This is a genomic window from Arthrobacter halodurans (assembly GCF_041877255.1).
Taxonomy (GTDB): Bacteria; Actinomycetota; Actinomycetes; order Actinomycetales; family Micrococcaceae; genus Arthrobacter_N; species Arthrobacter_N halodurans.
The window spans coordinates 1-56,949 of sequence record NZ_JBHDLJ010000014.1 but is presented as its reverse complement, the minus strand read 5'-3'; the positions used below and the strand labels follow the sequence as shown (position 1 = coordinate 56,949).

Here is a 56,949-nt window from a genome sequence, read left to right as displayed (position 1 = left end):
AGGTCGCGACACGGAGGCCGGTACCGGTGCGGATGGGGGCTCCGCGACCGACGCGGGTTCCGGGACGGGGGCGGAAGGGGGCTCCGCGACGGACGCGGGTCCCGGGACCGGGACCGGGGCAGGTCCCGGCTCGGGGGGCGGCTAGGTTTTCGCGGCGGAGCGCTTCCGCGCCGCGCGCTCCTGCTGCTCGTCGTCGCGTCCCGTCCAGATCTTGACGACGGCCCACGCGACGGCGGTCAGCGGCACGGCCAGCACCGCGCCGACCAGGCCGCCGAGCACGGTGCCGATGGTCAGCGCGAGCAGGATGACGAGGGCATGCAGGTTCAGGGCCTGGGCCATCACCACGGGCTGCAGGAAGTTGCCCTCCAACTGGTTGACGAGGATGACGACGCCCAGGACGATCAGCGCCACCACGGGGCCGTTCGCGACAAGCGCGACGAGGGTGGCCAGGATGCCCGCGAAGGTCGCGCCGACCAGGGGGATGAACGAGGTGATGAAGACGATGACGGCCAGGGGCAGCGCCAGCGGGACCTGCAGGATCCAGAGGGCGACGCCAATGGCGACGGCGTCCACGAGGGCGATGGTCGCGGTCCCGCGGATGTAGCCGCCGAGGGTCTCGACGGTCCGGGTTCCCGAGCTGCGCCACCTCGTTTCGTTGCGCCGCGGAACCCAGCTGAGGAAGAACTCCCAGATCCGGTCGCCGTCCTTGAGGAAGAAGAAGAGGATGACCAGCAGCAGGACCAGACCGGTCAGGAAGCTGCCGGCTGCGGAGAGCCCGCTGAGCGCGCCGGCCCCAAACTGGCTGGAGGCCAAGAAATCGGTGGCGGTCTGGATGGCGCTGTCGATCTGTTCCTGCGTGATGGTGACGGGCAGGTTCCGGATCATGCCCTGGGCCTCGTTGAACCCCTCGACGCCCTGCTCGACGAGCGTCGGCCATTCGGCGCGGACGGCGAAGACGATGCCCGTGCCGATGCCCCCGAGCACCACCAGCGAGCCGAGGAACACGGTCCAGGCGGCCAGCAACGGTGACATGAACCGGCGCATGAGCCGCACGAGGGGCCAGAGGGCGCTGGCGAGGATGAGGGCGATGAGCAGCGGCAACACGGCGAGGCTCAGTTGGAGGAGCGCGTAGACGGCCGCCCCGGTGAGGACGATCACCACCAGCAGCTGCGTGGCGCGGGTCCCCGCGCGGCCGAGCGCGTCGCTCCACATGGAGGCGAGCCGCTCGCGTCCGGCGGAGGTGTCGGCGTGTGCCTCGAGGGCCGCGGCGCCGGCCGGGGCGCCGTCGGCCGCGGGGTCGCGGCGGCGGCGCTTGCTGAAGGGGCGGAACGACATGGGACTCCTCTGGCTGGTGGTTCCCCAACTCTAGTTGAGCCGCGGGGAGGCCCGGCGCGGGCTAACCCCGCGGCGGCGTCCGCCGATAGTCGCGATCGGGCGCCGGCGCACCGGGCCGGCGGACTTCCCGCCCGCGACACAGGAGCACCGACCGACCATGCACCACGCCACCACCCGCGGACGTCCCCCGCTCCGCCGTCTGGGAGCGGCCTGCGCCGCCGCCCTCCTCGTCCCGGCGCTCTTGGCCGGGCCCGTGTCCGCCGCACCGTTCGTGTCCCCGCCCGCCGCGCCGCCGGCCCCGACATCCGTTGCCGGGTCCCTCCCCGCGGCGGCGACGGCCTCGAAGCTGCGCAAGACGACGACGCGGCTCAATCTGCGCCGCGGCGCGACGACGGGCTCGCCGGTCCTCGTCACCCTGCCGCGGGGCGCGATCGTCACGTTGACGGCCACCCGGTCCGGCTGGCACCGCGCCACGTTCCGCGGCAAGACCGGCTGGTTCTCGTCGAAGTACAGCACGGTCGTCGCCGACCGGCCCGGCCGGGAGATCTACATCGACGGCGCCTACACGAGCAACCGGGCGGGCCTCGCGGACCGCTACTGGACGCGGCTCGCCGGCGCCGACGTCTTCGAGAGCACGGGAGGGCGGGTCCGGGTGGGCGACCTGCCCCGCAACTCGGTCGTCTACCGCGACCTCGCCCGCGAGCGGCAGGCCGGCGGCGTCCGCGGCTGGGTGTTCGTGCGGACGCAGGGCATCGCTGGCTGGATGAGGAACTCCACGCTGCAGCGCAAGTCCACGGCTCCGGCGTCGTCGGCCGCGTACACCCGCGCCAAGGTGCGGTCCCAGAGCAACGGCCGGCTGCCTGCGGCCGCGCTGGTCGCCATCCCGTGGGATCGGGAACGGACGCTCATCGCCGCCCCGGCCCTGCGCGACCTGACCCGCCTGAACACGGCCTTCAGGCGCGCCTTCGGCCGCAACCTGGACGTCGACCTGGCCTACCGGACGCTCGACACGCAGCGCTACCTCTACCGCGAACTCGGCCCGTACATCGCGGCCCGGCCGGGCACCTCCAACCACGGCTGGGGCCTGGCGGTCGACTTTCCCGAGACCAGGGACTACGGCTTCTCCGGCAAGTACTACACGTGGCTGAAGGCGAACTCGAAGAGGTACAACTGGGTGCACCACCGCTATCTCGAGCAGGGCAGCCCCTACGCGGAGGCGTGGCACTTCGAGTACGTGGGCCGCTGAGGCGGCGGCTCAGGACGGTGGCGGGTCGTCCTCGTCCAGGAGCAACGGGGCCAGGGGCACCACAACCACGGCCCGGTGCTGACGGTGCGCGAGGCGCATGGCGACGGATCCATTGATGAGTTCGCGGAGCGTCTCGCGCGTGGTCGAGCCCCGGGTGCCGACGATGATGAGTTCGGCGTCCACCCGCTCCGCCACCCGGGCCAAGGCCGCAGCCGGCTCCCCCGCCTCGATGTGGGAGCTCCAGGGCACCGGCCGGTCGCCGACCTGCAGGTCGATCCGCCGCGCGAGCCCCGGATCGAACTCGTCCGGCGCGTCGCCGACGCTGTCGGCGTCGACCGGAAGGGAACGCCGCGCGAGTGGGTCGCCGTCGGGTGCGGCGTCGACCGGGTAGCGGGTTTGGTTGACCTGCACGAAGTGCAGGTGCGCGCCGAAGCGCTCGGCCACCCGGATGGCCTCCTCCGCGACGGCGTCCGGCTGGCCCGGGAAAACGCCCGCCACGAGGGTGGGCCGCCCCTTCGTCATGACGTTGCCCTTCGTCTCTCCCCCCACGGGTTCGGTGGCGCGGACGGCGCGGCGCCCGCCCCTCCGCCCGGTGCTCAGCCCAGTATGCGCCCGGGAGGGCCGTCGCCGAAAGACCCCGGCGGACCGGACGGGTAGCCTAGGCGCATGAGCGATGCGGATGACGTGGCGGGGCGCTTCTGGGGAGACGACGAGAGGCCGGGCCACCCGTGGCTGCGGTTCTCCGAGGACGGGCGCGTGCACGGTTCGGACGGATGCAACATGCTGTCGGGGCCGTGGCGGTCCGTGGGCGACGCCGTCGAGGTCGGTCCGATGATGACGACGCGCCGCTATTGCGAGGGCGTCGACACCTGGCTCTCCGGCGTCGAATCCGTGCGGGTGGACGGCGGGGAGCTCCTGGCCTTCGGCGCCGACGGCGCGCGGATCGGCGCCCTGCGCGCGTCCGCGCCGTCCTGACCCGGGGCGACGGCGGAGGGCCGGCGTCCCCGAGCGGGAGCCGGCCCTGCGCCGTCGTGTGGGTGCCGCGCGGTGGCGCGGCGGGGTGCGTCAGTCGGCGATGTACATGAGGCGCTTGTTGACGAACTCGTCCATGCCCAGCGGGCCGAGCTCGCGGCCGAAGCCGGAGCGCTTGACGCCGCCGAAGGGCAGCTCGGCGGACTCGCCGGCCGGGACGTTGACGTTGGACATGCCGACCTCGAGGCCCTCGGCGATCCTGCGCGCGCGCTCGGGGTCGGTGCTGAAGACCGCCCCGCCGAGCCCGTACTGGGTGTCGTTGGCCAGGGCCAGCGCCTCCTCGTCGCTCGAGACCTTGTAGACCACCGCGACGGGGCCGAAAAGCTCCTCCGCGTAGGCGCGCATCTCCTGCGTGATGCCCGTGAGGACGGCCGGTTCCAGGTAGGCGCCGGGGCCCTCGAGCAGGCGTCCGCCGGCGTGGAGGGTCGCGCCCTTGTCCACGGCGTCCTGGACCTGCTCGGCGAGGCCCTCGGCGGCGGCGCGGGACGACAGCGGGGCGAACGTCCCCTCCGCCTCCTCGGCCGGGTTCCCCGGGCGGAGGCCCTTCGCCTGGCTGGTCAGCTCGGCGACGAAGTCGTCGAAGATATCCTCCATGACGATCATGCGCTTGTTGGAGTTGCAGGCCTGCCCGGTGTTCTCGATGCGGGTCTGCCACGCCAGCTCCGCGGCGGCCTTCACGTCGTCGGTGTCCAGCACCACGTACGGGTCGGACCCGCCGAGTTCCAGCACGGCCTTCTTCAGGTTCTTCCCGGCGAGCTCGCCGATGATCGCGCCGGCGCGCTCGGAACCGGTCAGCGAGACGCCTTGGATGCGCGGATCGGCGATGATGTCCGCGATCTGCGCGTGGCTCGCGAAGACGTTGACGAACGCGCCCTTCGGCAGGCCGGCGTCGTCCATGATCTTCTGGATGGCCAGCGCCGACCGCGGGCAGGACTCGGCGTGCTTGAGCACGATCGTGTTGCCCAGCATCAGGTTCGGCGCCGCGAAGCGCGCGACCTGGTAATAGGGGTAGTTCCACGGCATGACGCCGAGGAGGGGGCCGACCGGCAGCTTCTGCACGACAGCTTGGGCCCCCCCGAACGTCTTGATCGGCTGGTCCGCGGCCAGGCCCGGGCCTTCCGTGGCGAAGTAGTTGAAAATGTCCGTGCAGAACTCTGCCTCGCCCTTGGACTGCGAGAGCGGCTTGCCCATCTCCTCGGTGATGGTGGCGGCGAGCTCGTCGGCGCGCTCGGAGAAGAGCTCGGCGATGCGGGAGACGACCTTGGCCCGCTCCTCGATCGGCACGTCCTTCCAGGATCGGTAGGCGTCGTGCGCGGCGGTGAGGGCTTCTTGGACCTCCGCGTCCGTGGCCGTCGGGAAGGTCTCCACGACCTCGCCGGTGGCGGGATTCAGGACACGGTAGCCGGGTTCAGCGGACGAATGGGCGGTGGCGGTCACAGCCGGACTCCTATCTGGTAAACCTCGCGGCGGAACGGATGAAAAGCCGCGGTACTTGCCATCATGTCGTGAAAGGACTGATTTGTGAATCCGCTCACGCACGGGGCAGGATATGCGCCCGCGCCACACGGTCTTGCCCGGTCGGCGGGGTGGTGGGACGCTGGCGGCATGCCTTCCGAAGAGGACGTCCGTCGCCTCTGCCTGGCCTACCCGGGCGTCGTCGAGCGCCCGAGTTGGGGGCGTCCCGCGTGGTTCGCGCGGACGCTGATGGCCAGGATGTGGGACGACGGCGTGCTCACGGTCAAGACGGACGAGCGGGAGGCCCTGGCCGCCGCCGGGCCGGACACCTACTTCTGGACACCCCACCACGAACGGTCCCCCGGGTTGCTGCTGGTGCGGCTGGACCGGGTGGATCCGGGGGAACTGGCGGAGCTCCTCGACGAGTCCCACCGCCTCGCGGGTCCGGCGCGGAGGGCTCCCGGGGCGGGCCCGGCGTAGGCGGCGCATGGCGTAGGCAGCGCCGGGGCGGGCCGCGCCGCAGCGGTCGGAGGCGGTCAGAAGCGCGAGGAGCTGCCGGAACCGGAGAAGCTGCCGCCGCTGGCTCCGTACCCGGTGGACCCGCCGCTTGCCGCGGACCGGTCGGACGTCACCTCGTTCTGGCCGGCCGAATAGCCGGACTGGAAGGACAGCAGGGTGAAGTAGTGGTGGGCCGGATAGGCCGCGTCGAGGATGCCCACGCCGCGCGGTCGCGGGGCGGAGGACTCCTGCCGCGCCTTCTCCATCTGCCGCCGCATCGTCTGCGCCTCGTCCGACGATTTCGCGAAGGCGTCGATCACCGTCTCCGCGTGCCGCCCGAGCAGCTCGGAGAACCCGTCGCGCGCCGCCTTGAGGCTGTCCAGCGCCTGGTCGGGGGTCAGTGAGCCGTCCCCGAGGGCCGCGCCCCAGCTCTCCAGGTTCCGCCGTGCCGCGTCGCGGTAGGCCAGGAGCGCAGTCCCGGTGGAAGAATCGCGGAGCGCATCAGCGCCGCCGGGCGCCTCGTCGAGGCCGTCGAGGTCGCGGCGGAAACCCTCGGTCTGCCGGTCCCAGGCCTCGGCCCACCGGGCGGCGCGGTTGAGGAGGTCGTTGGAGTCCGCGATGACGTCGTCGAGCGCGTCGAGCCGCACGGCATCGTCCGCGTAGCGTTCCGCGTCGAGGACCGCGGCCTTGGTCGACCGCTGTTTCCTGGTGGTCGCCTCCAGACCGGCCTTCAGGTCGTGGAGCTCCCCAAAGGCGCTCCTGAAGTTCCGGTACCGCTCCAGGACCAGGGCGCCGTACTTGGAGTCGGCGGGGATCGTGTTGGCGTTGAGCTCGGTCACGTCGAGATCCATGGTCACGTTGCTGTAGCTCGTGGTGCCGCGCTCCAGCGCCGCGGCAAAGCGGGCGCGGTTGCGTGCGCGGGTCCAGACGTAGCCCGCGGCCGCGCCGCCGCCGACCAGGACCGCCGCGCCGCCGAGCACGTAGGTGAGCGGGGAGCGGTACCACGGCCTGTTCATGACCGCGGCCGCGGATTCGACGCCGCGGATCGCGGCATCGGTCCACTGGGCGTCGCGGAGCAGGTCGTAGGTCGATTCCTGGATGTCGGTGCGCTGCTCCGGGGAGACCTTGCGGTCCTCGCCCATGTACGTGCCCACGTGGCGGCCGTCCGGGTCGAAGGCGAAGAGGAAGAGTCCGTCGGCCCACTTCTGGCCGTCGGCGCTGATCCACTCGGGATGCTGATCGCGGGCGAACGCGAGCACGCGTTCGTTGAAGTTGTCCTCGGCGCCGCCGCGTTCCGTGAAGACCGCGACCTTGGTGGGTTCGTGGAAGTCGATGGCCTCCAGAGCCGGCAGCAGCGTGTTCCGGTCGAGGACGCCGGCGGTGTCCTCGACGACGATCTCGGTGGGCCCGTCGGCCAGCGCGGCCGGGGCCGGGCCCAGCGCGCCGAGCAGCAGCAGCAATCCGGCGGCCGCCGCGCGCCACAGGGCGGGGCGGCGGCGTCCGGAGGCCGCGGCGCGGCGGGGTCTGGAGGCCGCCGGGCCGCCGGTCCGCGGATCGCCGCCGCGCGTCGTCGGACGGCGTGCCGGGGCGCCGCTCATCCTCAAGCCGCGTGCCTCAGTGGGGCGGGCTCTGTCCATGTGGTCCGTCATGGTGCGTGTCGTCACGGTTCCCCCTCTGCCGAGCCAGCCGGCTCGGGGCCGGCGGTGCGGCCGGCGATGGTTGGGCTGGACGGTCGCGCCGCGGCGCGGTGCGGCACGACCGGTTGGCGGTGGCTACGCCTCGGCGACGCCGCGCCAGAGGTCGATGCCGGTCTCGCCCGACGTGATGCGGTCGATCAACCGGAGCTCGTCCTCGGTGAAGGCCGTGTTGGACAGGGCGCCGAGATTCTCATCCAGCTGCGCCGTGGAGGACGCGCCCAGCAGCACCGAGGTGACGCCTCCCTCGCGCAGTAGCCACGCGATGGCCAGCTGCGCGAGGCTCTGTCCGCGCATCTTCGCCACGCGCGCCAGGTCGCGCGCCTTCTGCAGGTTCTCCTCGGTCAGGTGGCCCTCGAGCGAGGTGCGTCCGCCCCCCGGCACCGCGTCCTGGTTGTCGAGGTACTTATCTGTCAGCAGCCCCTGCGCGAGCGGGGTGAAGGCGATGGAACCCATGCCGCTGCCCGCGAGCATCTCGAGCAGGCCATCCTCGACCCAGCGGTTGAGCATCGAGTAGGACGGCTGGTGGATCACCAGCGGCGTGCCCAGTTCGCGGGCGACCTGCACGGCGGCTCGGGTCCGCTCGGGTGAATAGGAGGAGATGCCGACGTAGAGGGCCTTCCCCTGCCGGACCAGCCGATCGAGCGCGTCGACCGTCTCCTCGATGGGGGTGTCGGGATCCGGGCGGTGGGAGTAGAAGATGTCCACGTAGTCCAGGCCCATGCGCCGCAGCGACTCGTCGGCCGAGGCGACGATGTACTTGCGCGACCCGAGCCTCCCGTACGGGCCCGGCCACATGTCCCAGCCCGCTTTCGACGAGATGATCAGCTCGTTGCGGTACGGCTTGAAATCCGTGCGCATCATGCGGCCGAAGTTCTCCTCGGCGGAGCCGTAGGGCGGGCCGTAGTTGTTGGCCAGATCGAAGTGCGTGATGCCTTGGTCGAACGCGTGGCGCAGGATCTCCCGCTGGGTATCGAAGGGACGGTTGTCCCCGAAGTTCCACCACAGTCCCAGGCTGACGGGCGGGAGCATCAGGCCGGACGCGCCGACCCGCCGGTAGCCGAAGTGGTCGTACCGGTCCTCGGCCGCGACGAACGGCCGGTGGGTCTCGGGAACGCGGTCGTAACGGACGTCTTCTGACATGGGAGCCTCCGGATCGGGTGCGGGTGTCTAGGAGCCATGCTACGCGCCGGGTCGGGCGGCGAGGCGTCAGGGGCAGGGCTTCCAGCTCTTTCCGCCCGGGGCGTAGCAGCGGGGCCCGTTGTAGCCCGGGTAGGGGTTCGACGCCGCCGGGGGACTCGGCTTCTTGGGCGGGGCCTGCCGGGGCCGGGCCGCCTCCCTGGCCGCAGCGGCCTGCTGGGCGGCCCTGGCTGCCGCGGCCTGCTCCGCGGCGGCCCGCTGGTTGGCCGCGCGGATGGCGGCCGCCTTTTCCGCGGCAGCGCGTGCGGCGGCGGCCCTCTGTGCCGCGGCGGCTTTCTCCGCGGCGGCGCGTGCGGCCGCGGCCTTCTGTGCCGCGGCCCGCTCGGCGGCGGCCTTCTTGGCCGCGGCCTTGCGCTGAGCGGCCTCCGCCTTCAGAGACGACTCGGCCTTCGCCAGACGCCGGTGCTCGGCGGTGCCCGCGGCGATGGCGGTGGTGAGGACGGCCGATTGGGAAGCCAGGTCCGCCGGGCCATAGGCGGCCCGGAAGACGGTCCCACCGGACAGCGCTGCGCCCTTCACCGCTCCGTGGAGGGACTTCGCCGCTGCCAGGGCGGCCGCCGCGGCGGCTACCCCCTCCGCCGCCCCGGCCACGTCCGTGGGCGCCACGGCCGCCAGCTCTTCGAGCGACCGGGCGGCCGTGCCCACCGCAGCGGGCAGGGTGCATTCGACGGCCGGGTCGTAGAAACCGGCGCCGGCGGACTTGGCCCGGGCTTGCGCGCTCAGGACCTCGTCGTGGAACCGGCTGTTCGGCTGGTAGAGCACGGCGACACCGAGGCCGGCGGCAGCAATGTCGGCGTTGACGAGCGTGCCGGATTCGAAGACACCGGCCAGGGTCCGTCCGTAGCGATCCGTGCGCTCGACGTCGTACTCGAGAGTCACCGTGGAACCGGCGGGCAGCCGGTCCTCCAAGTAGGCGGACGCCTCGGGTCCCAGGCATTCCACCGGCGCGTTGGGGTCCTTGGTTTCCGGCGTGTCGATGTTGAGCAAACGCACGGTGGTCTCGGTCCCGCCGACCGAGGCGACGAGCGTGTCGCCGTCGATGACCCGGACGACCGTTGCGCGGTCCCCGTCGCCGGACGTGGCCATTGCGATCCCGCCTGCGGCCGTCCCGACCACGAGGGCCCCCACGACTCCCGCGGCGATCTTGCCGCCGGCGCTGGCCCCCTGAAATGCCGAAATCAAACCCACGGTATTGCCCCCAAGATGAAGTGTGCGGATGTTGGCCTTAAGCTACCCCACCGGACCGACACGTCGGCACCGCCCGGCGGGGGAACGTGCCCGCGCGCCGCGGTCCGCGTCATGTCCACCCCAGCCGACCGAGGACCTCGGCCGCCAGGCGGTGGCCCACGACCGGCCCCATGGTCAGCCCCGCGGCGCCGAAGCCCGCGTTCACCCAGACGTGTTCGTCCACCCGGCGCACGACGGGAAGGCCCGCGCCCGCCGCGCCGGCGGCGGGGTCCGCGGACACGGGCCGGATGCCCACGCGCGTCTCCAGGACGGTCGCGTCGGCGAGCCCCGGAGCCAGGGACAGGACGCCGTTGTACAGCATCCGCTGCCCCGCGGCCGTGGCCCGCGCGTCGATCCCGGATCCGGATTCCCGGGTCGCGCCGAAGACCACGCGCGAGTCGTCGAACGCGACCAGGTAGACGTCGGACAGCGGGTGGACGCTCGGCCACCGGGACGTGTCCAGCCCGTCGGCCCGCAGGTGCAGGATCTGGCCGCGCTGGCCGGTGACGCCCACGCGGACGCCAAGGGGCCGCAGCACCGCGTCCGTCCAGGCGCCGGCGGCGACCACCACCGCGTCCGGCTCGATCGACACGCCGTCGGACTCCACGCGGACCCGCCCCGTGTCCCCGGCGCCCGGGACCAGGCGCGCCGGGGCGCCCCGGACCGTGGCGCCGAGATCCGCCGTCGCGCGCAGCAACCCGCGGCGCAGGAGCCGTCCGTCGACCCGCGCCGCCCCGCTGAGATACAGCCCGGCGAGGCCTGGCCGCAGCGGCGGAACGAGGCCGACGGCGCGGTCCCCGTCGACGCGCTCGAGGGTGCCGGCGACGCCCGATCCGGCGATGCGCGGCCGGATCCGGGCCGCCGCTGCGTCCACGACCGCCGCGTCGTCGTTCATGAGGAGCCCGCCGGTGACGCGGTAGCCGACCTCGCGGACGCCGTGCTCGGCCAGTTGCGCCAACAGGCGCGGGTAGTGTTCGGCGCCGTCGGCGTACAGGCGGTAGAACTCGCCGCCGGCGGCCGTGGCCCAGGGCATGATGATGCCGGCCCCGGCCATCGTCGCCGCGCCGGGCGCGCCCGCGTCGATGACGGTGACGCGGGCGCCCGCGCTGGCGAGCGAGAAGGCGGTGGAGGCGCCGGCGACCCCGGATCCGATCACGGCGACGTGCGGCGCGAAGGCTGTCCCGGATCCCATGGCTTCAGGTTAGCCGTCGCGTCGGCCCACGCGAGGAAGCACCGGCCGTAGCGGACAAGAGGCGTCAAACCGCTACGATCGGTGCTCCCGGTCACTCGCACCTTGAGAAGGCGCTTTCAGATTAGGGCGGCTTCCTTGGAGTCCGCTGTGCGCCGGGTGGGAGTCCCGTGGACGGGTTCTGCGCCCAGCCCCCGCGGCCCGCGCGTCTAGTAGTTCGACGGCGGGTCGGAGGCGGGGAACGACTCGTCCTCCCACTCCTCGACCAGCTCCTCGTCGTGGTCGTGGCGCAGGTCCGCAGCGGCCTTCGCCGCGGCGGCCGCGGATACCGGGGGCTCGTCTCCGGGGTTGATCCCGCCGGCGACCGGCGTGGGGAGGTCCTCGGCGGGGGTCCCGCGGACGGTGTCGTTCATGGCGTTCTCCTGACGTCGCGCTGCCGATGCCACCAGTCTCCCGCCGCCCGGGGCGGCTGTCGAGGGGACGCGGCGGGGAGGCCGTTAAATGAGACGAGCACCGACCGGACGGCAGTTGGGGGGATAGCCGTGGTTCCGGTCGGTGCTCTCATCACTCGCACCTTCATGAGGTAGTTATTACTGTAGGAACCAAAGCTTGGCGTTAGCTGGCAAATGAGTCAGAACGACGTGTGAATCCCCGGACCTTCTTCGCGCCGGCGCAAGATCAGCGCGTCGCCCTGGCCGCCTCCGCCACACAGGGCGACGACGCCGATGCCACCCCCGCCGCGGCGCAGCGCCAGCGCCTGGTGCAGGGCCAGCCGCGCGCCGGAGGCGCCCACCGGGTGGCCCAGCGCGATCGCCCCGCCCTCGCGGTTGATCGCCGCCGGATCCACCCCGAGGTCCCCGGCGGACTGGAGCACCACCGAGGCGAAGGCCTCGTTGATCTCCAGCAGGTCCAGGTCGGCGACGGCCAGCCCCTCCCGGGCGAGCGCCGCCAGGATCGCGTCGCTCGGCTGGGAGTGCAGGGACCCGTCCGGCCCGGCCGTCTGGCCGTGCGCACCGATCTCGCAGAGCCACTCCAGCCCCGCCTCCTCGGCGGCGGCCTTCGACGCCACCACGACGGCGGCCGCGCCGTCGGAGAGCTGCGAGCTGGACCCCGCGGTGATGGTCGCGTCCGCTTCCCGCGAGAAGGCGGGCTTCAGCGCGGCCAGGCCCTCCGCCGTCGTGCCCGGGCGGACGCCCTCGTCGTCGGCGACCAGGACGGGTCCGCCGCGCCGCTGCGGCACTTCGATGGGGGCGATCTCCTCGGCCAGGACATCCCGGGCCGCGTCGGCGCGCTGGTGGGACCGGGCGGCGAGCTCGTCCTGGGCCGCGCGGCCGATGCCGCGCTCGGCGTTGCCCCGATCCGTGGTGCCGCCCATCAGTTCGCCGCTCACCGGATCCTGCAGCCCGTCGTGGTTCAGCGCGTCCTGCATCGGGGCGTCCCCCAGTGCGACGCCGGCGCGCAGCCCCTTCACCAGGTGCGGCGCGTTGGTCATCGACTCCATGCCCGCGGCGACGATGAAGTCCGCCTCGCCGGCGCGGATCATCCGCGCGGCGTCGATGACCGCGGTCAGCCCGGAGAGGCACAGCTTGTTGATGGTCACCGTCGGGACGTCCCAGCCGATGCCGGCGCCGAGGGCCGCCTGCCGCGCGGGCCCTTGGCCGGATCCGGCGAGGATGACCTGGCCGACGATGACGTGTCCGACGCGTTCCGGCCCGACGCCGGAGCGCTCCAGGGCGTGGCGGATCGCGTGGCTGCCGAGCTGCGTCGCGGTCAGCGGAGCCAGGGCCCCGCGGAACCTGCCGAACGGCGTGCGCGCGCCGGAGAGGATGACGGGGGTGTTGTCTCGCATGGTGTTCCCTTCGCTCAGCGGTTGAAGGCGGACAAACCGGTGATGGACCGTCCGATGATCAGCGCCTGGACCGTCTCGGTGCCCTCGTAGGTGTGGATCGCCTCGATGTCGGCGATGTGGCGGGCGATCCGGTTCCGCAGCAGGATCCCGTTGCCGCCGAGCAGGTCGCGGGCGTTGGCGGCGATTTGGCGGGCGGTCCGGGTGCACGTGTACTTGGCGAGCGAGGCCTGCACGGGGCTGAGCTCGGAGCGCTCCTCGAGCCGCGTCATCTGCAGAACCATCAGCTGCATGGTCGCGAGTTCGGAGTGCATCCGCGCCAGCCGCTCCTGGACGATTTGCGAGGCCGCGAGCGGGCGGCCGAACTGCGTGCGCTGCGCCGCGTACTGCACGGCCGTCTCGTAGCAGGCGGTCGCGTGCCCGACGGCGGACCACGCGACACCGAGGCGCGTGGCGAACAGGACCTGTGCGGCGTCCTTGAACGAGCGGGCGCCCGGCATGACGTTGGCGTCCGGCACGAAGACGTCGTCCAGGCGGATGTGGGCCTGCCAGATCGCGCGGAGGCTGAGCTTGCCCTCGATCGTGGTGCCCGTGTAGCCCTCCGACTCCTGCGGGACGATGAAGCCGCGGACGTCCCCCTCATCGTCGCGCGCCCAGACGATCGTGACGCCCCCGGTGGAGCCGTTGCCGATCCACTTCTTCTCGCCGCTGATCTGGTAGCCGCCCGCGACGCGCGTCGCGCGGGTCTCCAGCGAGACGGAGTCGGAGCCGTGGGTCGGTTCCGTCAGCGCGAACGCCCCCAGCACCTGCGCCGTCGCGAGCCTCGGGACCCATTCGGCGATCTGCTCGGGGGAGCCGCAGAGAGCGACCGAGCGCAGCGCCAAGCCCGCCTGGACGGCCCCGATGGTGCCCACCGAGCCGTCGCCGCGGGAGAGCTCCATGTTGACGAGCCCCGCGGCCAGGGTGCTCATGGCGGGGTAGCCGTCCACGTCGACGCCGTCGCGCAGGAGGTCCAGCTCCCCGAGGCGGGTCGCCAGGTGGAAGGGGTAGTCCGCGGCGTCCCAGTACCTGTCGATGACCGGTCGCACCTCCTTCAGGGAGAAGGCCCGCGCGCGGTCCCAGTACGCGCGGTCCGCGGCCGGGATGTCGCGGAAGAGCCCGGCGGGATCGACGTCGACCTCACCCCAGAGCTCGTAGTCGGGCTCGACGACGCCGCCGGGGAAACGATCCTCGGGTGCGGGTGCGTCCCGGCCCGCCTCGGCGGCGGGGGAGGCGGAGGTGGTGGTGTCGTGCGCGGTCATGGGGGTCCTTCGGGCTGGCCGGCACGTCGGCGCGGCGGGCGCGGCGGCGTGCCGGGGTCGGCGGTCGTCTGCCCTCAGGATGCTTGAAACTGAAGTTCACGTCAAGGTACTGAGTTTCAACGCGTGCCGACCGGCCCCGGCGTGCCTACCGGTTCCCGCCGTGCCTGCGGGTGTCCGGCGCGCCTACCGGTGCTCGAGCGCGCCGCGCACGGCCGCGAGCACCGCCTCCGTGCCGGCCGAGGGGTCCAGCACCGCCACCACGACGTCGGGGCGCCGTCCCCGCGGCCCGTCGGCGCCGGGGTCGGGCGCGAGCCCGTCGGCCGCGCCGTCGCCCTCCACGCCGCGCGCCCCCGGCCGGCCGGCCGGGCCCCCGAAGCGCGGCGCGAAGAGGTGCGCGAGTGCCCGGAGCTCCGCGGCCAACTCGGCGCGGATGGAATCGGCGGGCGAGCGCAGCCAGCTGCGCAGATAGGCGTTGTGCACCGCGACCACGGCGGCGGCGAAGGCGACGGACGCGATCCGCGCGCCGCCGTCGCCGTCCGCGGCCCGCGGGCCGAAGGCCGCGTCGAGGCCGCGCCGGAACGCGTCCTCGTAGCGGTGCGTGCTCACAAGCTCGCGGTCGCGCAGCGCGAGGACCTCTTGCAGGAGGCGGTGCCGCAGCAGGGAGGCGTCCGGGCGCGCGGTGTGGTGGTCGAACACGGCGAGCGCGGCGTCGACCACCGCGCCCGGGGGATCCCGGCGGCCCCGCTCCAGCACCCGGCGGACCGTGTCCATGATGGCCTCCATGTCCGCGAAGACCATGTCCTCCTTCGAGCCGAAGCGGCGGAAGAAGGTGCTCCGGCTCATCCCGGCGGCGGCCGCCAGCTGGTCGACGCTGGTCGCGTCGAAGCCCTGTTCGACCAAGAGTCTCAGGGCGGCGTCGGGGATCGCGGAGGTCGGCGTCATGCCGGTGAATGTAGCACGCGCCCCTAGTGGCGCCGGGACCTGCTGGCCTCCACGGCTTCCGCCAGCTCCGCGAGGCGGTGGGCCCGGGCAGACTCGGCGGGGGTAAACGGCTCGCCCGGCCGGTACGCCCACAGTGGCGTTCCGGAGGACGTCGGCAGCCGCAGCACGGTCCCCGGGGCCGCGTCTGTCGGCGGCAGGTGGACCGGCGCGGCGTCCGCGTCGGGCCCGCCCGTCCGGGAGACGTTGACCGCGGTACCGGAGTGGTGGATGGTCGCCCCGAGCAGCTCGGACAGCGCCTCGGGGAGGGACTCGGGCTCGGCCGCGACCCGGGCGGCCAGGCTGAGGCTGCGGGTCTGCGCGTCGGCCAGCGCCATCGGGGTCGTCGGCCACGCCGCGCGGTCGTGGGCACCGGCAATCCGCAGCGACTCCAGCAGGTCCGCCTCCACCAGACTCGCCGGCGCCGAGACGACCAGCTCGTCGAGCACGGCACCCGTCGCGTCGCCGAGCGGGTGCACGTGGATCGCCAAGATGTTGGCGCCGACCACGGCGAGCTCGTGGGTGACCCGCTCCAACGAGCCGGCCCGGTCGCTCACGCTGAAGCGCAGCCGCCAGAGCGCCTGCGCCTGGTCCATCTCGGCCCGGCGTCGCAGCTGCGGCGCGTGCAGGAAACCGCGCAGGAACCGCGCGGCCGAGGGCTCGGCGACCCAGATCGCCAGGGTGGTGGCGACGACCGTCAGCAGGAGGACCTTCAGGACCAGCGGAAGCTCCAGCTGCACGACGGCGGCGTGTACCGCCAGCTCCAGCGGCAGGATGGCCAGGACCAGGGCCATGGTGCGGCGGAAGCGTGCCGGCTCCGGCGGCTGGCCGCAGTCGGGGCACGCGAGCGGGTGCCGCTCGTGCCGGGAGCTGCCGCCGGACGACAGGCGCCGGGCGCCGGTGAGCCTCTTCATGGGAACAGCATCGCGCGCGCGTGTCACGGCGGTGTTGCGGGGGAGTCACGTTCGTGTGCCGGGTCCGGGGCGGGCCGCGGCCGGGGTCCGGGAAGGGCCGCGGCCGGTGCCGCGCGGCAATGCCCGCCGGTCCGCGCTCGGCGGTGGCGGGGCAGTGCCTCGGCCCGCGCGCGGCTACGCCTGCCGGTCTGTGGACGGTTTCCGGGTCCGGCCCTCGGGCGCCTCCGCGGGCGGGGCCTCGGGACGCGGTTTGCGGAAGAACAGCGTGACGACCGCCGCGGCCAGCGCGACCAGTCCCGGCAGGAGCAGCGACTGGCCCAGGGCCGCGCTGAACGCGGCGTGGAGCGCGTCGGGGACGGCCTGGCCCATCGCCGCCTCGCCCGCGGGCGCGGAGTCCGCGCCCGGCGCCGCGCCAACCGCCGCGGCCCGGCCCTCGGCCGCGATGCGCGACTCCATGAGCGCTGCGATCAGCGCGGATCCAAGCACCGCGCCGACCTGGCGGGTCGTGTTGTAGACGCCCGACCCGGCCCCGGCCTCCGCGTGCCCCAGGTCCCGGGTCGCGGTCATGGAGACAGCGGGCCAGACGCAGGCGCTGCCCAGCCCCATGGCGACCGGTGGGACGAGTAGCAGCCAGAACGGGACGTCGGGGGTCAGCAGCAGCCCGTAGGCCACGATCGCCCCGCCGAAGAGGGCGAACCCGGGGGCCGCCAGGTACTTCGGGTCCACCCGGTTGACCAGCCGCCCGGCCACGGGCGCCAGGACGCCCGCGACGACCGCCATGGGGGCGAGCATCAGCGCCGAGAGCGTCGGGGAGAGGCCGCGGACCGACTGCAGGTAGAGGATCATCGGGAAGCTCATGGCCGTGATGGACAGGCCCATGCCCATGATGGCCACGTTGGCGAGCGAGAAGTTGGCGTTGCGGAACAGACCCAGCGGCAGCAGCGGCTCCTTGCGGTTGAGGCCCTGCCAGAGAAGGAACAGCACGAGCAGGGCGACGCCGCCGCCGATCAGGTGCCACACGGTCAGCCCGCCGGCGATCACGCCCCAGGAGTAGGTGTTGCCCTCCTGGATCCCGAAGACGATCAGGAACATCGCGGCGGCGGACAGGGCCACGCCGAGCAGGTCGAAGCTGCGGCTGTGCCGCGGCAGTTGCGGGACCTTGACCCACACCCGGTAGAAGGCGAAGACCCCGACCGGGATGTTGACGAAGAAGATCCACTCCCATCCGAGGCTGTCCACGAGCAGGCCGCCGGCGATCGGCCCGACGAGCGTCGCGATGCCGGCCACCGCGCCCCACACGCCCATGGCGGCGCCGCGCCGCTGCGCCGGGAACATCCGGGTGATGAACGTCATCGTCTGCGGGGTCATGAGCGCGGCGCCCAGGCCCTGGGCCACGCGCGCGGCGATGAGGGAATCTATGTCGGGCGCCAGCCCGCACCAGAGCGAGGACGCCGTGAAGATCACGAGTCCGGTCAGGTACATGTTCTTGGGCCCGAACCGGTCGCCGAGGCGTCCGGTGATGAGCAGGGGGACGGCGAACGCCAGCAGGTATGCGCTGTTGACCCAGATGACGCCGTTGATGTCGGTGTCCAGGCCGCGCATGATCGCCGGCATCGCGGTGGATACGATCGTCGAATCCACGAGGATCATGAAGAAGCCGATGACCAGCGCCCAGAGCGCCGACCACGACTCCCGGTCCTGGCGGGTCGCGTCGTCGCCCGGGACGCCCGGGGCGGGGGGCTGTTGGGGTGGGGTCACCGGAGAAGCCTACTCCCGCTCCCGGCGGTGGCGCGGGCGTCCCCGTGCGTCCCCGGGCGGTCCGGGCCGGCTAGCGAGTGCGGACCGTGCCGTCGATGCAGGTCACGGCCTGGCCCGCGATCCAGATTCCGCCGGTGTCGGTGCTGATGTCCACGTATCCGGCCCGGCCGAGGCGGGTTCCCTGGCGCACGGTGTACTGCTCCGGGGCCAGGCCGGCGGGGACGAGCCACTGGGCCAGACCCGCGTTGAGGCTGCCCGTCACGGGGTCCTCCGGGAGTCCCTCGCCGGGGCAGAACGCCCGCACCTCGAAGTCCGCGGGAGCGCCGGCGACCGCGGACTGGAAGGCGGCGCCGGCGTCGTCCGCGGTCCTGCCCGGCAGCGGCTCGAGCTCCGCCCGCGCCCCCTTGGGCCGAGGGACCCGGGCGCCGGAGTCATAACGCGCCGCCTCGGTCCCGGGTGCCGTGTGCGCGCCGATGACCCCGACCTCCAGCCCCTCGAGCGCGACGAAGTCCGGCTCCAGCGCCAGCACCGCGTCGGCGTCGCGCAGGAGCAGGCCCGCCCACTGGGGCCCGTTGGCCACCCACTGGTGGTCCAGCACGTCGCCGCGGCGCAGGCCCAGCCCGGCGAGCGCCCATTCCAGGACGTCGTCCTCGAGCGGGCCCGTGCGGACCAGCGGGGGCGCCTTGAGCGCGAGCCGGCGGCCGCCGTCGTCCCCGCCGGCGGCGTCCGTGCGCACCTCGATCAGTCCGGCGCCGCACTCCTGGATCAGCATGCCGGGGCTCGCGGGCCGGCCGCCGGCCTCGAGCCAGGCGTGCGCCGTGCCGAGCGTGGGGTGGCCGGCGAACGGCAATTCGGTGGTCGTGGTGAAGATGCGGACGCGGTAGTCGGCGCCCGGCCGCGTGGGCGGCAGGACGAAGGTCGTCTCCGCGAGGTTGGTCCAGTTCGCGAAGCGGAGCATCTCGGCGTCGGAGAGCCCCTCGCCGTCCAGCACGACGGCGAGCGCGTTGCCCAGGTAAGGGACCGAGGTGAAAACGTCGACCTGCTTGTAGGGGCGGTGCATAAGAGCATCGTGGCACAGGAGGGAGCCCGCGTGGCGCCGCGCGGGGTTCGTGACGCCACTGTTTCGGTTTCGGTTTCGGTTTCGGATCCGGTGCCGGTGGCCCTGGGCCGGGCTACCAGCGGTGGGCGACGTCGATGACGAGGCGCGAGGTCTTCCCCGGCCCCTCGAGGACGAAGGTGCGGAAGGGCAGCCGCGCCCGGACGCCGAGGCCGAACGACGTCTGCCCCTCGAAGCTGCCGAGGAAGGCGATCTGCCGGAAGGTGCGGTAGTCGTCGACGTCGACCACGTGGTAGCGGTCGTCCGGCGTGTACGTGGCCCGGCCGCTGTCGGTGTAGGCGGGAGCGCGGACGATCACCTGCAGGTCCGCCTTGCCCGCGAGCGGGACGTGCCGGCCCTCGCCCTCGGTGTAGACCTTCTTGACGTAGCGGACGTCGTAGCCGCGCACCTTGCCGCGCAGGTCGACGACCATCCGGTCGAAGCAGGCGTGGCGCCCGGCTCGGACGTCGACCACCTTGGCGGTGGAGTATGCGGGTTTGCTGTCCGCCACGGACCCCCACCTGATGCCGCAATAGGGCGCGGCGCCGGCGGGCGAGACGGGGGCCAGCCCCAGCCCCGCCACCAGCAGGGCGCTGACCGCGCCCACCCTCAGTGCTTTCACGTTGACCATCTCCAGATCGGAAGTGTTGGAACGGCACCATAGTGCGCTCGCGCGGGGGCGGAGCGAAAGGGTGCCGCGGGGTTGAGGCGCGAATGTTATGCGTGGTCACGAACGGGGATCGGCCCGGGGGCGTGAGGGGGATAACGGCGGGCCCCGCCGGCCGCGGAACGGCGGGCCCGGGGCGGGTCCGCGCGGGCGGCGCGGGGTCGGTCGGCGGCGGTTCGCGTGGCACCGGCCCCGCGGCGTGTGGAACCCTTGGTGAATGCTCCCTTACCCCGTCCCCTCGACGACGCTGGTCGGCGACTCCCTCGAGGAGTTGGCCTCGGCGGCGACCGTCGAATCCCTGCCCGAGGGCGTGCAACCCTGGGCCGCCGTCGCCATCACCCTGGTCGCGGCCCTCGTGGTCACCCTGGTGCTCGGCCGGATCGTCAAGCGCGTCCTGCGCGGCCACCCGTTGCTGCGGGCGGACGTGAACCGTGCCCGCATCCCGTTCCTGCTGGTCCTCTCGTTCGCGGGCTGCCTGATCGTGCTGCAGGCCACGGCGCCGGACGCGCCCTGGCACGGCGCCGTGGACTTCCTGTTGCTGGTCGGTTTGATCGCCAGCGTCGCGTGGCTGCTGACGATCCTGCTGCACCTCGTGGAGTCGGCGCTGCTCGCGAAGTACCGGACGGACCTTTCCGGGGTGCGCCGGATGGCCAAGCTGCGCACCCAGGTGACGCTGCTCCGGCGCGTCGCCACCGCCGTCGTGCTGACGCTTTCCGTCGCGGCGGTCCTGCTGCTGATTCCCCAGGTGCGCGCGCTGGGCGCGGGCATCCTGGCCTCCGCGGGCCTGATCTCCGTGGTCGCCGGTCTCGCCGTGCAGGGGACGCTGTCCAATGTCTTCGCGGGCCTCCAGATCGCGTTCACCGATGCGATCAGGGTGGACGACACCGTGTTCGTCGAGCAGCAGCGCGGGACGGTCGAGGAGATCACCCTGACGTACGTGGTGGTCGCGACCTGGGACGGGCGGCGGCTGATCCTGCCGTCCACGCATTTCACCACCGTGCCGTTCGAGAACTGGTCGCGCGGCTCCGACAACCTCTCCGGCGTCGTGACCCTGGAGCTGAACTGGACCGCGCCCGTGGAGGGCATCCGCAGGCGCGTGACCCAGCTGCTCAACTCGACGGAGCTGTGGGACGGCCGGGAGGACTCGGTGTCGGTGTCGAACGTGGTCGGCGGGCTGATGTCCCTCAGCGTCGTCGTCAGTTCTCGCAGCGCGGGCGACCTGGTGAGCCTGCAGAACATCGTCCGCGAGGGCGTCATCGGCTGGCTGCGCGAGCACCAGGCGGACGCCCTGCCCGAGCCGATCGGCCACCGCCCGCCGGCCTAGGGCTTGGGCGCGCCGGCGACGCTCCCCGGGTTGTGCCCGCGGGCCGGCGACGTTCCCCGGGTTGTGCGGGCCATGGGGAGCCCATGGCGCGCTGAGGCCGGGGAGCGTCGCCCGGGGAAGCGAAGGTCAGGCGAAGTAGACGCCGATCCGGCGACCCTCGATCTGCTCGATCCGGATGTCGATCTCGTAGATGTCGCGCAGCACCTCCGGGCGCATGATCTCCTCGGGGGTTCCCTGGTGGAGCAGCCGCCCCTCGCGCATCGCCAGGATGGTGTCCGAGTAGCAGGACGCGAAGTTGATGTCGTGGATGACCACCACCACCGTCTTGCCGAGGTCGTCCGCGAGCCGGCGGATCAGCCGCATCATCTCCACCGAGTGCTTCATGTCCAGGTTGTTCAGCGGCTCGTCGAGCAGCAGGTAGTCGGTGTCCTGCGCGAGCACCATCGCGATGAACGCGCGCTGCCGCTGGCCCCCGGAAAGCTCGTCCACGAACCGGTCCGCCATCGCCGCCAGGTCGAGCCGCTCCAGGGCCGAGTCGATGTGCGCGCGGTCCTCGACCGTCGGACGCCCTCCCGAGTGGGGGAAGCGGCCGAAAGCGACGAGGTCGCGCACCGTCAGGCGCATGGTGAGCTGGTTCTCTTGGCGCAGGATGGCCATGGTCTTGGCGAGCTCGCGGCTCGGGGTGGCGGCGACGTCGAGCCCCCCGACCTCGACGGCGCCGGCGTCCAGGCCCTGCAGCCGCGAGACGATGCCGAGCAGCGTGGACTTGCCGGCGCCGTTCGGGCCGATGATGGAGGTGACACCGCCGCGGGGGATCCGGGCGGTGACGTCGTCGACCACCAGGTCCGGGCCGTAGGACTTGGAGACGCCGGAAATCCGGATCACTTGAGGGAACCCTTCAGCAGCAGGAACAGGAACAGCAGACCGCCGGCGAACTCGATGATGACGCTCAGCGCCGTGTCGAACCCGAAGACGCGCTCCAGCACCAGCTGGCCCCCGATCAGCGTGAGCGCCCCGAGGAGCGCGACGATGGGCAGCAGCCAGCGGTGCGAGTAGCCGCGGCAGAGCTGGTAGCCGAGGTGGACCACCAGCAGGCCGAAGAACGTCACCGGCCCCACCAGCGCCGTGGACACGGCGACCAGCACCGAGCAGGCCACCAGCACCCACGTGACGGTCCGGCGGTGGTCGACACCGAGGTTCACGGCCGTCTCGCGCCCGAGGGCCAGGACGTCCAGGACGTGGCGCAGGCGCCAGGCGAAGACGCCGGCGGCGCAGACGACCAGCGCGGAGACCCCCAGCAGCACCGGCTCCACCTGGTTGAAGGACGCGAAGAACAGGTCCTGGAGGATGATGTACTCGCTCGGGTCCATCAGCCGCTGGAGCAGCGAGGACGCGCCGCGGAACAGCGTCCCGAGCACGATGCCCACCAGCAGCATCAGATGCAGCGAGCCCGTGCCCCCGGTGAAGAGCCAGCGGTAGAGGAGCATCGAGAAGAGGACCATGAGGCCCACCTCCACGCAGAACTTTGCGACCGGCGGCGCGGTGGCGACCGCCGAGGCGCCCAGCGTGAACGCCAGCGACGTCTGGACCAGCAGGTAGAGGGCGTCGAACCCCATGATCGACGGGGTCAGGATGCGGTTGGCCGTGACGGTTTGGAACATCAGGGTCGAGAGTCCGACGGCCGCCGCGACCAGCAGCATCGCTCCCACCTTCACGGCGCGCCGGGGCAGGACGTAGCCCAGGTTGCCGCGCAGGTCGAGGGTCATGAACAGCACGACGGCGGCGAGGGCGGCGGCGGCGAGGACGCAGACCACGACGGCGGGGGATGCCTCGTGGAGCCGGGGAAGGCGGTGCCGCCGGGACGGGTCGCGTCGCCGGGAGGGGGACACCGCGCCCGCGCTACGCACGGACCCTCCGGGCGCGCAGCAGCAGGACGAGGAACGCAGCGGCGCCCACGACGGACATGACCATGCCGACCGGCACCTCGTACGGGTAGCGGATCGTGCGGCCGATGATGTCGCAAACCAGGACGAATCCCGCGCCGAACACGGCGGTCCAGGGCACGGCGCGCCGCAGGTTGTCGCCGAAGACGAGCGACACGATGTTGGGCACGATCAGGCCCAGGAACGGCACCGCGCCGACGCTGGTGACCACCACCGCGGAGATCAGCGACACAATGACCAGCCCCAGCCGCATGGTCGCCCGGTAGTTCAGGCCCAGGTTGGTCGTGAAGTCGGCGCCCATCCCCGCGACGGTGAACCGGTCCGCCGCGACGTACCCGACGACGGCGAGCGCGGCGACGATCCACAGCAGCTCGTAGCGGCCGCGCAGGACCCCGGAGAAGTCGCCGATCATCCAGTTGTTGAGCGTCTGCAGGAGGTCGAACCGATAGGCGAAGAAGGTCGTGACTGATGCGATGACCCCGCCGAGCATGAGCCCGACCAGCGGGACGAGCAGGGTGTTGCGGACCGGCAGCCGGTTCAGGACGGCCAGGAAGAGTGCCGTTCCCGCGAGCGCGAAGACGCTGGCGACACCCATCTTGGCCAGCAGCGGCGCCGCCGGCGCGACCACGGTCACCACGAGGATGCCGAGCGTCGCCGACTCCACGGTGCCCACGGTGGACGGCTCGACGAAACGGTTGCGCGCCATGAGCTGCATGATCAGTCCTGCCACCGCGACGGCGGTTCCGGCCAGGACGACGGCGAGCGTGCGCGGGAGGCGCGAGACGCGCAGGATCTCCCACGCCGCGGGATCGCCGGCGAGCAGGGCCGGGAGCGAGACGTCGGAGACGCCGACGAACATGCTCAAGACGGCCAGCGCGGAAACTCCGGCGGCGGCCAGGGCGAGGGCCGTCCCGTTGGCACCTTGGCGGCGCGGCAGAGGACCGGCCGCCGCGGAGGGGGTGTCCGCGGCGGCCGGCCGGTTCAGGGCGGGGGCGGCCATGTGCTGGTCGTCCCGGGTCTCGGTGCCGAACCCCTAGAGGGCGCCGGCGACCGCGCCGATCATCTGCGGCAGGTTGTTCAGGCCGTAGCCGACGAGGTACCAGGACGTCGCGTCGAGGGAAACGATCTTGTCGTTCTTGGCGGCGTTCGTGGAATCGACCAGCTCGTTGTCGAGCACGGCGTCCGAGGCCCCGCCCGCCGTCGTCCCGACGGCCGCGTCGCGGTCGATCACGAACATCAGGTCGGGGTTGGTTTCCTTGACGAACTCGAAGGAGACGGCCTCCCCGTGGCTGCCCTCGGACTTCACATCCGCGGCGGTCGGGACGCCCAGAACGTCGTGTACGAGGCCGAAGCGGGAGCCGGCGCCGTAGGCGGTGACTTCGCCGCCGGACGTCATGAGGATGAGCGCGTTGCCGGCGTCGGCGGACTTGGCCTTGACGCCGGCGATCTGGGCGTCGATGGCCTCGAGCTGGCCGGCGACCGACTCCTCGGCGTCGAAGATCCGGCCCAGCGCCTCGGCCTGGTCCCGGAAGGAGTCCAGCGGATCCGCGGCGTCGACGCTGAGGTCGATGGTTGGGGCGATCTTGCTGAGCTCCTCGTAGGAGCCCGCCGTCCGGCCAGAGACGACGATCAGGTCCGGGGCCCCGGCGGAGATGGCCTCGAAGTCGGGTTCCTTCATGGAGCCGATCTTCGTGTACTTCTCTTCCGAGTACTTGGCGAGCGATCCGGGATAGGTCGCCTCGGGGACGCCGTCGGCCTCGACGCCGATGGCCTCCAGGGTGTCCAAGACGCCGAGGTCGAACGTGAAGACGGTCTCCGGGTTGACCGGCACGTTGTCCGTGATGCCTTGGGCGTGCTGGATCGAGACGGTTTCGCCGGTCGACGCGTCGGTGTTGTTCGCGCCGGCCTCTCCGCCGCAGGCGGTCAGCGCGATCAGGGCGGCGCCCGCCGCGACGGTGCCGAGGAGGGTGCTCAGGGGAGTCTTCATGGTTCTGCTCCGTGACGAAGGGCGCCGAGGCGCGGTGGGACCGCTCAGTGCGGGAGAAATACGGCACGTTCTTGTTTCGTAACGCGTCGATGTTCCCGAAGCTATACCAAGGTGACCCTAAGTTTCCAGCCGTCGGCGGTTGATGGGAAGCGTCCGAGGGGCGGTCGGGAGGCTGGAGCGGGCCCGCATTGGCGGATTGGCGCGGTAGACCGCACCACATGTGGCGTGTGTCACCTCGGCTTGCGGGTCGCTATGTGTCGCTCCCGTCCGTGCCACGTCCCGTCCCCGTGACGGTCCCCGGCTTGGGCGGGGTATGGCGTGCCGAGAGGGTGCGGTTCCCGGGGAGCGTGGGGGCGGCGGCGCCGGTCCCCGGCTTGGGCGGGGTATGGCGCGCCGAGAGGGTGCGGTTCCCGGGGAGCGTGGCGTGGGGGCGGCGGCTATCGGCCGAGACGGGCCAGGCGCTCCACGAGGGCATCCGGGGCGAGCCGCGCGAAGGCGGACGCCAACTTGTACCGGGTGGAGGGGACGGAGACGGACTTGCCGGCGTTCGCGTCGGTGAGCGCGACGCTGACCACGTGGTCGGCCTCGAGCCAGGCCCACGGCGGGATCCCCTTCGTGTTCATCTGCATGCGCTCGTGGAATTCGGTGCGCACGAGGCCCGGACAGAGCGCGGTGACCGTGATGCCGCGGTCCCGGTAGTAGAGGTTGGCCCACCGGCTGAAGTTCACGAGCAGGGCCTTGGCCGCGGAGTAGGTCCCGCGCGGGGTGAAGGCCGCCACCGACGCCACGTTGATGATCTTGCCCCCGCCCAGCGACGTCATCGCGCCCAGGGCCGCGTGTGCCAGGGCCAGGGGGGTCTCGGTGTGGATGCGCAGGTGCTCCAGCTCCTGCGCCAGGTCGTTGTCCGCGAAGTTGCCGCGAAGCCCGTGTCCGGCGTTGTTCACCAGCATCGTCACCGGGTGGTCGAGGTCCGCCAGCCGCCGCGACACGGCCTCGATCCCCTCGTCCGTGACCAGATCGGCCCGGATGGTCTCCACCGGCACCGCGTAGCGCGCGGCCAGGTCCCCGGCGAATGCCTCAAGACGCTCGCCGTTCCGCGCGACCAGCACCAGGCCGTGCCCGCGCGACGCCAGCTGCCGGGCGAACTCCGCGCCGAGTCCCGCCGTCGCCCCGGTGATGAGGGCCGTGTAGGCGGGATGGGTCGTGAAGTGCGCTTCGGGATGCTGTGGTGTGCTCGGCATCTCACGACTGTAGCGAAACCGCGGCGCGCCGGGAAAGCGCCGGTCCCCGCGTGCGTCGACCGTGGGCGGCCAAACCGGGCGCGGGGATTACGTCAAACAGTTTTTGCGTAATCGTGGGCAGTAAGGATAGCCTAACGACGAACCGCCTCCCGGAGACGTCCGGGGTTCCGCACCCCACAACCGCTCACCGTCGAAGGACATCCCATGAACTTCTCCCGTCGCGCGGGACTGCTCGCCGCCGCCGCCGTCGTCCTGTCAGCCTCCGCCTGCGGCTCCGGCGCCACCGCCACGGAGGCGCCCGCATCGGAGTCCTCCGCCGCGTTCCCCGTCACCGTGGAGCACCAGTACGGGGAGACGGTCATCGAGGAGCAGCCGCAGCGCGTGGCGACGATCTCCTGGGTCAACGCGGACGTCTCGCTGGCCCTGGGCGTGGTGCCGGTCGGCATGGCGCTGGACACGTGGGGCAACAACGAGAACGGCTCGACCGACTGGAAGGACGCGAAGCTCGAGGAGCTCGGCGCCGGCATCGGCACCGAGAAGGCCCCGGCGCAGTACGACGAGACCGACGGCGTCAACTTCGAGGAGATCGCCAAGCTCAGTCCCGACGTCATCCTCGCGGCCTACTCGGGCCTGACGGAGGAGGACTACGAGAAGCTCTCGAAGATCGCCCCCGTGGTCGGGCCCCTGGAGCCGAACTACACCACGTCCTGGCAGGATGCCACCGCCACGATCGGCACGGCGCTGGGCAAGACCGCGGAGGCCGAGTCCGTCACCCGGGACGTCGACGCCCAGATCGCCGCCGTCGCCGAGGCCAACCCGGTCCTGAAGGAGTCCACCTTCATCGCCGGCAACCTCGACACCGCCACCCAGGCCCTCAGCGTCTACGCCGGCGGGGACAACCGCCCGCGCTTCCTCACCGCCCTCGGCATGACCGAGGCGCCGGTGGTCGCGGAGAACGCCAAGGAGGGCGAGTTCTACTACACGTTCGCGGCCGAGCGGGCGAACGAGCTGGAGTCGGACGTCTTCTTCACCTGGCTCCCGGAGGGCACCACCAACGAGGCCATCGAGAAGCACGCGCTGTTCGGCCAGATCCCGGGCGTCGCCGGCGGCGGGCTCGTGAGCATCACGGACGACCAGCTCACCCTGGCGATCTCCGCCTCGAGCCCGCTCAGCCTCCCCTGGGCGCTCGAGGACTTCACCCCGCTCGTGGTCGAGGCCGCGCAGGCGGCGACGTCCTGATCGACGACGAAATCCGCCCCGGCCGCCTGGCCGCGCGGCTACAGCCGGCCCGGGCCGCCCAGCAGGTAGTGCAGCTGGGCGGCCACGGATCGCTCGGCCGCGCCGCGCACGGACGGGTCGACGTCCGCGTAGACGACGTCGGCGACCGCGGCGGCCGACGGCGCCGCCCCGATGCCGTCGAAGCCGAGCCCCGCGAGCGCGGCGCGGATCTGGTCCAGCCGCTCCACGCGGTGTGCGCGGTACTGCGCGACGACGGCGCCCAGGTCCACGTGGTCCGGGCCGTGGGCCGGCAGCAGCCGGGCCGCGCCGAAGCCGCCGAGGATCTCCAGGCTGGCCAGGTAGTCGCCGAGCGTGCCGTCCGGGAAGTCGAGGATGGTCGTGCCGCGGCCCAGGATGGTGTCGCCGGTCAGCATCGCGCCGCGCGCCCCGTCGCCGGGCAGGAAGAAACTGACCGAGTCGGAGGTGTGGCCCGGGGTCGAGAGCACGTGTACCAGCAGCCCGGCCGCGCGGATGACCTCGCGGTCTCCCAGCGGCTGAGCGCCGTGCGCGGATCCCGCGTCCGTCCCGGGCGCCGCGTCCCGGCAGAACTCGGGGAGCGCCGCGCGGACGGGCGCCCCGGTCAGTTCGTGCAGGCGGTCGATGCCCTCGGTGTGGTCGGGGTGCCGGTGCGTGACGAGCACCAGCTCCACGCGTCCGGCCCCGGCCAGCGCCCGCAGGTGTCCCTCGTCGGCCGGCCCCGGATCCACCACGATGACGGAGTCGGCGCCCGGGAGGCCCAGCACGTACGAGTTGGTGCCGTCGAGGGTCATCGGTCCGGGGTTCGGTGCCGTCAGCACGGACGCGAACGCCGACACCCGTCGGAGTTCGCCGTTTTGTCCCTGGTCCCACGTCGGCGTGTCATCCATGCCCCCAGTTTAGGGTCCGCCCGAGGAGCACGCCCATGAGCACCGTCACCTCGCCGGGCACGACGCCGGTCCGCCCGAGGAGCACGCCCATGAGCACCGTCACCTCGCCGGGCACGACGCCGGTCCGCCCACCGCGTTCCCGGGGCGCGTTCGCGACCGCCGCCGTCCTGGCCGCGCTCCTCGCGGCGGCCGTCGTCCTGTCGCTGACCGTCGGCGCCCGCGCCACGGGACTGGGCACGGTCTGGGACGCCCTGGCGGCGACGGACCCGGCGAACGGGGACCACGCCGTCGTGTTGTCGCGCATCCCGCGCACGCTCGCCGGTCTGGTCGTCGGGGCGGCGCTCGGCGTCGCCGGCGCGCTGATGCAGGGCGTCGCCCGCAACCCGCTGGCCGACCCGGGAATCCTCGGCATCAACGCCGGCTCGGCCCTCGCCGTCGTGCTCGGGATCCATCTGGTCGGCCTCGGGACCGTCACCGGGTACATCTGGTTCGCGTTCGCCGGCGCCGCCGCGGCCGCGGTCCTGGTCTACGCCGTCGCCAGCCTGGGCCGCGAGGGGGCGACGCCGGTCAAGCTCGCCCTCGCGGGCGCCGCACTCGCCGCCGGGCTGTCCAGCGTCATGAACGCGGTGCTGCTGATGAACAGCCAGGCGCTCGACGCCTTCCGCTTCTGGCAGGTCGGCACCCTCGGCGCGCGCTCCGTCGACGAGATCGGGCAGGTCGCGCCGTTCCTCGTGGCCGGCGGCGCCGTGGCGCTGCTTTCGGCGCGCCTGCTCAACGCCCTGGCCCTCGGGGACGACGCCGCCCGCGGCCTGGGCATCCGCGTCGGCAGGGCGCGCGCCCTGGCCGCGGCCGGCGTCGTGCTGCTGTGCGGCGCGGCGACGGCGCTGGCCGGGCCGATCGCCTTCGTGGGACTCGTCGTGCCGCACGCCCTGCGCGCGCTGGTCGGCGGGGACTACCGCAAGCTGCTGCCGCTCTCGCTGCTGGCCGGGCCGGTGCTGCTGCTGCTGGCCGACGTCGCCGGCCGCGTGGTGCTGCCGCCCACCGAGGTGCAGGTCGGCGTCATGACCGCCGTGATCGGCGGCCCCGTCTTCATCTGGCTGGTCCGCGCGAGGAAGCGGGTGGCGCTGTGAGCCGCGTCCAGCCCGCGGACGCGCCCGAGGCCGCGCGGGAACGCGCGGCGCAACCCCCGACGCACACACCGGTGCACCCACCGACGCGGCGCGCGCGGCGTCCCCGGCCCGCGACAGTCAGGCCCGCGACCGTCCGGCCCGGCCGGGCGACGGCGGTGGCCTGGCTGCTGGGCGCCGGCGTCGTCGCGCTGGTGCTGGCCAACGTGCTCCTCGGCTCCTACACCGTGTCCCCGGCGGACCTCGTCGCGATCCTCGGCGGGGAGACCGTCCCCGGGGCGAGCTTCATCGTCCTGGAGGACCGGCTGCCGGGCGCCGTCGTCGGTGCCCTGGCCGGAGCCGCGTACGGGCTCTCCGGTTCCCTGTTCCAGACGCTGCTGCGCAACCCTCTGGCCAGTCCGGACGTCATCGGCATCGGCTACGGGGCGGCCACCGCGGCGGTCGTCGGCATGCTGGTCTTCGGCCTGCAGGGGCTGCCGCTGGCGCTCGCGTCGTTCGCCGGGGCGCTCGCGGTGGCGCTGGCGGTCTACGCGCTGGCCGACTCCGGCCGCCACACCGGCGGCCGGCTGATCCTCACGGGCATCGGCTTCGCGGCGATGCTGCAGGCCGTGATCAGCTACCTGCTCACGCGCACCGACGTACGCACCGCGGGCGACGCCCTGCACTGGCTCGTCGGGTCCCTCTCCTCGAGCAACTGGGAGCGGGCCGCGCTGCTGGGCGGCGCCGTCGCGTTGCTGCTGCCGTTCGCGGCGCTCGCCGGGTCCCGGCTGCGGATCCTCGAGCTCGGCGACGACGCGGCCGCGGGACTCGGGCTCGACGTCGGTCGCACCCGGCTGGGCCTCGTGGTGCTCGGCGTGGCGCTCACGGCGGTGGCCACCGCCGTTACCGGGCCCATCGCGTTCGTCGCCTTCCTCGCGGGCCCGCTGGCCCGCATGCTGTCCGGCGGCCGCACCCACCTGGCCTGTTCGGCCCTGACCGGCGCCGTGCTGGTGCTGGGCGCGGACTTCCTGGCCGGCAACGCATTCGGCGACACCCAGCTGCCCGTGGGGGTGGTGACGGGCGCCCTCGGCGCGCCGTTCCTCCTCTGGCTGCTGGTGCGCTCCAACAAGAACGGAACCGGAGGCTGAGATGGCGACCCTGGAGGCGCGCTCCCTGACCCTGTCCTACGACGCGGCGAAGGTCGTGGAGGACCTGACGCTGGAGCTCCCCGCGGGCGAGGTCACCATGATCGTCGGCGCGAACGGCTGCGGGAAGTCCACGCTGCTGCGCGGGCTGGCCCGCCTGCTGAAGCCCGCCGGCGGGAGCGTGCTGCTCGACGGCCGGGACATCCGCGAGAGCCCGGCGCGCGACGTGGCCCGCGTCCTCGGGTTGCTGCCGCAGGCCCCGGTCGCTCCGGACGGGATCTCGGTGCGCGAGCTCGTCGGTCGGGGTCGCTACCCGCACCAAGGCTGGTTCCGGCGCTGGAGCGCGGACGACGACGCCGCGGTGGACCGCGCGCTCCACGCGACCGGGACGGGGGACCTGGCCGAGCGTCCGGTCGACGAGCTCTCCGGCGGCCAGCGCCAGCGCGCGTGGATCGCCATGGCACTCGCCCAGGAGACCGACCTCCTGCTGCTCGACGAGCCCACGACGTTCCTGGACGTCGCGCACCAGTTGGAGGTGCTCGACGTCGTCGCCGACCTCAACCGGCGCCGCGGCACGACAGTCGCGATCGTGCTGCACGACCTGAACCTCGCCGCGCGCTACGCCGACCACCTCGTGGCGCTGAAGGAGGGCAGGATCGTGGCGCAGGGCCGGCCGGCCGACGTGGTCACCGAGGAGATGGTGCAGGACGTGTTCGGCATGCCCTGCCGCGTCATCCCGGACCCCGTGGCCGGCACCCCGCTGGTGCTGCCGATCGGGCGGAACCGCATCGTCCGCCGCAAGACGGCCCGGCCCCCGCTGGCCGAACATGTCGAGACCCCGGTGGTCGAGCCTGTCGAGACCCCGCCCGCCGACACCCCGGTGGTCGAGCCTGTCGAGACCGAGCCCGCCGAGACCCCGGTGGTCGAGCCTGTCGAGACCGAGCCCGCCGAGACCCCGGTGGTCGAGCTTGTCGAGACCGAGCCCGCCGAGACCGAGCCCGTCGAGACGCCCGGCCGTTCCAGCCTCGAAATCTGCCCGACGCTCGCCTACACGCTGACCGCCGTGGCCGTGCAGGACCTGGGGCCGAGCTTCCGTCGGATCACCTTCACCGGCGCCGACCTGGCGCACTTCGGCACCGGGGGCCACCCGCTGGACCTGCGCATCAAGATGATCATCCCCCCGCGGACCGACGCCGACGTCCACCCGGGACCGGCGGACCACTTCGCCGGCCTGCGTCCGGGCGGGACCGTCTCGGACGAGGACGCCACCGGCTGGTACCGGCGCTGGCTGGCGATCGACGCGTCGGAGCGCGGCGCCATGCGCACCTACTCCGTCCGCTCCTTCCGGCCGGCGGGACACCCGGGCAACGTGGGTCCTGCCCCGGAGCTCGACGTCGACTTCGTCCTCCACGTGCGCCGGGAGAATGGCCGGCTGGTGGGCGGCCCGGCGTCGGTCTGGGCGGCGGAGGCCTCGGCCGGGGACCGCCTGACGATGCTGGGTCCGAACCGGAACCTCTGCGGCCCCGACTACGGCGGGGTGGAGTTCCGCCCCGGCGCGGCCCGGCGCATCCTGCTGGCCGGGGACGAGACCGCGGCCCCCGCGATCTGCTCCATCCTCGAATCGCTCCCGCCCGGCATCACCGGCAACGCGTACATCGAGGTCCCGGGCGTCGACGACATCCAGGGCTCGTTCACGCGCTCGGGGGTCACGGTCCAGTGGCTGCCGCGGGACTCGCGCCCGCACGGCGAGCTGCTCGGCGCGGCGGTGCGCTCGGCCGTCGCCATCCCGGCCGCCGGGGCGGTGGACACGGGCGCGGAGCCGGAGGACGTCGACGTTGACTCGACGATCCTTTGGGAGACGACCTCGGGCGCCACGCAGCCCTTCTACGCGTGGCTCGCCGGCGAGGCCGGCACCATCAAGGAGCTGCGGCGCTACCTGGTCCGCGACGCCGGGATCGACCGCAAGCAGGTCGCCTTCATGGGCTACTGGAGGAGGGGCAAGGCCGAGCTCTGACGGTCCGGCCGCGCTCGGCGCCCGCGTGGACCGCGAGGGGCCGGGCTACCTGACACGGTGAGCTCCGTCCCGAAACGCCCGCGGCCCCCGACCGGCGTCGTCCTGGCCGCGGGCCCAAGGCGCTGCTGCCGCGCGGCGGCGGCCCTCTGGTCACGCTGCTCGTGGGCGAGCTGCGCGCCGGCGGCTGCGCCGACGTCGTCGTGGTGCTGGGCGCCGGGGCGGACCGCGTGCGCGACGCGGCGGACTTGGGCGGCGCGCCGAACCGCCTTCCGTCCGGCGCCGCCGCTTCCTATGCTTGGGGGACCCGGAAGGAGATGGGCATGCGCATCGCCGTCTGTTACGCCGGCCAGCACGGCTCCACGGCCGGGATCGCCGACCGCGTCGCCGCCGTCCTGCGCGGCGAGGGGGCCGAGGTGACCGTGGCCCCCGTTCAGGGCCTCGGGGGCGTCGAGGGCTACGACGCCGTGGTGCTCGGCAGCGCCGTCCATAACCAGCGCTGGCTACCGGCGGCCGAGTCCTTCCTGGCGCGCAACGAGGCCGCCCTGCGGCACGGCCCGACGTGGCTCTTCAGCGTGGGCATGTCCCAGGGCCTGCCGCGGCCGCTGCGGCGGATGGCACGCGACGCTCAGGCGAAGCGCATCGAGGAGGCGCATCCGCTCTTCGCGGCGGCCCGCGGGCACACGGTTTTTTCCGGGGTCATGCGCCCCGAGCAGATGCCGCGCTGGATCGGCGCGCTGTTCCGCGCCGTGGGCGGGCGCTTCGGCGACTACCGCGACTGGGCCGAGATCGACGCGTGGTCCTCGTCGATCCTGCGGGATCTCGAGGTGCAGCGGGAGGCCGGCCCAACGGACCGTTAGCGCGGCCGCCAAGCGGTTGCGGCGGGAGGCGCGCCGCCAGCTCCCGACCTGCGCCGGACATGACGAAGGCCCCAGCCTTGGGGGGATGGCTGGGGCCCTCTTCATCACTCGCACCTTCATGAGGTAATTGCAACGATATGGGCCGAACCTTGGACTCCGCTGTGTGCCGCATGGGAATTCGGACCTAAGGGTGCCCGCGCAGGCGACCCGCACCCGCCGTCGCAATCGCCCCGATCGCCCTGCTGCTCATCACCATCGACCGCGGGACGTTCACGGGGACCGGCGGCGACGCCCCCGTCGTCCAGCTGGCCTGACCGCGCCGGACGGGGGCGAAGCCCCGTCCGAATCAAGGCACGGCAAGGATCCGCCGGCGGCCCGGATCAGGCCGGTGGTGGGGAGGGCGCGGCGTCGGGCCGCAGGGCCCCGGGCGTCGGGGAAAGCGCGGACACCGCCACCACCGAGGATGCGGCGGCCGCCGGTCCCGACGCGGCGGGAAGATGCACGTCGGCCCAGCCGAACTTGGTCTCGCCGCGGCTCACCTGATGCCGCTGGCCGTTGCCCGGGGTGCTGCCCATGGCCCGATCGTAGGCCCCGGTGCGGGCCCGCGTCTGTGACGCACCCGGTCCGGGCCGGGGCCTCACCCGCCGGCGAGGTGGCGCCGGGATCCCGCCGCGACCGCGGCCGTCGACGCGGCGCACAGCGCGATCACCGCGCCCAGCAGCACGAGGGGCCCGAACCACAGGCCCGCGAACGCCAGCGCCGTCGGGGCGAGGAAACCGAGGTAGGCCAGCGTGTAGTAGCGGCCTGTGAGCGCGCCAAGCTCGAGGGGGCCCGCGATCCGCTGCGTCTCCAGCAGCCCGGACACCATCAGCAGGCCGTAGCCCGCGCCCAGCACCGAGGACGCGGCCAGGCCGCCCCACGGATTCTGGGCGAGCACCGCCAGAACGGCGGCCAGCAGCCCGGCGAGCACCGTGCCCAGCGACACCAGGAGCGCGCGGGCGGAGCGTTCCGTGTCGATCCGGCGGGCCAGCGGTTGGACCGCGACGCCGCAGCCGAGCGTCAGGGCCACGGCCGCCGTCGAATAGAGCAGGCGGAAGTCCCCGACGTCCGTGATCAGGCCCGGGACGACGGCGAAGCCGATCGTGCCGGATCCGAAGACCCACGGCCCCGCCGGGGCGACCACCCCGCGGAACCGGGCGTGCGGCGTCGTCCGCAGGGCCGCGAAGGCGCCGCGCGGGAAGGCGCCGGTCCGCCGCCGCGTCTCGGGCAGCCGCGACGCGAACCAGAGCAGCGGAAGGCACAGCAGGATGTGCAGGACGTAGGGCAGGACCCCGGGCGCCGGCGCCCAGTTCGCCACCAGGCCGCTGACCACCGGGCCCAGCCAGAAGCCCGCCGTCGTCGCCAGCGCCGCGCGCCGGGCGCCCGCGCCGGCCGGCGGCTGCTCCTCCCACGGACGCTGCGAGAGCTCCTTCACCCAGCTCGTGCCCGCGGCCAGCGCCACCCCGGTGGCCACGCCGGCCAGGAGCCGCCCGGCGAACAGCGGCCACGCGCTGGACCCGCCGAACGCCATGGCGGCGCTGGCCAGCACCGACAGCCCGATGGCGCCCAGCGTCAGTCCCCGCCGGCCCAGGGCGTCCGACGCCGGACCGCCCACCAGGAGCGCGGGGATCAACCCGGCCACGTAGACGCCGAGCATGGACGTCACCGCCAGCTCCGAGAAGCCGTGCTCCTGGCGGTAGTACGCCAGCAGAGACGCGAACTGGTTGGCGCCCCAGCCGACCAGGGTGAGGGACAGGCCCGCGGGAAGCCAGCGGCGGTGGGAGGTGTTCACGCACCCATCCTGTCGTGTGCGGCGCCCCCGCGCGCCATCGCCGTGCCGCCGACCGTCCCGCACCGCCGGAACACCGCCGGCCGCGACGAGCTCCTGGCGTCCCGGGGCCCTGCGCCCCGATCCCGGCGTGGGCCGCGGGCGTGGCGGACGGCCGCCCGCACGCCGCGGCGTGGGTGGCGGCCCCCCGCGCGTCCGAGGAGCGGTTCGACCGCATCTTCCTGATCCGCGCGGCCGGACGGGCCCCGCCGAGATGCTCGCGTCGTTGCGGGCGCTGCTGGACCACGACGACGACTCGAAGGTGCGCGTTCGGGCGCGGGAGCCCGCTGAGATCGCGCTGGTCCGCCTCGGACGCAGTTGCGCGGGGACGCGACCGACGGCGCACGCAACGCTCCCCAAGGGAAATGCGCTCCTCCGCGGCGGCGAGGGTTTCGGGCTCGCCACCGAGCTCCTCCAGCGCCCACGACGCAATGTCGACGCTGAAGGAAGTGGCGAGGGATGGGCGCGTCCGGGGTCTTCCAAACGTTCGTCACGGACCGCGGTCGGCACTGCATCACGCGTTCCATGGCGCTGGGGGGCGGGAAGGGGCGCGCGACCCGCCGAGGGCAACCGCGGGGCGCGCGCCGATCCGAGTTAGCCGCGGACGGTGACCTTCGCGCAGGTGTCGGTCCGGGAGTTGTACAGGGGTCCCTTCACGACCTTGTGGTACCGGGTGGGGTTGACCACCATGCGGTAGTTGCCGGTGAGCTGGGCCATGCAGGCGTCCACCTTGGACGTCGGATCGGACATGGTTCCGCCGACGTACATGTCGACCCACGACGACTTCGCGCCGCAACTGGCGCAGGAGTCCTCGACGACGAAGAACCGGTCGACGTGCGGCATGTAGATGCGGGTGCCGGGGGCGTACCGGCCGGGGCTCACGGCCAGTGTGATGGGGTTGGCGTAGGTCCCGTCGCCTCCGGCCTGCTGGTGGCGCGTCTTGAAGCCCCAGAGCTGGGAATAGGCGATGGCCCGCGATCCGGCGGGATCGTTGTCCTGCATGCTGTAGCCCGTGACGTAGGTCGTGGTCATGGTCTGGCGGGGCGCGGCCTCGGCGGCCGTGGCCGTGGCGAGGGCGAGGGCGCAGGCGGCCAGGGTGGCAAGAATCTTTTTCATGGTGGCAACATCCGATGCTGTGACGTATGGGACTGATGCGCTTTTTGAGGCGCATGATCAGCGTGAGACGACGACATGCTATCCCTGACCCCGCCCCGGGGCTAGAGGTAGCGCCGCCGGGCGGGATCGCGGCGCATCGGGAACCCGTGTGCGCAGTCGTACCGATAGACACAGGGCGCTGAAACGATCGTTCCGTGCCGTCTTCCCCGGGCGAGTCGTTCGCAGACTCCGCCGGCCACTACCGGGAGGTCGGCTTCGATGCCGCGAACCCGATCTCGGATGGGCCCAGCGGCGCCTCCCCCGAGCCCACGGTGCCGTCCGGGAGCGCCCTGGGGGCACCACCACCCCGATCGCCGCCGGATCCACGGCCGAGGCGGGCGTGCCGCTGAAGGTCATCGGCGCCGAGTTCCAGAAGAACCCGATCGCCGCCCACTGGCTTGCGGACGAGCCCCACGAAAACTCCGGGGGCCTGGTCGGCCAGAGGATCGGGGCCGCCGACTGCACCGACGAGACCCGGTGCGCGGCCCTTCTGACGGTCAACAGGATGGGCCCGTCCGAGGTGGAGAAGGTGCCGGCCCAGTTCGACCCGCATCCGCTGATGAACGGCGAGGTCGACGGTCAGATCGACCTGCTGCCCAACGAGGTCACCCCCCCCCGGGCTCAAGGGGCTCGACGTGGCGTCCATGCCCTTCGCCGACCACGGCCTGCCGTTCGTCGCCGGGGCGTTCGCCACCACCGGGGAGAACTTAGAGACCTGTCGCGGCGAGCGCACGGCATTGCTGACCGCCACCGTCGGGGGGGGGAGGGAGGGAGGGAGGGACGCCCTCACGGACTCCGACGCGGTCCGCCCGCCCGGCCTACGGGGCGCGCGGGCCGACCTCGGGCTGAACCCGCGAGGGTGAAGAGGGGGCGGCGGCGCAGGGCGCCCTGGCCTTCAGCAAGGAGACGGAAGAGAGCGAGCGGTTCATGATTCGCGACGAGCTGGCGGCCGCCAACGTCGAGGTCCTGCGCTTCGCGGGATAGCAGATTTCCGCCGCGGAGCTGTTCGAGAACTCCCTGCTCGACGAGGCCTGCGCGGGAAACCCGGAAGTGGGGCGGTGACCGGCGCGACGCGGGAGGCGCCCACCGGTTCAAAAAAGCTCGGCCAGGGGCGGGGGCCGCGGTGGCTGGTGGGTCCCGCCCGGCGCGCCACCGGGACGCGGCGCTCAGCCCCCGGCGGCCGGCCTGAAGAGGGACGCCGGGGGAGGCGGAACGCCTGCGTGCCGGGGCGGCAGCGCCGGCTACCCGCGGGTGACGGGCACCTTCGTCGCGGTGGGGGTCGGCTGCTCGGGCACCCGCACGCGCACTTCGAGGACGCCGTCCTTGTAGGTCGCGCGGATGTCCTCCTGCTTGGTCCCGGCCGCGAGCGGCACCGTGCGCACCATCGAGCCGTAGCGGAACTCGGAGCGGTAGCTGCTCTTCTCCTTGTGCTCGGACTTCTCTTCGCGCTCGGCCTTGATGGTGAGCATGTTGTCGGCGACGGTGATCTCGACGTCCTTCTCCGGGTCGAGGCCGGGCAGTTCGGCGCGGACGACCTGCTCGTTGCCCTCCTCGAACTCCTCGACCCGCAACCACGGGGACTCCCATTCGCCCTCGATGAATTTGCGGAACTGCTCCGGGATGAAATCGAACCGGTCGCGCCTGACTAGGCCTGCCATGGTGGTCTCCTCGCATCGCTGTTCTGTGGTGGACGCGCCCAGACTACGCCGAGGATCCGGCGGCGGACAGTCCCCTCTCGCACGGACGCTCCCCGGCTCGGGCGCCTTTTCGGGGATCGGGAAGGCGCCCGAGCCGGGGAGCGTCGGGAGGTGACGTCGGGGGTGGACGGCTACTCGGGCGTCTGCACCCAGGCGGTCGTGTTGGCGGGCAGCCGGCCGCCGTCGAGCGGTGCGCTGGAGAGCAGCACCGAGCCCGCGGGAAGCCCCACCGGGTCGGCCCCGAAATTGGTCACGCTGTGCCAGCCGCCGGGGCGGCGGAAATGCAGGACCCCGGGCGCGGGGTCCTCGAGCCACTCCAGCTCCTCGGCCGACTGCAGGCGGCGCCGCAGCTCAAGGGCGCGGCGGTAGAACGCGAGGGTGGACTCCGGGTCCCCTTCCTGCCGGTCGACGGCGACCTCGGCGAACCACGCGGGCTGTGGCAGGTGGGACGCGCCGTCGCCGAAGCCGTACGAGCCGCCCTCCGCCGTCCACGGGAGCGGAACGCGGCAGCCGTCGCGGCCCTTCTCGACGCCGGCGTTGCGGAAGAACGTGGGGTCCTGGCGGTCGCCGTCCGGGATCTCGGCGACCTCGTGCAGACCCAGCTCCTCGCCCTGGTACAGGTACGCCGAACCCGGCAGCGCCAGCATCAGCTGGGTCGCCGCGCGGGCGCGCCGCAGCCCCAGCTCCCGGTCGAGATCCGGTTCGTCCCCGCCGGAGAGCACCCAGGCCTTGCCGTCCTGGCCCTTTCCGGTCTCCGGCCCGCCCGCCGGAAGCCCGTAGCGCGTGGCGTGCCGCACGACGTCGTGGTTGGAGAAGACCCAGGTCGACGAGGCGCCCGAGGCGGTGGATTCGGCGAGGTTCCGCGTGATGATGGTCCGGTACCCGTCGGCGTCGAAGTCGGCCTGCAGGAGGTCGAAGTTGAAGGCCTGGCCGAGCCCGTCGGGGCTGGCGTAGCGGGCACGGCGGGTGGGGTGCACCCACGCCTCGGCGACCGCGGTGCGCGGCGGCTGGTACTCGTTGAAGAGCCGGCGCCACTCGGCGTAGATCTCGTGGACCTCGTCGCGGTCCCAGAACGGGTGGGAGCCGTCCAGGAGGGAGCCCTCCGCCTCCAGGTCGTGCCGGGACGCCAACGGTTCGGCGAGGTCCTTCACGAGGGCGTGGGCCACGTCAATGCGGAAGCCGTCGACGCCGCGGTCGGACCAGAAGCGCAGGGTCTTCAGGAAGTCGGCACGGACCTCCGGGTTGTCCCAGTTCAGGTCCGGCTGCTCCGGCGCGAACAGGTGCAGGTACCACTGCCCCGGCGTCCCGTCGGGCTCGGTGATCCGCTGCCAGGCGCTGCCGCCGAAGACGGAATGCCAGTCCGACGGCGGCTCGCTGCCGTCCGGTCCCGCGCCGTCGCGGAAGATGTAGCGGGCCCGGGCGGCGGAACCGCGCGGGGAGGCCAACGCCTCGCGGAACCACTCGTGCCGGTCGGAGGAGTGGTTGGGGACGATGTCCGCGATGATCCGGATGCCGGCCGCGTGGAGGGCGGCGGCCATCTCGTCGAAGTCCTCGAGCGTTCCTAGCTTGGGGTCCACGTCGCGGTAGTCGTCGACGTCGTAGCCGCCGTCGGCCAGCGCCGAGGGGTAGAAGGGGCTCAGCCAGACGGCGTCGATCCCGAGCTCCGTGAGGTACGGGACCTTGGCGGTCACTCCGCGGAGGTCGCCCAGGCCGTCGCCGTTGGAGTCGGAGAAGCTGCGCGGGTAGATCTGGTAGACGGCCGCCTGCCGCCACCAGTCGGCGTCGGCCGGTCCCGCGGCGTCGCGGGGCGTCTCGAGGGTGCGGGGGGAAGCGGTCATGGCATCCGTCCTTCGGCGTGTGAGGGGGTGGGGGTGTCGGGGCCCGCGGGACCGCGGACGACGTCGCCGCGGGGAGACGTCCGCCGGGCCCTCGGCGTGCGCCGCGCAGGGGGAGCGCGAGGCAGGGCCTATTTGATTTGGCATCTAAATTTACGATCCCGCTTATTATGTGTGGCCCGCCACTCCGAGGTCAAGCGGCGCCGGGTCGCGCGACGGCCACCCCCCGGACGCCGCGCCGAGCCGCCGCGGGCACCGTCTTCTGCGCTCCGCGCCGGCGCGCCGCGGCGGCTGGGGTCGCGGTACGCTTCTGGCCATGGCAGACGCGCGCGCCGTCCTGAGGCGCTACTTCGACGAACAACGTCCGATGTCCGACGGGGCCCGGGCCTCCCTGATGCGGACCGCCGCGATCCTGACGGTCGTCGGACTGGCCGGGTTCGCGTTCATCCTCTGGAGCGTCGTGAACAACGCCGGCGCCGCCGTGCTCGACGAGCCGCTGCGGCAGTGGTTCGTCGAGCTGCGCGCGCCCGGCCTCGACGGGGCGATGTGGCTCTTCTCCCTGGTCACCGGTCCCGTGTTCCTCCCGATCCTCATGGCCGTCCTGACCGCGGGGTGGATCTGGATGGGCAAGCACGCGTGGCGTCCCACCATGCTGGCGGGCGGCATGCTGCTCGGGGTGCTGATCGCGATCATCATCCGCGACACCGTGGACAAGCCGCGTCCCTCCCAGTCGCTCATGGTGCTCTTCCACCCCGACCACACGTATTCCTTCATCTCCGGCCACACCCTCGGGGCCACCAACTTCGCGCTGCTGGGGTTCTACGTCCTGTACTCGCGGCACAAGAACCCGAAACCGTGGATGTTCTGGGGAGGCCTCGCGCTGGCGGTCCTCTGGATCCTCGCCTCGGCCTCCAGCCGCCTCTACACGGGCTTCCACTGGTTCACGGACGTCACCGGATCCATATACGTCGCCCTGGTGATCCTGGGTCTCGTCATCGCGGTGGACACGCGGCACACGGCGGTGCCGCTGAACGCCGCCTCCGAGGGCGAGGGCGCGCCGGTCGTTTCCTAGTCCCCGCCTGCCCCGCCGTGCTCTTCCCCACCCTCCTCGGCGAGGATGCCGAGCAGCCGGCCCAGCTCGCCGCGGTCCTTCGGTGCGAGCCGGGCGAAGAAGAAGTCGGACTGTTCGCCGCGGACGGCCCCGACCCGCTCCGTCAGCGCCCTGCCCTCGGCGGTGAGCGACACCAGCGTCGCGCGGCGGTCCCGGGGGTCGGGGGCGCGGGCGACCAGTCCGCGCGCCTCCAGCTGGTCGACGACCTCCGTCGCCGACCGGGGAGCGATGCGCAGCCGCTCCGCCAGCTCGCTCAGTCGCAGGGGGGTGCCGCCCCCCGCGCGGTCGGAGTTCCCGCCGGGGTCGGCGTTCCCAGCGCGCGCGGCGGTCCCTGCGCGCTCGGTGCTCCCCGCGGCCTCCGGCGCCGCGCCGCACGCCGGCGGATCCCGCCGTTCCCCGCCCTGGGCGTGCCGGCCGGCGAGCATGCCGAGTGCCCGCCACTGGTGCGGGGTGATCCCGAACGGCGCCAGCTGCTCGGTCCATAGGCGGCGGAGCCGGCGGAACGTGGCGTGGAACTGGTCGGCGAGGTCCTGCGGATCGGGGATCGCCGCGTCTGGTGAGGGCATGCCCCCAGCCTAACCTCTTGCGCTTCAACCTCATAGTGAGGTAACCTCTGCATTGTACGGCGCGACGAGCGCGCCCGGTCACCCCTGGAGGTGATGCCCCATGGCGACCACGAATCGCCCCCCGGGATCCCGCGGCCGCGACGCCGGAACACCCCGCCGGCCGTCCGCCCCGCAAGATCCCGCCGACGTCCCGGTGCCCTCGGACACCGCCGCCGCACCGCGCGGCGCCGCGCGCGTCAGCGCGGCCGACCGGTCGCAGCTGGCCCGCCACCCGGTCAGCGTCCGCCGCATCGCGGCGCTCTTCGCGCCGCACAGGGCGCGGATCGCCGTCGTCGTGCTGCTCATCAGCGCCTCGTCGGTCATCGGACTCGCCCAGCCGTTCCTCATCCGCGCGATCATCGACGTCGCGCTGCCCCGCCAGGACGTCGCCCTGCTGGCGGCGCTCGCGGGCGGCCTGGTTGCCGTGGCCGCGGCCACCGCGCTCCTCGGCGTCGTCCAGACCTGGATGGCCACGGCCATGGGCCAACGCGTGATGCACGCGCTGCGGACCTCGCTCTTCACCCACCTCCAGCGGCAGTCGCTCGGCTTCTTCACGCGCACCCGGGGCGGCGACGTCCAGTCCCGGCTCACCCACGACATCTCGGGCATGCAGTCCGTGGTGACCACCAGCGCCACGTCGGTCGCGTCGAACCTGACGACGGCGGTCGCGACCGCCGCCGCGATGGTCGCGCTCTCGCCGCGGTTGAGCCTCCTGTCCCTGGCGGTCATCCCGCCGGCCGTCTACCTCAGCCGCCGGGTGGCATTGCTCCGCCGCGACATCACGGCGGCGCGCCAGGGCGAGCTCGCCGGCCTGCACTCGCAGGTGGAGGAGGGGCTGTCCGTCTCAGGGGTCCGGCTGGCCAAGACGCTCGGCACCGCCGGGCGCGACGCCGACCGGTTCGCCGAGTCCTCCGAGCGGTTGATCGGTCTGGAGATGCGCTCGCAACTGGCCGGCCGCTGGCGGATGGCGACCATGGGCATCGTCTTCGCCGCGATCCCCGCCGTCATCTACCTCGCGGCCGGCTTCCCGGCGGCCTCCGGCGGCATGACGGTCGGCACGCTGGTCGCCTTCACCGCGCTCCAGGGCACGATCTTCCGGCCGATCATGGGCCTGCTGAACGTGGGTGTGCAGTGGGTGGCCGCGATGGCCCTGTTCAGCCGCATCTTCGAGTACCTGGACCTGGTTCCCGACGTGCGGCCCCCGGTCCGTCCGCGCGCGGTCGACCCGGCCCGCGTGCGTGGCGAGGTCCGCTTCGAGGGCGTCGGGTTCGCTTACGACGGCGGGGAACAGGTCCTGCGCGGCGTCGACCTGCTGGTGCCGGCGGGCAGCACGACGGCGGTCGTCGGCGCGACGGGTTCCGGTAAATCCACGCTGGGCTCGCTCGTGCCGCGGCTGCACGACGCCACCGCCGGGCGGGTCACGATCGACGGGATCGATGTGCGGGACTTCGCGCCGGAGGACCTGGCGCGGATCGTCGGCGTCGTCTCCCAGGAGTCGTACCTGATTCACGCCTCGCTGCGCGAGAACCTGCGGCTGGCGGCGCCGGGGGCGGACGACGCGCGTCTGTGGGAGGCGCTCGCGGCGGCCCGCATCGCCGATCTGGTCGCCGGGCTGCCCGCGGGCCTGGACACGGTGGTCGGCGCCCGGGGGCACCGGTTCTCCGGTGGCGAGCAGCAGCGCCTGGCGATCGCGCGCACCATCCTGCGCAATCCGCGGGTCCTGGTGCTGGACGAGGCGACCTCGGCCCTGGACAACTCGACGGAGGCGGAGGTCCAGGCGGCCCTCGACCGGCTCGCTGCCGGACGAACCACGATCACCATCGCCCACCGGCTCTCGACCGTCGGCCGAGCGGACCAGATCGTGGTGCTCGACGGCGGCCGCGTTGCCGAGCGCGGCACGCCCGCGGAGCTCGCCGACGCCGGTGGCGCCTACGCGCGGCTCGCGCGCGCCGCCGGTCTGGCGCTCCCCGAACGGTTCGAGGGCGCGGGCGCCGCGTAGCCGGCCGTGCGCCGACCCGGGCGGACTGGCCCGGCGCGGATGTCCCGACCCGCCGCGGAGCCTAGCGGGCGCGGTGGCGGCGCGAGCCCAGGCGGATCAGCAGGCCGCCCGCGATCAGGAGGGCGAGGCCGGCCGCGCCGGCACGGACCACCGTGTCGGTGCCGGTGGCCGCGAGCTGGCGGCTCCGGGAGTCGGCCGACGCGTCGGCGGCACCTTCCACGCTTCCGGCCGCCACGACGTCCGCCCCCGGTCCCACGGGGACCAGTGCCGGGGGAGTCTCGAAGCCCTCCGGCCCCTCGGGCTTGGTGCCCGGCGCCTGCGGATCGGTCGGCAACTCCTCGATCGCTTCGTCCCCTGCGTCCTCGTCCAGGGAACCGTCCTCGATCAGGCCCACGAGGACCCAATCGAAAACGCCGAGGCCGAAGCCGTAGTCCTCGCCGAACTCCTGCATGAGGAAGGCCTCGAGCCCCTCGAAGTCGCCCTCGAGGATAAATGCCTCGATGGCCCCGACGACCCGCTGGAAGCCGTCGTCGTTCTGAAGTTCGTCCCAGTTCTCGTCAATGTGCTGCGCGACCTGCTCCGCGAACCACTCGTACCGCTCGTCCTCGGTCCAGTCGTCGAACCCTTCCGGCGTTTCGACGGTTTCGACGGTGTCATCGACCGGGGTTCGCACGTCTTCGGTGGGTGGTGCCTCGCCGCCCGCGGGCCCCTGGCTGGACTCCCCGTCCGGCTGGGGGTCCTCCGGCGTGGCCTCGCTGGTGGGGGGCTCGGTCTGCTCGGGAGCGGTCGGCTGCGCGGAGTCGGTCGGGACCGGCGCGGACGGTCCGGGTGCGGACGTTTCGGGGTCGGTCGTGGGTTCGCCGGGACCTTCCGACTCCACTGGTCCGGCCTGCTCGGACGGCGGCTCGGTGGGCTCGACGGACGGTGTGGGCTCCTCCGTCGGGGGAGTGGTGGGAGGCGTCGTCGTCTCGTCGCCGGGATCGATGCCTGCCAGCTCCGGAGCGGAGGTGTCTCCCCCTTCGTCGGCGCCGCCGGGGGTCGGGTCCGCGGCCGCGCCGCCCTGGCCCGCCGTGCCGGAAGTCAGCGTCGGTGCGGCGTCGGAGAGGGCTGGGGCGACGGGATGCGGGGCTGTCGCTGACGTTCCCGCGTCGGCGCCGGTCGTCGACTCGGCCGAAATGGCCGAGGACACCGATACCGTGGCGACCGTCTCGGTCTGCGAGAGCTCCGCGGCCTGGGCCGGCGACGCCGCGAACAGCAGCCCGCACAGCGCGATGGAAGCTGTGAGGGTGACGCCGATTCGGTGTTGCATGGGAGCCCTGTTCCTCGCGAGATGGTGCGGGTGCCGTGGTGGCACACAAGAGCCGTCCCCATCCCCGAGGAGGGGAACACTTCCCATCCGAGCGTTATCGTAAGTCACTTCGCACGGCGTGACAACAATCACCCACGGATGTCGACAACTTGTGTCCCGGCAGTCACGCCCGGCCCGTCCGCGTGCGCGGGAGGCCGCGTCTCCGTAGGCTGGGCCCATGGCCGAGACTGACTATTCCACGCGCGGCGCCTACGTTACGGGCGGCGCGGACTTCACCCGCGACACGAACTACATCGAGGACCGGATCGTCGAGGACCCCGACCGCGTGCGGTCCTCGGGCGGTCCCACGGGGGGTTCCATCGGCAACCCGCGCGGCGGACTGTCCGAGGGTGCGCAGGCCTGGCCCGTCGAGGCCGGACGGTACCGGCTGGTGGCCGCGCGCGCCTGTCCGTGGGCCAACCGGGCCATCATCGTGCGGCGGCTGCTGGGTCTCGAGGACGCGATCTCCCTCGGAACGCCGGGACCGACCCACGACGCCCGCTCCTGGACCTTCGACCTTGACCCCGGCGGACGCGATCCGGTGCTGGGTACGGAGCGCCTGCAGGAGAACTATTTCGCGCGCTTCCCCGACTACCCGCGCGGCATTACGGTGCCCGCGCTGGTGGACACGGAGACGGGCGGCGTCGTCACCAACGACTATCCGCAGATGACGCTCGACTTCTCCACGGAATGGGGCCGGTTCCACCGGGACGGGGCACCGGACCTGTTGCCGGCGGGGCTGCTGGACGAGATGCAGCCCGTCATCAAACGCGTCTTCACCGAAGTGAACAACGGCGTGTACCGGTGCGGGTTCGCCGGGTCGCAGGAGGCCTACGACGAAGCCTACGAGCGCCTCTGGACCGCGATGGACTGGCTGGAGGAGCGCCTGACGACACGGCGCTTCCTCATGGGGCCGACCATCACGGAGGCCGACGTGCGCCTGTTCACGACGCTGGTCCGCTTCGACCCCGTCTACCACGGGCACTTCAAGTGCAACCGCAACAAGCTGACGGAGATGCCTGCCCTGTGGGCCTACGCCCGCGAGCTGTTCCAGACCCCGGGCTTCGGGGACACTGTGGACTTCGAGCAGATCAAGGCGCACTACTACGTGGTGCACGAGGACATCAATCCGACCAAGATCGTCCCCGTCGGCCCGGACCTGGCGAACTGGTTGGAGCCGCACGGCCGCGAGGCGCTCGGGGGATCGCCCTTCGGCGACGGGACGCCTCCGGGGCCGGTCCGTCCGGGCGAGGAGGTGCAGCCGGGCCGCAGCCCGCTGTACCCCGCCTGACGCCGGCGGCCGGCGGTCGGCGGCGCCCCGGTGGCGCCCCGGCGGACACGACGGCGGGCACGACGGCGACCCGCGGTCGGCACCGCCACGGCGGTGCCCTGGCGGGCACGACGGCGACGACGGATCCGTCCGGGCGCCCGACCGCTGCGCCGCGGCCGCGACGAACCGTCGGCGCCGCGTGGCAGGATTGTGGGCATGACGATCACCGCTGCCGCAGACGGCTCCGCCCTCGGAAACCCCGGCCCCGCGGGCTGGGCTTGGTACGTGGACGCCACTTGCTGGCGGGCCGGCGGGTGGCCGCACGGCACCAACAACATGGGCGAGCTGATGGCGGTCCTGGACCTCTTCCGCTCCACCGAGCACGTGGCGGACCAGCACCTCCACATCCTCTGCGACTCCCAGTACGTGATCAACTGCGTCACCAAGTGGATGCCGGGCTGGAAGCGCAAGGGCTGGAAGAAGGCGGACGGCAAGCCCGTCCTGAACCTGGAGCTCCTCCAGCAGATCGACGCCGTGATCAAGGGGCGCGACTACAGCTTCGAATGGGTCAAGGGGCATGCCGGCCACGACCTCAACGAGGCCGCGGACGACCGTGCCCGCGCCGCCGCGACCGCCTACCAGAGCGGCCGGGCAGCCGATGCCGGGCCCGGTTTCCCCGGCGCCGTCCCCGCGGGCAGGGATGCGGCCGTCGCCACCGCCCGCGCGGCGCGGAGCGCCGACGCTCCCGTCGCCCCCGCCGCTCTCGTCGCGCCCGCCGCTCGCCGCGCTGCCACCCCATCGGCGCCCGCCACCGTCTCCGCCGGCGCGACGGGCCCGGCCGCGGTGGCCCAGGACGACCTGTTCAGTTCGCTCGAGGACGTGCGCGAGACCGGCGCCGGCATCTCCTCCGTCGACGTCGTCGCCACGCTGGAGCGGGAGCTGTTGGACCCGGAGGTCAGGTCCGAGCCCGGGCAGGTCGCCTACCTGCTGCACCCCGACTTCCGGGAAATCGACGGCCGCGGCGCGGTCCACGACAGGGACGGGCTGGCCCCGGCCGTCCCGGCGGGACGCTTCGAGCTGCTGGAGGGCGCGGAGCTCTCGCCGGGCATGATCCACCTCACCTACCGCCTCGCGGGCGGGGACGGGTCCACATTGTGCACGGCGCTCTGGCAGCGGGCGGGGGAGCGGTGGCGACTGAGGTTCCGCCAGGAGACGCGCGAGGCGTAGCCGGGGCGGCGGCGCCTCACGCGATGGCCACGACGGCGCCCGCGCCTACACTGGGCCCGTGACCGAAAGCACCGAGACCAACGCCTTGGTCGACGAGCACGTCGACCCCCGCTTCAAGCCCGTCGCCGGGCTGCTCCGCTCCTTCGCGGCCGAGGACCCCGACTACTCGGCGCAGCTCGCCGTCTACCACGAGGGCCGGCAGGTCCTGGATGTCGCCGTCGGCCCGAACTGCACCCGCGATTCCCTGACCGGCGTGTTCTCCTGTTCCAAGGGCGCGGCAGCCATGGTGGTCGGTATCCTGCTCCAGGAAGGCGCGCTGGCGCTTGACGCGCAGGTCTCCTCGTACTGGCCGGAGTTCGCCGCGAACGGCAAGGGATCCGTGACGGTCCGGCAGCTGCTCAGCCACCAGGCCGGGCTGCCCGGCGTGGACGGCGGAATGACCCTCGGGGAGTACACCGAATCGCACCTCGCCGCGGAGCTGCTCGCGGCCGCGGAACCGCTGTGGCGCCCCGGGGCCGCGCACTCCTACCACGCGCTGAGTATCGGTGTCCTCATGGAGGAGCTCGCGCGGCGCACCGCGGGGGAGCGGCTCCAGGAGCTCTACGAGCGGAGGATCCGCGCGCCCTTCGGCATCGATTTCTACCTGGGGTTGCCGGAGGCGGAGGAGCGCCGCTACCGCGACGTCCTCAAGCCGGCGCAGTCTCCGCCCCTGCCGTTCATCGACCCCTTCGGGCACTTCGGGGTGGCCGCCAACTCGGCGGCCGGCTTCGACGGCCCGGACGGGCCCACCCGGGACCTCCTGGATGTGCCGAACGTGCGCGCGGTCCGCGCGGCCGGCATCGCCGCGGCGGGCGGGGTCGCGAGCGCCCGCGGGATGGCGCGGCTGTATGCCGCGGCCTCGACCGGCGTCGTGCTGGAGGACGGATCGCGCCGCGAACCTTTCCTGTCGGGCGCCACGCGCGCCGAGCTTTCCCAGGAGCAGGTGTTCGGCACCGACCGGGCCAACGGGCTCACGGGCGCCTACGGCATCGTCTTCATGAAGTCCCAGCCGCGCAACGACTTCGGATCGTGGCGGGCCTTCGGGCACGACGGCGCCAACGGGGCGCTCGGCTTCGCCGACCCCGCCTACGGCATCGGGTTCGGGTACGTCCCGGCGCGCGCCGAGGAGTCCGGCACGGGATCCCGCGGCGGGCGGCTCACGGTCGCGGTGCGCCAAGCGCTGCTCGGCGCCTAGGCCGTGGCGCGGAAGGGCGGTGGCGGCGGGACCGACGACCTGCTGCGCCTGGCACGGGAGACCTTCGGCTGGGAGGCCTTCCGCGCCGGCCAGCGCGAGGCCATCGAGGCGGCCGTGTCAGGGCGCGACGTCGTCGCCGTCATGCCGACCGGCCACGGCAAGTCGGCGATCTACCAGCTCGCCGCGCTGGCCCGGGACGGCCTGGCCGTCGTGGTCTCCCCGCTGATCGCCCTGCAGTCGGACCAGCTGGAGGATCTGAACTCCCTGCTCGGCGGAGTCCGCGCGGTGGCCGTCAACTCGTCCCTCGGTGACGCCGCGGTGGACGCGGCGTGGGACGCGGTCGAGTCCGGCGCCGCCCGGTTCCTTTTCCTGGCGCCCGAGCAGTTGGCGAAGGACGACGTGGTCGACCGGATCGGCGCGCTGGAGCCGACGCTGTTCGTCGTGGACGAGGCGCACTGCGTCTCGGCCTGGGGGCACGACTTCCGTCCCGACTACCTGCGCCTCGGGCCCGCCCGCGAACGCGTCGGCGGTCCGACCGCGATCGCGCTGACCGCGACCGCATCAGGTCCGGTGCGCGAGGAGATCGTCGCGCGGCTCGGCCTCGCGGACCCCTTGGTGATCGCCGGCGGCTTCGACCGGCCCAACCTCCACCTGTCCGTGGTGCGGCACCACGAGGAACCCGCGAAGGAGCAGGCCGTCGTGGAGCAGATCCTCGGGCTCGCCGCGCCGGGTCTGCTCTACGTCGGCACGCGCCGCGCCGCCGAGGAGTTCGCGGAGCGCCTGGCCGGGTGCGGACTGCGGGCCGCGGCCTACCACGCGGGCCGCCGCGCCGCGGAGCGCGAGCGCGTCCACCGCGACTTCCTCGAGGACCGGCTCGACGTCGTCGTGGCCACCACGGCGTTCGGGATGGGCATCGACAAGCCGAACGTCCGCTTCGTCCTGCACGCCGACATCCCCGACTCGCTGGACAGCTACTACCAGGAGATCGGCCGCGCGGGGCGCGACGGCGAACCGGCGGCGGCCACCCTGCACTACCGGTCCCAGGACCTCGGGCTGCGCGCGTTCTTCGGCACCCACCACGCGGACGTGGAGGCCCTGCTGACCGTCGTCCAGGCGCTGCGGACCCGGGGCGGAGCGGTGCCCCTCTCCGGGCTCAAGGACGCCGTGGACCTGTCCGGGCGCAAGGTGACGAGCGCCGCGAACCTGCTGGAGTCCGCCGGCGTCGTCGAATCCGGCCCGGACGGGCTGTCGCTGCGTCCCGGCACGACGCCGGCCCGGGCGGCCGAGCGGGCCGTGGAGACGGCGGAGTCGAGATCGCGGATCGACCGCTCCCGGATCGAGATGATGCGCGGCTACGCGGAGACGGACGGCTGTCGCCGCCAGTACCTGCTCGGGTACTTCGGCGAGGAGCTCGCGGACCCCTGCGGCAACTGCGACAACTGCCTGGAAGGCACGGCGCAGGACCTGACGCACGAGGACGCCGCCTTTCCGCTGCAGAGCTCCGTGGTGCACTCCGCGTGGGGGCCCGGCATCGTCATGGGCACGGACGAGGACCGGCTGACCGTCCTCTTCGCCCGCGAGGGGTACAAGACGCTCTCGCGCCGCGCCGTCGAGGAGGGCGGGCTCCTCCGTCCCGCCTGAGCCCGGCGCGCCCGAAGACCGTCCGCGGGAGGCCCGAAGTGGCCGATGGTCGGCGCGAACCGCTGCCGCCCGGCCGCGCCCACCCTGCCGCGCCGCGCGGCCAGCGCTCCGGCTAGGCTGTTCCCGTGGACTTTTCAAAGCGTTTCGTGGCCCTGGGAGACTCCTTCACGGAGGGCGTCGGCGACGACGACCCCTCGCGCCCGCACGGCGTGCGCGGCTGGGCGGACCGCGTCGCGGAGCAGCTCTGCGCCGCGGACGAGGAGTGGGGCTACGCGAACCTGGCCGTGCGCGGCAAAAAGGTGCGGCAGGTCGTGGCCGAGCAGTTGCCCGCCGCCCTGGAGCTGAAGCCGACGCTGGTGACGCTCTACGCCGGCGGCAACGACATCCTGCGCCCCAGCGTCGACATCGACGACCTCATGGGGGAGTACGACGCCGCCGTCGCCGCGTTGCGGGGGTCGGGCGCCGCCGTCGTGCTGTTCACCGGATTCGATTCCTCCGGTTCGGCGGTCTTCGGCAAGACGCGCGGGCGTACCGCCATCTACAACGAGTGGGTGCGGGAGGTCGCGGACCGGCACGAAGCCGTGATCGCCGACTACTGGCGCTGGCGCGAGTTCAAGGACTGGCGCTACTGGGCCCAGGACCGCCTGCACATGGGCGCCCCCGGACACACCCTCATGGCCAAGCGGGTGCTGGAGGTCCTCCGCCACGCCGACACGATCGACACGCCCGAGCTGGAGACCGCGCCCGCGCTGGGCCGGCTCCGCAAGGTCCAGGCCGACGCCCAGTGGGCCCGCGAGCATGTGGTTCCCTGGGTCAAGCGGCGGCTCACCGGGACGTCGTCCGGGGACTCGCTGTCCGCGCGCTACCCTGCGTACGTGCGGCTCGCCGTTTCGGCCGCCGCGCCCGGGGCGGTGCCGGATGCCGGGGCGTCGCCGGAGCCGGGCGCGCGCTAGGCAGCAGGGTAGGGAAAGCTATCCTGCCTAGCGGGCGCCGGGCTGCGGTGCTTAGCTACACCCATGACTGAGGAACCGCGCACGAACGCAGCGGGCGCGAACGAACCCCGCGTCCACGAAGCGCCCGGGTACCAACCCCCCACGCGCGAACCGTCCGGGGCGCCGTCCGGTGCGGCCGTCCCGAACCGCCACGGCGAGGAGCCGCACGACTCCGCCGGTACCGCCCACCGCCTGAACTGGCTGCGCGCCGGGGTGCTCGGTGCGAACGACGGCATCGTCTCCGTGGCCGCCGTCGTGGTCGGCGTCGCCGGCGCGACGACCCAGACCGGCCCGATCGTCGCGGCCGGGGCCGCGGCACTGATCGGCGGTGCCATCTCGATGGCGTTGGGCGAATACGTGTCGGTGTCCAGCTCGGCGGACTCGCAGCGGGCGCTCATCGCCAAGGAGAAGTGGGAGCTGGCCGAGATGCCGGAGGAGGAGTTCGAGGAGCTCGCCCAGATCTACCAGTCCAAGGGCCTGCGGCCCGAGACCGCCCGGCAGGTCGCCCTCGAGCTGACCGAGCACGACGCGCTCAGGGCCCATCTGGAGGCGGAGCTGCACATCGACGAGACCGAAGTGGTCAGCCCGTGGCATGCCGCGTTCGCCTCGGCGGTGGCGTTCACGGTCGGCGCGATCCTGCCGTTCCTGACGGCGGTGCTGCTGCCCGCCGACATCCGCGTCCAGGTCACCTTCGCCGCCGTGCTCGTGGCCCTCGGCATCACGGGCGCACTGGGCGCCTACCTCGGCGGCGCCAAGCCGCTGATCCCGACGATCCGCGTGCTCATCGGCGGCGTGGCCGCCCTGGGCGTCACGTTCGCGATCGGCTCCTGGCTCGGAACCACGGGGATCGTCGGCTAGCACGCGGGACGGCGAGGCAGCGCGGCGCATGCGTTGCGCGGATGCGCCGCGCCGGGGTAGCCGCGCCGGGGTAGCCGCGGCGTCCCCGACAGTTGTCTGTGGCGTGGCTCTCGAACTACCATGGGACTGTGCCCGCAGGGGCACGGCCATTGACATGCGGCGGGAGAGACCCGCTAAATCCACTGGCGGGCGCCGTAGGAGCAATTTCCTCCCCGGGAATCTCTCAGGCACCCGTACCGCCGCGCATAGGCAACTCTGGAAAGCAGTCGCACTGCGCACCCGTCCCGGTCCCCGGGCGGTCTGGCGGTGCGACTCACCGACGGTGCAAGCAGCGCCCGGGCAGCCGCCCACGCTGCGGAATCTCTCAGGTCCAATACAGAGTCGGGGAGGAATCGAAGCTCATTCGGCGTGCGCGCACCCCGACCACACTTGGAGTTCCTCTTATGACAGCGACAACGGCCAGCCCCTCCACCGCCAGCGTTTCCGGCGAACTCGTCTTCGCGGACCGCCACATCGGACCCCGCGGCGACGCCGTCGAGACCATGCTCCGCCACCTCGGCTACGCCACCCTGGACGACCTCGTGGACACCGCCGTTCCCGCCGACATCCGCCAGTCCGAGCCGCTGGAGCTCCCGGCGCCGCGCTCCGAGGCCGAGGTGCTCGCCGACCTGCGCGCCATCGCGTCCAAGAACACCATGAAGACGCAGATGATCGGCCAGGGGTTCTACGACACCCTCACGCCGCCCGTCATCCTGCGCAACGTGCTCGAGGACCCCGCCTGGTACACGGCCTACACGCCGTACCAGCCGGAGATCTCCCAAGGCCGGCTCGAGGCGCTGCTGAACTTCCAGACGATGGTGGGGGACCTGACCGGCCTCCCCATCGCCAACGCGTCCCTGCTGGACGAAGCCTCCGCCGTCGCCGAGGCCGTCCTGCTGATGCGCCGCTCCAACAAGGCCAAGGGCGACGCCAAGACCGTCCTCGACGCCGACCTCTTCCCGCAGACCATCTCGGTGGTCCGCGGCCGCGCGGACGCGCTCGGCTTCGAGGTGGAGATTGCCGACCTCTCAGCCGGCCTCCCGGACGGGGACATTTCGGGCATCGTCCTGCAGCAGCCCGGCAACTCCGGCCGCGTCGTGGACCACACCGCCGCCATCGCCGCCGCCAAGGAGCGCGGTGCCATGGTCACGGTGGCCGCGGACATCCTCGCGCTCACGCTCATCACCGCGCCGGGCGAGCAGGGCGCGGACATCGCCGTGGGCAACACGCAGCGCCTCGGCGTTCCGCTGTTCTTCGGCGGGCCGCACGCCGCGTACATGGCCGTCCGCAAGGGCCTCGAACGGTCCCTCCCCGGACGCCTCGTCGGCGTCTCCAAGGACGACGCCGGCACGCCCGCGTACCGCCTGGCCCTGCAGACCCGCGAGCAGCACATCCGTCGCGAGAAGGCCACGTCCAACATCTGCACCGCCCAGGCGCTGCTGGCCATCACCGCATCCATGTACGCGGTCTACCACGGCCCCGAGGGGCTGAAGGCGATCGCCCGCCGGGCCAACCTGCGCGCCCGCACGCTCGCCGCCGTGCTGTCCGGCGCCGGCGTCGAGCTGGTCTCCGACACGTTCTTCGACACCGTCCAGGCGCGCGTGCCGGGCCGCGCGGCCCAGATCATCGCGACCGCCGAGACCCACGGCGTGAACCTGCGCCTCGTCGACCCGGAAACCGTGGGCGCCTCCGCCGACGAGACCACGACGACGGCGCACCTCGCCGCCATCGCCGCGGCCTTCGGGATCGGGGACGCGGCCGCCAAGGTCGCCGAGGCCGAACTCGAGGCGGGGCGCGAGCTGCCGGACGCCGTCGTGCGGACCAGCGACTTCATGACCCACCCGATCTTCCACTCCATCCGCTCCGAGACGCAGATGCTGCGCTACCTGCGCAAGCTCTCCGACCGCGACCTGGCGCTGGACCGCACCATGATCCCGCTGGGCTCCTGCACCATGAAGCTCAACGCCACCGCCGAGATGGAATCCATGTCCTGGCCGGAGTTCGCCTCCATCCACCCGTACGCCCCGGCGCACCAGACCGCCGGCTGGCGGGAGCTGATCGCGGACCTCGAGGCGCGCCTGAGCACCATCACGGGCTATGCGGGCGTCTCCATCCAGCCCAACGCCGGGTCCCAGGGCGAGTACGCGGGCCTGCTCGCCATTCGCCAGTACCACCTGGCCCAGGGCGACGATGCCCGCACCGTCTGCCTCATCCCCGCCTCGGCGCACGGGACGAACGCAGCCTCCGCGGTCCTCGCCGGCCTGAAGGTGGTCGTGGTCAAGACCGCGGCCAACGGCACCATCGACGCCGAGGACCTGGACGCGAAGATCGAGGCCCACCGCGACTCGCTGGCCGCCATCATGATCACCTACCCGTCCACGCACGGCGTGTATGACGCCGACGTGCGCGAGGTGTGCGACAAGGTCCACGCGGCGGGCGGCCAGGTCTACATCGACGGCGCCAACATGAACGCGCTGGTCGGCCTCGGGCAGCCCGGCAAGTTCGGGGGCGACGTGTCCCACCTGAACCTGCACAAGACGTTCTGCATCCCGCACGGCGGAGGCGGCCCGGGCGTCGGCCCGGTCGCCGTGGCCGAGCACCTGGTGCCGTTCCTCCCCGGCGCCCCCGCCGGGGCCTCCAACGGCAACGACGGCACCCCCGTGACGTCGACCCCCTACGGCTCCGCCGGCGTCCTCCCCATCTCCTGGGCCTACGTGGCCATGATGGGCGGCGAGGGCCTGACCAACGCCACCAAGAACGCGCTGCTGGCCGCGAACTACATCGCGTCCCGCCTCGACGAGCACTTCCCGGTGCTCTACACGGGCAACAAGGGACTGGTCGCGCACGAGTGCATCCTGGACCTTCGCGACGTCACCGCCAAGACGGGCGTCACGGCCGAGGACGTCGCCAAGCGCCTGATCGACTACGGGTTCCACGCTCCGACCCTCGCCTTCCCCGTCGCGGGGACGCTGATGGTCGAGCCGACCGAGTCCGAGGACCTGGAGGAGATCGAGCGCTTCATCGAGGCCATGATTTCCATCCGCAAGGAGATGGACCAGGTGCTCGCCGGAGACTTCACGGTGGAGGAGTCGCCGCTGCGCAACGCCCCGCACACCGCGTCCGCCGTCGTGAGCACCGACTGGGACCGCAAGTACAGCCGCGAGCAGGCGGCCTTCCCGGTCGAGAGCCTCCGGCAGGACAAGTACTTCACCCCCGTGGGCCGCATCGACGGCGCCGGCGGGGACCGCAACCTGATCTGCTCCTGCCCGGCGCCCGAGGCGTTCGAGAACTAGCCCGGCCCCGCCCGAACCGAAAGGCACACCCGTGACGACCGAAACCACCACCCCGCGGCAGACCGCGCTGCACGCCGAACACGCCAGGCTCGGCGCGTCCTTCACCGACTTCGGGGGCTGGGACATGCCGCTGAAGTACGGCTCCGAACTGGCCGAGCACCAGGCGGTCCGCACGGCCGCGGGCCTCTTCGACCTCTCCCACATGGGCGAGATCTGGGTCGAGGGCCGGGAGGCCGCGCGGTTCCTGAACCACGCGCTCGTCGGCAACATGGCCGCGATGGCGGTCGGCAAGGCCAAGTACTCGCTGATCTGCAACGCCGACGGCGGGATCATCGACGACCTGATCACCTACCGCCGCGCCGAGGACCGCTTCCTGGTGGTCCCCAACGCCGGCAACGCCCCGGCCGTGGCGGCGGCACTGGCCGCGCGGGTCGCGGGGTTCGACGCCACGGTGACGGACGCGTCCGCCGAGACGTCGCTGGTCGCGGTGCAGGGTCCGGCCGCCGAGGCCATCCTGCTCGGGCTCGTCGCCGCGGAGGACGCGCCCCGCGTGTCCGGCATGAAGTACTACGCGGCCGACGAGGTCGCGGTGGCCGGGGTCGGCACCCTGATGGCCCGCACGGGCTACACGGGCGAGGACGGCTTCGAGCTGTACGTCCCCAACGACCGTGCGGCCCAGCTGTGGGGTGCCCTGCTCGAGGCGGGGCGCGGCTCCGGCCTCGTGCCGGCCGGGCTGGCCTGCCGCGACTCGCTGCGGCTCGAGGCGGGCATGCCGCTGTACGGCAACGAACTCTCGCTGGAGGTCGGCCCGTTCGACGCCGGGCTGGGCCCCGTGGTCTCCTTCAAGAAGGAGGAGGACTTCGTCGGCCGGGCCGCGCTCGAGGCGCAGAAGGCCGCCGGGCCGCGCCGCGTCCTGGTCGGGCTCAAGGGACTGGGCCGGCGCGCCGGCCGCTCGCACTACCCGGTTCTCCGCGACGGCGCCGTCGTCGGCGAGGTCACCTCCGGCCAGCCGAGCCCGACGCTCGGCTACCCGGTGGCGCTGGCCTACGTCGACGCGGGGCTCGCCGAGACCGGCACCCGGCTCGACGTCGACCTGCGCGGCAAGCCGGAGCCGTTCGAGGTCGTCGCCCTCCCGTTCTACAAGCGCCAGAACTAGCACCGCCCTCCACCCGTTTCCCCGAAAGGAACACACCATGAGCAAGGTCCTCTCCACCCTCCGCTACTCGGCCGAGCACGAATGGGTCGACTCCTCGTCACCGACGAAGGTCGGCATCTCGCAGATCGCCGCCGACGCCCTGGGCGACGTCGTGTACGTCGACCTTCCCGAGGTCGGCGCGGCGGTCACCGCGGGCGAGTCCTGCGGCGAGGTCGAGTCCACCAAGTCCGTGTCCGACCTCTACGCGCCGGTCACCGGCACCGTCGTCGAGATCAACCAGGAGGCCGTCGACAACCCGGCCCTGCTGAACGAGGACCCGTACGGCGCCGGCTGGCTGTTCACGGTCGAGGTCACGGAGGAGGGCCCGCTGCTCTCGGCGCAGGACTACGCCTCCGCCAACGGCGGGGACGTCGCGTGAGCGCTGT

50 protein-coding genes and 1 riboswitch (1 of these 51 only partly in view) are annotated in these 56,949 nt (G+C 72.9%); of the genes, 22 read left to right on the top strand and 28 right to left on the bottom strand.

Going from position 1 to position 56,949, the window contains the following annotated elements; all coding sequences use genetic code 11:
- Positions 1-145, top strand: the final stretch of a protein-coding gene (locus ACETWP_RS14510; protein ID WP_373972977.1) for a LysR substrate-binding domain-containing protein. The gene continues 935 nt to the left of window position 1, outside the view; 145 of the gene's 1,080 nt are visible here — the last part of the coding sequence; the start codon falls outside the window, past its left edge; its stop codon occupies positions 143-145.
- On the opposite strand, the gene ACETWP_RS14505 is transcribed toward ACETWP_RS14510, so the two are convergent.
- On the bottom strand, positions 142-1,335 hold the full coding sequence (locus ACETWP_RS14505; protein WP_373972976.1) for an AI-2E family transporter: 1,194 nt from the start codon (positions 1,333-1,335) through the stop codon (positions 142-144). The two genes, ACETWP_RS14510 and ACETWP_RS14505, sit on opposite strands and share 4 nt — an antisense overlap.
- A gap of 157 nt (positions 1,336-1,492) precedes the next feature.
- Between ACETWP_RS14505 and ACETWP_RS14500 the strand changes: the two genes are divergently transcribed.
- Positions 1,493-2,581: a D-alanyl-D-alanine carboxypeptidase family protein gene (locus ACETWP_RS14500; RefSeq protein WP_373972975.1), complete on the top strand. Its 1,089-nt coding sequence runs from the start codon at positions 1,493-1,495 to the stop codon at positions 2,579-2,581.
- Positions 2,582-2,590: 9 nt separating this feature from the next.
- Here ACETWP_RS14500 and ACETWP_RS14495 read toward each other — a convergent pair whose 3' ends face one another.
- Positions 2,591-3,103: a universal stress protein gene (locus ACETWP_RS14495; RefSeq protein ID WP_373972974.1), complete on the bottom strand. Its 513-nt coding sequence runs from the start codon at positions 3,101-3,103 to the stop codon at positions 2,591-2,593.
- 144 nt (positions 3,104-3,247) lie between these two features.
- On the opposite strand from ACETWP_RS14495, the gene ACETWP_RS14490 reads away from it, so the two are divergent.
- A complete protein-coding gene (locus tag ACETWP_RS14490; protein WP_373972973.1) occupies positions 3,248-3,556 on the top strand; it encodes an META domain-containing protein in 309 nt (102 codons plus the stop codon).
- Positions 3,557-3,646: 90 nt separating this feature from the next.
- Here the strand turns inward: ACETWP_RS14490 and ACETWP_RS14485 are convergent, their stop codons facing one another.
- Positions 3,647-5,050: an NAD-dependent succinate-semialdehyde dehydrogenase gene (locus tag ACETWP_RS14485; protein WP_373972972.1), complete on the bottom strand. Its 1,404-nt coding sequence runs from the start codon at positions 5,048-5,050 to the stop codon at positions 3,647-3,649.
- Positions 5,051-5,218: 168 nt separating this feature from the next.
- Here ACETWP_RS14485 and ACETWP_RS14480 point away from each other — a divergent pair, with 168 nt between their 5' ends.
- Positions 5,219-5,548, top strand: coding sequence for an MmcQ/YjbR family DNA-binding protein (locus ACETWP_RS14480; RefSeq protein ID WP_373972971.1), 330 nt, complete (start codon positions 5,219-5,221; stop codon positions 5,546-5,548).
- Positions 5,549-5,604: 56 nt separating this feature from the next.
- On the opposite strand, the gene ACETWP_RS14475 is transcribed toward ACETWP_RS14480, so the two are convergent.
- The 12 genes from ACETWP_RS14475 to ACETWP_RS14420 form a co-directional block, all read right to left on the bottom strand.
- Complete coding sequence (locus tag ACETWP_RS14475) at positions 5,605-7,164, bottom strand: DUF5129 domain-containing protein (RefSeq protein WP_373973012.1); 1,560 nt, start codon at positions 7,162-7,164, stop codon at positions 5,605-5,607.
- A 174-nt stretch (positions 7,165-7,338) separates the two neighbouring features.
- Positions 7,339-8,403: an aldo/keto reductase gene (locus ACETWP_RS14470; protein WP_373972970.1), complete on the bottom strand. Its 1,065-nt coding sequence runs from the start codon at positions 8,401-8,403 to the stop codon at positions 7,339-7,341.
- A gap of 66 nt (positions 8,404-8,469) precedes the next feature.
- Entirely contained in the window at positions 8,470-9,648 is a 1,179-nt protein-coding gene (locus ACETWP_RS14465; RefSeq protein ID WP_373972969.1) for a thermonuclease family protein, read from the bottom strand.
- A 109-nt stretch (positions 9,649-9,757) separates the two neighbouring features.
- A complete protein-coding gene (locus ACETWP_RS14460) occupies positions 9,758-10,879 on the bottom strand; it encodes an NAD(P)/FAD-dependent oxidoreductase (RefSeq protein WP_373972968.1) in 1,122 nt (373 codons plus the stop codon).
- 206 nt (positions 10,880-11,085) lie between these two features.
- A complete protein-coding gene (locus tag ACETWP_RS14455) occupies positions 11,086-11,289 on the bottom strand; it encodes a hypothetical protein (RefSeq protein ID WP_373972967.1) in 204 nt (67 codons plus the stop codon).
- Positions 11,290-11,507: 218 nt separating this feature from the next.
- Positions 11,508-12,725, bottom strand: a complete 1,218-nt coding sequence (locus tag ACETWP_RS14450) for an acetyl-CoA C-acyltransferase (RefSeq protein ID WP_373972966.1) — start codon at positions 12,723-12,725, stop codon at positions 11,508-11,510.
- Positions 12,726-12,739: 14 nt separating this feature from the next.
- Positions 12,740-14,023 (bottom strand): acyl-CoA dehydrogenase family protein, encoded by a 1,284-nt coding sequence (locus ACETWP_RS14445; protein WP_373972965.1) that lies wholly within the window; start codon positions 14,021-14,023, stop codon positions 12,740-12,742.
- 183 nt (positions 14,024-14,206) lie between these two features.
- A complete protein-coding gene (locus ACETWP_RS14440) occupies positions 14,207-14,965 on the bottom strand; it encodes a TetR/AcrR family transcriptional regulator (RefSeq protein WP_373972964.1) in 759 nt (252 codons plus the stop codon).
- Between the two features lie 23 nt (positions 14,966-14,988).
- On the bottom strand, positions 14,989-15,915 hold the full coding sequence (locus tag ACETWP_RS14435; protein WP_373972963.1) for an ACT domain-containing protein: 927 nt from the start codon (positions 15,913-15,915) through the stop codon (positions 14,989-14,991).
- 174 nt (positions 15,916-16,089) lie between these two features.
- Positions 16,090-17,673: a DHA2 family efflux MFS transporter permease subunit gene (locus ACETWP_RS14430; RefSeq protein ID WP_373972962.1), complete on the bottom strand. Its 1,584-nt coding sequence runs from the start codon at positions 17,671-17,673 to the stop codon at positions 16,090-16,092.
- Positions 17,674-17,743: 70 nt separating this feature from the next.
- Positions 17,744-18,733 carry a PhzF family phenazine biosynthesis protein gene (locus tag ACETWP_RS14425; protein ID WP_373972961.1) on the bottom strand — a complete coding sequence of 330 codons (990 nt, stop codon included), beginning with the start codon at positions 18,731-18,733 and terminating at the stop codon, positions 17,744-17,746.
- Between the two features lie 112 nt (positions 18,734-18,845).
- Complete coding sequence (locus ACETWP_RS14420; RefSeq protein WP_373972960.1) at positions 18,846-19,400, bottom strand: AMIN-like domain-containing (lipo)protein; 555 nt, start codon at positions 19,398-19,400, stop codon at positions 18,846-18,848.
- 253 nt (positions 19,401-19,653) lie between these two features.
- On the opposite strand from ACETWP_RS14420, the gene ACETWP_RS14415 reads away from it, so the two are divergent.
- A complete protein-coding gene (locus ACETWP_RS14415) occupies positions 19,654-20,760 on the top strand; it encodes a mechanosensitive ion channel family protein (protein ID WP_373972959.1) in 1,107 nt (368 codons plus the stop codon).
- Between the two features lie 126 nt (positions 20,761-20,886).
- Here the strand turns inward: ACETWP_RS14415 and ACETWP_RS14410 are convergent, their stop codons facing one another.
- From ACETWP_RS14410 to ACETWP_RS14390, 5 genes are all read right to left on the bottom strand, one after another.
- Entirely contained in the window at positions 20,887-21,645 is a 759-nt protein-coding gene (locus ACETWP_RS14410) for an iron ABC transporter ATP-binding protein (protein ID WP_373972958.1), read from the bottom strand.
- A complete protein-coding gene (locus ACETWP_RS14405; protein WP_373972957.1) occupies positions 21,642-22,667 on the bottom strand; it encodes an iron chelate uptake ABC transporter family permease subunit in 1,026 nt (341 codons plus the stop codon). The genes ACETWP_RS14410 and ACETWP_RS14405 overlap by 4 nt, the downstream gene beginning before the upstream one ends.
- On the bottom strand, positions 22,660-23,703 hold the full coding sequence (locus ACETWP_RS14400) for an ABC transporter permease (protein ID WP_373972956.1): 1,044 nt from the start codon (positions 23,701-23,703) through the stop codon (positions 22,660-22,662). The genes ACETWP_RS14405 and ACETWP_RS14400 overlap by 8 nt, the downstream gene beginning before the upstream one ends.
- Before the next feature lie 33 nt (positions 23,704-23,736).
- Complete coding sequence (locus tag ACETWP_RS14395) at positions 23,737-24,690, bottom strand: siderophore ABC transporter substrate-binding protein (RefSeq protein WP_373972955.1); 954 nt, start codon at positions 24,688-24,690, stop codon at positions 23,737-23,739.
- A gap of 437 nt (positions 24,691-25,127) precedes the next feature.
- On the bottom strand, positions 25,128-25,931 hold the full coding sequence (locus ACETWP_RS14390) for an SDR family NAD(P)-dependent oxidoreductase (protein WP_373972954.1): 804 nt from the start codon (positions 25,929-25,931) through the stop codon (positions 25,128-25,130).
- Positions 25,932-26,135: 204 nt separating this feature from the next.
- Between ACETWP_RS14390 and ACETWP_RS14385 the strand changes: the two genes are divergently transcribed.
- A complete protein-coding gene (locus ACETWP_RS14385) occupies positions 26,136-27,170 on the top strand; it encodes an ABC transporter substrate-binding protein (RefSeq protein WP_373972953.1) in 1,035 nt (344 codons plus the stop codon).
- A 38-nt stretch (positions 27,171-27,208) separates the two neighbouring features.
- Here ACETWP_RS14385 and ACETWP_RS14380 read toward each other — a convergent pair whose 3' ends face one another.
- Complete coding sequence (locus tag ACETWP_RS14380) at positions 27,209-28,075, bottom strand: MBL fold metallo-hydrolase (RefSeq protein WP_373972952.1); 867 nt, start codon at positions 28,073-28,075, stop codon at positions 27,209-27,211.
- Between the two features lie 35 nt (positions 28,076-28,110).
- Between ACETWP_RS14380 and ACETWP_RS14375 the strand changes: the two genes are divergently transcribed.
- From ACETWP_RS14375 to ACETWP_RS14360, 4 genes are all read left to right on the top strand, one after another.
- Entirely contained in the window at positions 28,111-29,205 is a 1,095-nt protein-coding gene (locus tag ACETWP_RS14375; protein WP_373972951.1) for a FecCD family ABC transporter permease, read from the top strand.
- Positions 29,206-29,360: 155 nt separating this feature from the next.
- Positions 29,361-30,329: a FecCD family ABC transporter permease gene (locus ACETWP_RS14370; protein WP_373972950.1), complete on the top strand. Its 969-nt coding sequence runs from the start codon at positions 29,361-29,363 to the stop codon at positions 30,327-30,329.
- A gap of 1 nt (position 30,330) precedes the next feature.
- Positions 30,331-32,340 (top strand): SIP domain-containing protein, encoded by a 2,010-nt coding sequence (locus ACETWP_RS14365; RefSeq protein WP_373972949.1) that lies wholly within the window; start codon positions 30,331-30,333, stop codon positions 32,338-32,340.
- Positions 32,341-32,501: 161 nt separating this feature from the next.
- A complete protein-coding gene (locus tag ACETWP_RS14360) occupies positions 32,502-33,197 on the top strand; it encodes a flavodoxin domain-containing protein (protein ID WP_373972948.1) in 696 nt (231 codons plus the stop codon).
- 380 nt (positions 33,198-33,577) lie between these two features.
- Here ACETWP_RS14360 and ACETWP_RS14355 read toward each other — a convergent pair whose 3' ends face one another.
- The 3 genes from ACETWP_RS14355 to ACETWP_RS14345 form a co-directional block, all read right to left on the bottom strand.
- Positions 33,578-33,772 (bottom strand): hypothetical protein, encoded by a 195-nt coding sequence (locus tag ACETWP_RS14355; protein ID WP_373972947.1) that lies wholly within the window; start codon positions 33,770-33,772, stop codon positions 33,578-33,580.
- A 62-nt stretch (positions 33,773-33,834) separates the two neighbouring features.
- Positions 33,835-35,028 (bottom strand): MFS transporter, encoded by a 1,194-nt coding sequence (locus tag ACETWP_RS14350; RefSeq protein WP_373972946.1) that lies wholly within the window; start codon positions 35,026-35,028, stop codon positions 33,835-33,837.
- A 630-nt stretch (positions 35,029-35,658) separates the two neighbouring features.
- Positions 35,659-36,180 carry a hypothetical protein gene (locus tag ACETWP_RS14345; protein WP_373972945.1) on the bottom strand — a complete coding sequence of 174 codons (522 nt, stop codon included), beginning with the start codon at positions 36,178-36,180 and terminating at the stop codon, positions 35,659-35,661.
- A 148-nt stretch (positions 36,181-36,328) separates the two neighbouring features.
- Between ACETWP_RS14345 and ACETWP_RS14340 the strand changes: the two genes are divergently transcribed.
- Positions 36,329-37,150: an ABC transporter substrate-binding protein gene (locus tag ACETWP_RS14340; protein WP_373972944.1), complete on the top strand. Its 822-nt coding sequence runs from the start codon at positions 36,329-36,331 to the stop codon at positions 37,148-37,150.
- A 310-nt stretch (positions 37,151-37,460) separates the two neighbouring features.
- On the opposite strand, the gene ACETWP_RS14335 is transcribed toward ACETWP_RS14340, so the two are convergent.
- Both ACETWP_RS14335 and ACETWP_RS14330 read right to left on the bottom strand, forming a co-directional pair.
- Positions 37,461-37,877, bottom strand: a complete 417-nt coding sequence (locus ACETWP_RS14335; RefSeq protein WP_373972943.1) for an Hsp20/alpha crystallin family protein — start codon at positions 37,875-37,877, stop codon at positions 37,461-37,463.
- Positions 37,878-38,047: 170 nt separating this feature from the next.
- Positions 38,048-39,754: a glycoside hydrolase family 13 protein gene (locus ACETWP_RS14330; protein WP_373972942.1), complete on the bottom strand. Its 1,707-nt coding sequence runs from the start codon at positions 39,752-39,754 to the stop codon at positions 38,048-38,050.
- A 313-nt stretch (positions 39,755-40,067) separates the two neighbouring features.
- Here ACETWP_RS14330 and ACETWP_RS14325 point away from each other — a divergent pair, with 313 nt between their 5' ends.
- The gene (locus ACETWP_RS14325; RefSeq protein ID WP_373972941.1) at positions 40,068-40,823 is read left to right on the top strand and encodes a phosphatase PAP2 family protein; all 756 of its coding nucleotides are present in this window, start codon (positions 40,068-40,070) and stop codon (positions 40,821-40,823) included.
- Here ACETWP_RS14325 and ACETWP_RS14320 read toward each other — a convergent pair.
- A complete protein-coding gene (locus ACETWP_RS14320) occupies positions 40,820-41,428 on the bottom strand; it encodes a MarR family winged helix-turn-helix transcriptional regulator (protein ID WP_373972940.1) in 609 nt (202 codons plus the stop codon). The genes ACETWP_RS14325 and ACETWP_RS14320 overlap by 4 nt on opposite strands.
- A gap of 100 nt (positions 41,429-41,528) precedes the next feature.
- Between ACETWP_RS14320 and ACETWP_RS14315 the strand changes: the two genes are divergently transcribed.
- Positions 41,529-43,466, top strand: coding sequence for an ABC transporter ATP-binding protein (locus ACETWP_RS14315; protein WP_373972939.1), 1,938 nt, complete (start codon positions 41,529-41,531; stop codon positions 43,464-43,466).
- A 61-nt stretch (positions 43,467-43,527) separates the two neighbouring features.
- On the opposite strand, the gene ACETWP_RS14310 is transcribed toward ACETWP_RS14315, so the two are convergent.
- Entirely contained in the window at positions 43,528-44,775 is a 1,248-nt protein-coding gene (locus ACETWP_RS14310; RefSeq protein WP_373972938.1) for a prolipoprotein diacylglyceryl transferase, read from the bottom strand.
- A gap of 217 nt (positions 44,776-44,992) precedes the next feature.
- On the opposite strand from ACETWP_RS14310, the gene ACETWP_RS14305 reads away from it, so the two are divergent.
- The 9 genes from ACETWP_RS14305 (at position 44,993) to gcvH (ending at position 56,942) form a co-directional block, all read left to right on the top strand.
- On the top strand, positions 44,993-46,105 hold the full coding sequence (locus ACETWP_RS14305; RefSeq protein WP_373972937.1) for a glutathione S-transferase family protein: 1,113 nt from the start codon (positions 44,993-44,995) through the stop codon (positions 46,103-46,105).
- Positions 46,106-46,300: 195 nt separating this feature from the next.
- Positions 46,301-47,311: an RNase H family protein gene (locus ACETWP_RS14300; RefSeq protein WP_373972936.1), complete on the top strand. Its 1,011-nt coding sequence runs from the start codon at positions 46,301-46,303 to the stop codon at positions 47,309-47,311.
- A 58-nt stretch (positions 47,312-47,369) separates the two neighbouring features.
- Positions 47,370-48,545, top strand: a complete 1,176-nt coding sequence (locus tag ACETWP_RS14295) for a serine hydrolase domain-containing protein (RefSeq protein WP_373972935.1) — start codon at positions 47,370-47,372, stop codon at positions 48,543-48,545.
- 3 nt (positions 48,546-48,548) lie between these two features.
- Complete coding sequence (locus ACETWP_RS14290; protein WP_373972934.1) at positions 48,549-50,186, top strand: RecQ family ATP-dependent DNA helicase; 1,638 nt, start codon at positions 48,549-48,551, stop codon at positions 50,184-50,186.
- Between the two features lie 125 nt (positions 50,187-50,311).
- Complete coding sequence (locus ACETWP_RS14285) at positions 50,312-51,139, top strand: SGNH/GDSL hydrolase family protein (protein ID WP_373972933.1); 828 nt, start codon at positions 50,312-50,314, stop codon at positions 51,137-51,139.
- A 63-nt stretch (positions 51,140-51,202) separates the two neighbouring features.
- Positions 51,203-52,036, top strand: a complete 834-nt coding sequence (locus ACETWP_RS14280) for a VIT1/CCC1 transporter family protein (protein WP_373972932.1) — start codon at positions 51,203-51,205, stop codon at positions 52,034-52,036.
- A 150-nt stretch (positions 52,037-52,186) separates the two neighbouring features.
- A riboswitch (glycine riboswitch) is annotated at positions 52,187-52,285 on the top strand.
- 194 nt (positions 52,286-52,479) lie between these two features.
- Positions 52,480-55,368 (top strand): aminomethyl-transferring glycine dehydrogenase, encoded by a 2,889-nt coding sequence (gene gcvP / locus ACETWP_RS14275; protein ID WP_373972931.1) that lies wholly within the window; start codon positions 52,480-52,482, stop codon positions 55,366-55,368.
- Between the two features lie 31 nt (positions 55,369-55,399).
- Positions 55,400-56,524, top strand: coding sequence for a glycine cleavage system aminomethyltransferase GcvT (gcvT, locus tag ACETWP_RS14270; RefSeq protein ID WP_373972930.1), 1,125 nt, complete (start codon positions 55,400-55,402; stop codon positions 56,522-56,524).
- A gap of 37 nt (positions 56,525-56,561) precedes the next feature.
- Positions 56,562-56,942: a glycine cleavage system protein GcvH gene (gene gcvH / locus ACETWP_RS14265; protein ID WP_373972929.1), complete on the top strand. Its 381-nt coding sequence runs from the start codon at positions 56,562-56,564 to the stop codon at positions 56,940-56,942.
- The last annotated feature ends 7 nt before the right edge of the window (positions 56,943-56,949 follow it).

Coding starts and splice junctions, on each gene's coding strand:
- ACETWP_RS14505 (WP_373972976.1), bottom strand. CDS start 1,335: ATGTCGTTCCGCCCCTTCAGCAAGCGCCGCCGCCGCGACCCCGCGGCC.
- ACETWP_RS14500 (WP_373972975.1), top strand. CDS start 1,493: ATGCACCACGCCACCACCCGCGGACGTCCCCCGCTCCGCCGTCTGGGA.
- ACETWP_RS14495 (WP_373972974.1), bottom strand. CDS start 3,103: ATGACGAAGGGGCGGCCCACCCTCGTGGCGGGCGTTTTCCCGGGCCAG.
- ACETWP_RS14490 (WP_373972973.1), top strand. CDS start 3,248: ATGAGCGATGCGGATGACGTGGCGGGGCGCTTCTGGGGAGACGACGAG.
- ACETWP_RS14480 (WP_373972971.1), top strand. CDS start 5,219: ATGCCTTCCGAAGAGGACGTCCGTCGCCTCTGCCTGGCCTACCCGGGC.
- ACETWP_RS14475 (WP_373973012.1), bottom strand. CDS start 7,164: ATGAGCGGCGCCCCGGCACGCCGTCCGACGACGCGCGGCGGCGATCCG.
- ACETWP_RS14470 (WP_373972970.1), bottom strand. CDS start 8,403: ATGTCAGAAGACGTCCGTTACGACCGCGTTCCCGAGACCCACCGGCCG.
- ACETWP_RS14460 (WP_373972968.1), bottom strand. CDS start 10,879: ATGGGATCCGGGACAGCCTTCGCGCCGCACGTCGCCGTGATCGGATCC.
- ACETWP_RS14455 (WP_373972967.1), bottom strand. CDS start 11,289: ATGAACGACACCGTCCGCGGGACCCCCGCCGAGGACCTCCCCACGCCG.
- ACETWP_RS14450 (WP_373972966.1), bottom strand. CDS start 12,725: ATGCGAGACAACACCCCCGTCATCCTCTCCGGCGCGCGCACGCCGTTC.
- ACETWP_RS14445 (WP_373972965.1), bottom strand. CDS start 14,023: ATGACCGCGCACGACACCACCACCTCCGCCTCCCCCGCCGCCGAGGCG.
- ACETWP_RS14440 (WP_373972964.1), bottom strand. CDS start 14,965: ATGACGCCGACCTCCGCGATCCCCGACGCCGCCCTGAGACTCTTGGTC.
- ACETWP_RS14435 (WP_373972963.1), bottom strand. CDS start 15,915: ATGAAGAGGCTCACCGGCGCCCGGCGCCTGTCGTCCGGCGGCAGCTCC.
- ACETWP_RS14425 (WP_373972961.1), bottom strand. CDS start 18,733: ATGCACCGCCCCTACAAGCAGGTCGACGTTTTCACCTCGGTCCCTTAC.
- ACETWP_RS14420 (WP_373972960.1), bottom strand. CDS start 19,400: ATGGTCAACGTGAAAGCACTGAGGGTGGGCGCGGTCAGCGCCCTGCTG.
- ACETWP_RS14415 (WP_373972959.1), top strand. CDS start 19,654: ATGCTCCCTTACCCCGTCCCCTCGACGACGCTGGTCGGCGACTCCCTC.
- ACETWP_RS14400 (WP_373972956.1), bottom strand. CDS start 23,703: ATGGCCGCCCCCGCCCTGAACCGGCCGGCCGCCGCGGACACCCCCTCC.
- ACETWP_RS14395 (WP_373972955.1), bottom strand. CDS start 24,690: ATGAAGACTCCCCTGAGCACCCTCCTCGGCACCGTCGCGGCGGGCGCC.
- ACETWP_RS14390 (WP_373972954.1), bottom strand. CDS start 25,931: ATGCCGAGCACACCACAGCATCCCGAAGCGCACTTCACGACCCATCCC.
- ACETWP_RS14385 (WP_373972953.1), top strand. CDS start 26,136: ATGAACTTCTCCCGTCGCGCGGGACTGCTCGCCGCCGCCGCCGTCGTC.
- ACETWP_RS14380 (WP_373972952.1), bottom strand. CDS start 28,075: ATGGATGACACGCCGACGTGGGACCAGGGACAAAACGGCGAACTCCGA.
- ACETWP_RS14375 (WP_373972951.1), top strand. CDS start 28,111: ATGAGCACCGTCACCTCGCCGGGCACGACGCCGGTCCGCCCGAGGAGC.
- ACETWP_RS14365 (WP_373972949.1), top strand. CDS start 30,331: ATGGCGACCCTGGAGGCGCGCTCCCTGACCCTGTCCTACGACGCGGCG.
- ACETWP_RS14355 (WP_373972947.1), bottom strand. CDS start 33,772: ATGGGCAGCACCCCGGGCAACGGCCAGCGGCATCAGGTGAGCCGCGGC.
- ACETWP_RS14345 (WP_373972945.1), bottom strand. CDS start 36,180: ATGAAAAAGATTCTTGCCACCCTGGCCGCCTGCGCCCTCGCCCTCGCC.
- ACETWP_RS14335 (WP_373972943.1), bottom strand. CDS start 37,877: ATGGCAGGCCTAGTCAGGCGCGACCGGTTCGATTTCATCCCGGAGCAG.
- ACETWP_RS14330 (WP_373972942.1), bottom strand. CDS start 39,754: ATGACCGCTTCCCCCCGCACCCTCGAGACGCCCCGCGACGCCGCGGGA.
- ACETWP_RS14325 (WP_373972941.1), top strand. CDS start 40,068: ATGGCAGACGCGCGCGCCGTCCTGAGGCGCTACTTCGACGAACAACGT.
- ACETWP_RS14320 (WP_373972940.1), bottom strand. CDS start 41,428: ATGCCCTCACCAGACGCGGCGATCCCCGATCCGCAGGACCTCGCCGAC.
- ACETWP_RS14315 (WP_373972939.1), top strand. CDS start 41,529: ATGGCGACCACGAATCGCCCCCCGGGATCCCGCGGCCGCGACGCCGGA.
- ACETWP_RS14310 (WP_373972938.1), bottom strand. CDS start 44,775: ATGCAACACCGAATCGGCGTCACCCTCACAGCTTCCATCGCGCTGTGC.
- ACETWP_RS14305 (WP_373972937.1), top strand. CDS start 44,993: ATGGCCGAGACTGACTATTCCACGCGCGGCGCCTACGTTACGGGCGGC.
- ACETWP_RS14300 (WP_373972936.1), top strand. CDS start 46,301: ATGACGATCACCGCTGCCGCAGACGGCTCCGCCCTCGGAAACCCCGGC.
- ACETWP_RS14280 (WP_373972932.1), top strand. CDS start 51,203: ATGACTGAGGAACCGCGCACGAACGCAGCGGGCGCGAACGAACCCCGC.
- gcvP (WP_373972931.1), top strand. CDS start 52,480: ATGACAGCGACAACGGCCAGCCCCTCCACCGCCAGCGTTTCCGGCGAA.
- gcvH (WP_373972929.1), top strand. CDS start 56,562: ATGAGCAAGGTCCTCTCCACCCTCCGCTACTCGGCCGAGCACGAATGG.